Below are 54204 nucleotides of genomic sequence, written 5' to 3'. Positions count from 1 at the left end.
CCTGCCGGTGGTGGCCAGGAACGCCTGCCACAACTCGGGGGACATGCACGCGCGCAGCGCCTGGGCACCGAGGGGGTTGATGTGCAGCCGGTAGCCCTGGAGGCGGTTGGCCGGTGTGCGGTCTCGCTCGTACACGGTGACGTCGGCGCCCGCGTTGTGCAGGCCCTGAGCCAGGCAGAGCCCGCCCACCCCGGCGCCGACGACTGCTACGTGGAAGGTCATGCTTCCCCGTCCCGACGATCATCCATTCGGATGACTGTCTCAACCAAACGTATGGATACTTAGACGGTAACCCGGATCCTCGTACGCGGCAATCGCTTTCATCGGCGACGACCACCTTCGTGCCGTTGACGGTCTCGACGCCCGCCACTCGCCCTGACCAGCCATCACCCGCGACCGCGCCGGGCAATATTTACGTTTTCTTGACGCCTTGATCGCGCGGCATCGACCTTCGGGCTCAGTAGCGTGCATTCGTCTGACATGCCGCGAAAGTGGAGGTGGCCCGGTGGCCGGCGCTGTCCGGGAGCGAACGATGCGGCAATGGCTGCTGAAGGGGCTCAAACGCCCCGAAGGGCTGAGCAGCGCACCCCACGAGGAGGAAACGCCCGAACACCAGCATTCCTGGTGGCAGGTCATGTGCCTGACCGGCGTCGACTACTTCTCCACGCTGGGCTACCAGCCCGGCATCGCCGCCCTGGCCGCCGGCGCGCTGAGCCCCATCGCGACGCTCGTCCTGGTGGCGCTGACGCTCTTCGGCGCCCTGCCGACCTACCGGGCGGTGGCCGAGCAGAGCCCGCATGGGCTCGGGTCACTGTCGATGCTGGAGCGGCTCCTGCCGGGCTGGCGCGGCAAGCTGCTGGTGCTGTTCCTGCTCGGGTTCGTGGCCACCGCGTTCATCGTCACCATCACCCTGTCGGCGGCCGACGCCACCGCGCACATCCTGCACAATCCGTTCGTGCCGGAGTTCCTGGCGAGCTGGCAGGTTCCCGTCACGCTGGTGCTGATCGCCGCGCTCGGCGGGGTGTTCCTGGCGGGTTTCAGTGAGGCGATCTCGATCGCCGTCGTGCTGGTGGCCGTCTACCTGCTGCTCAACGTGGTCGTGGTGGGCTCGGCCGTCCAGCATGTGCTCACGGCGCCGGAGAAGGTGACCGGCTGGCAGAACGCGCTGAGCACCGACTACGCCAGCCCCCTCGCCATGGTCGCGGTCTCGCTGTACGTGATGCCGAAACTCGCCCTGGGCCTGTCCGGCTTCGAGACCGGCGTGGCCGTCATGCCGCTGGTCAAGGGTGACGTCGCCGAGCGGGTCAAGGGCGCGCGCAAGCTGCTGACCACGGCCGCGCTCATCATGAGCGTCTTCCTGATCACCTCCAGCTTCGCCACCACCGTGCTCATCCCGCCCGCGGAGTTCGCCGAGGGCGGCGCGGCCAACGGCCGGGCCCTGGCCTACCTCGCCCACCTGTACCTGGGCGACTGGTTCGGCACCGCCTACGACCTGTCCACCATCGCCATCCTGTGGTTCGCCGGAGCCTCCGCGCTGGCGGGCCTGCTCAACATCGTGCCGCGCTATCTCCCCCGGTACGGCATGGCCCCCGACTGGACCCGGGCCTCACGCCCGATGGTCCTGGTCTTCACCGCCATAGCGTTCGTCATCACCATGGTCTTCGACGCCGAAGTCGAGACCCAGGGCGGCGCCTACGCCACCGGCGTCCTGGCCCTCATCCTGTCCGCGGCCGTCGCCGTCACGCTCTCGGCCTGGACCGCACGCCGTACCCGGCCCGCCCTGTTCTTCGGCTTCGTCACCCTGGTCTTCGCCTACGCCACCGTCGCCAACATCATCGAACGTCCCGACGGGCTCGTCATCGCCCTGCTGTTCGTGCTGGCCATCGTGGTCGTCTCCCTCATCTCGCGGGCCACCCGCTCCACCGAACTGCGCGTCACCCGCATCTCCCTGGACGACGCGGCCCGCCGCTTCATCAACGAGGCGGCCGAGCTCTACCTCATCGCCAACGAACCCCATGGCAGGGACGCCAAGGAGTACGTCGACAAGGCCCGCGAAGCATGGGAACTGCACCGCCTGCGCACCAGCGAGGGACTCCTCTTCCTGGAGGTCACCGTCCCGGACGCCTCCGAGTTCGCCGGGGAACTCCGCGTCACCGGCGAGGAACGCCACGGCTTCCGCATCCTGCGCATGCACAGCACCACCGTCGCCAACTCCATCGCCGCCCTGCTGCTGCACCTGCGCGACCAGACGGGCAAGACCCCGCACGTCTACTTCCACTGGGCCGCCGAAGGCAACCCCATCGGCGCCCTGCTGCGCTATCTCGTCTTCGGCGGCGGCGACATCCCGCCTCTGACCCGCGAAGTCCTCCGCCAGGCCGAACCCGACCCCGACCGCCGCCCCGTCGTCCACGTCGGCTGACCTCCGTGGTCAGTACGACTGGGCGGGGCGGGCGGCGTGGTGGCAGGCGGCGAAGTGGTCGCCGACCGGTTCCAGGACGGGTTCCCGGCTCGAGCACTCGTCGGTGGCCTTCCAGCAGCGGGTGTGAAAGCGGCATCCGGGCGGCGGCGCGACCGGGCTGGGCGGGTCGCCGCCGAGCATGATGCGCTGACGTCCCCGCAACGACGGCCGGGGCACCGGCGCGGCGGACAGCAGGGCGCTGGTGTAGGGGTGCGCCGGCGTGCCGTACACCTTGGCGGCGGGCCCGATCTCGGCCACGCGGCCGAGGTACATCACGCCGACGCGGTGCGAGACGTGCCTGACGACGGCGAGGTCGTGGGCGATGAAGACCAGCGCCACGCCGAGGGTGCGCTGGAGCTCGGCGAGGAGGTTGACGACCTGCGCCTGGACGGACATGTCGAGCGCGGAGACGGGCTCGTCGCAGACGATGACGTCGGGCTCCGTGGCCAGTGCGCGGGCGATGCCGATGCGCTGACGCTGGCCGCCGGAGAACTCGTGGGGGAAACGGTTCATGCGGTCGGGGTCCAGGCCGACGAGGTCGAGCAGCTCGCCGACCCGCGCCCGCCTGCCGGAGGCGCCGCCGGCCAGCCGGTGCACCCGCAGGGGCTCGGCGACCAGGTCCTGGACGGTCATGCGCGGGTTGAGCGAGGTGAGCGGGTCCTGGAAGACCATCTGGACGCTGCGCCGCACGTCGCGGGCGGGGAAGGGGCGGCCACGGAAGGTGACCTCGCCGCTGTCGGGCTTCTCCAGCCCGACGAGCATCCTGGCCAGCGTTGACTTGCCGCATCCCGACTCGCCGACGATACCGAGCGTCTCACCGGCGTGCAGCTCCAGGCTCACCCCCGACACCGCGCGTACGGCGCCGCCCTTGGACAGCAGGCCGCCGCGGTAGGTCTTGTGCAGGTTCACCGCGCGCAGCACGGGCTCAGCCGACATCGAGCAGCTCCTTGGTGTGGTGACAGGCGGCGGCCCGGCCGGAGCCGCCGTCCAGCAGGGTGAGTTCCGGGCGGGTCCCGGTGCACAGCGCGGTGACCCGGTCGCAGCGGGGGGCGAAGGCGCAGCCGGCGGGCAGTGAGGACGGGCTGGGCGGCTGGCCGGGGATGGCGCGCAGCTCGCTGGCGGGGCGTTCCAGGTCGGGGATGGCGCCGAGCAGGGCCCGGGTGTAGGGGTGCGCGGGCCGTTCGAACAGCTCGTAGACGTCGCCGGTCTCCACGATCCGCCCGGCGTACATGACCGCGACGCGGTCGCTGACCTCCGCGGCCACGCCGAGGTCGTGGGTGATGAGCAGGACGGCGGTGCCGAGCTCGCGGCGCAGCCGTTCGATGAGCTCCAGGATCTGCGCCTGGACGGTCACGTCGAGGGCGGTGGTGGGCTCGTCGGCGATGATCAGGTCGGGTTCGAGGGCGACGGCCATGGCGATGAGGATGCGCTGGCGCATACCGCCGGAGAACTGGTGGGGGTAGTCGTCGATCCGCTTGCCGGGGGCGGGGATGCCGACGAGCTCCAGCATCTCGATCGAGCGTGCCCTGGCTTCGGCGCGCGTGGCGCCGACGTGGACCCGGAACAGCTCGCCGAGCTGGTCACCGATGCTCAGGACGGGGTTGAGCGCGGACAGCGCGTCCTGGAAGACCATCGTCATGTCGTTGCCGCGCAGCGCGCGCCGCCGCTCGGCGCTCATGGTCAGCAGGTCGTGCTCGCCGAGGCGGGCCACCCGCGAACCGACCTGGACCCCGGGGTGGTCGAGCAACCCCATGATCGCCTTGGCCGTGACGGATTTTCCCGATCCGGACTCGCCCAGCAGGGCGAGGGTCTGGCCGCGCTCGATCACCAGGTCGACGCCGCGCACCGCGGGGAGCAGGCGTCCCGAGGCGGTGAACGTGACCTGGAGGTCACGCACCTCAAGAACCGTGTCGCTCACAACGCCTCCCCTATCCAGTGACGGAACTTTGCATCATCCTGATGCTTCATGCCTGAAAACACCTTCAGTATTGACCTGTATGAATGATTCTGGCAAGCTCCAAGAAAAATGCCGAGAGGAGACAAAGGGTGCTAGAAGCGGCAAAGGCCTACACCGGCTACCGTTCGTACGAATATCTGGAGGCGGGTCCCGATTACCGGGTCTTCGACCTCGCGCCCGAACTCGGCCGCGTCCCGGCCTACCAGGGGCTGGAGCTGAGCGCGGAACAGGAGACACGCGTACGCCGCCTGCTGACCGACAGCCTCGTCGTCTCCCTGCACGACCACCCCTCGGTCTTCCCCGAGGACATCGGCCAGACCGTCGACTACAACCGGACGGCGCGCCACCACACCGGCTACCAGGGTCTGGCCCACTCCGGCATTACGGTCGTGTTCGACAACCTCATGGACGGCACCTGCTGCATCACCAGCCAGGCCGGCTGGAAGTGGACCGACGTGGTGGCGGACATCGGCATGCGCCTGTCCGACCTCGCCCACCAGGACTACCTCCTCAAGGTCGAGCGCCTGGCCCACGTGCGCGAGGCGCACGAGAGCGGCCGGATGGGCCTGGTGCTCGCCCTGGAGGCGGCGACCATGATCGAGAACGAGGTGGACCGGATCGACATGCTGTACGGCTTCGGCGTACGGCAGATGGGCATCGCCTACAGCGAGGCCAACACCCTGGGCAGCGGCCTGAAGGAACGCCGTGACGGCGGCCTGACCACCTTCGGCGAGCGGGCCGTGCGCCGCATGAACAAGCTCGGCATCGCCATCGACGTCTCCCACTCCGGCGACCAGACCTCGCTCGACACCATCAGCCACTCCACCAAGCCGATCCTCATCACCCACGCCGGCGCCCGCTCCGTCTGGCCGACCAACCGGATGAAGCCGGACTCGGTCATCAAGGCGGCGGCCGAGCGCGGCGGCGTCATCGGCCTGGAGGCGGCCCCCCACACCACGCTCTCGCCCGACCACCCCAGGCACTCGCTGGAGTCGGTCATGGACCACTTCACCTACTGCGTGGACCTGGTCGGCATCGACCACGTGGCCTTCGGCCCCGACACCCTCTTCGGCGACCACGTCGGACTGCACGACGCCTTCGCCCAGCACCTGTCGATCAACGAGGCGCACGCGGGCACGACCTACCCCAAGGTCGAGTACGTCGACGGCCTGGAGAACCCGACCGAGTGCTTCTGGAACATCATCGGCTGGCTGGTCACCCACGGTTACTCCGACGAGGAGATCACCAAGGTGGTCGGCGGGAACGTCATGCGCGTCCTCGAGGAGGTCTGGATCTGATGCGACGTGGATTCCCCCTGGCGGCCGCGGCCGCGATCGCCCTGCTCACCGCGTGCAGCACCCCCAGCGTGCCCGGCTCCACCGGCCAGGGCGGATCCCAGGCGCCGGCGACGAGTGACCGCCTGACCATCGGCACCACCGCCGACGTGGTCAACTACAACCCGCTGGTCGGCAACAGCCGTACCGACTCGTGGGTGACGAACCTGATGTACCCGCACCTGACGCAGATGGACGAGGCGGGCAAGCGCATCCCCTACCTGGCCACCGAGTGGTCCTACTCCGAGGACGGCAAGACCGCCACCGTCAAGCTGCGCGACGACATGAAGTGGTCGGACGGCAAGCCGGTCACCGCCGACGACGTGGTGTTCGCCGTGACGGCCGTGCAGAAGGAGAAGTTCGGCGTGGTCGCCGGGCTCATCACCGCCATGGAGAAGGCGGAGGCGGTCTCCCCGACCGAGGTCAGGTTCACGCTCAGCCGGCCGGACGGCACCTTCCTGGACAACGTCGGCTTCTGGCTGCCGATCGTGCCCAAGCACGTCTTCGAGAAGGCGCCCAGCGTGCAGAAGTTCGCCAACGACGCCGACTGGGTGAGCGCGGGGCCGTACAAGCTGACCAAGGTCGAGCGCGGGCAGCGCTACATCATGGAGCGCGTGGAGCCCTACGGGCCGGGGCAGCCGACCGTGAAGGAGATCGTCTTCCGGGTCTTCCCCGACGTCAACACCGAGGTGCTGGCGTTGCGCAACGGCGAGATCGACCTGATCGGCAACGTGCTGCCGCCCTCGACGGCCGCCGACCTGAAGAACGACCCGAAGCTCAAGCTGGTGCAGGTGCCCTCGCTCGGCTGGGCGCACCTGCAGTACAACACCAAGCGCAAACCCATGGACGACGTACGCGTCCGTCAGGCGCTGGCCCACGCCGTGGACTACGAGGCGATCAGGAACATCGCGCTCAAGGGCTACGCCAAGTCGGCCAACTCCAGCGTGCTCACCCCCTCCCAGCCCGACTACGCCGACCCGAGCGTGTCGGAGTACGCCTTCGACCCGGCCAAGTCCAAGCAGCTCCTACGGGAGGCCGGGGTCACGAACCTGAGCCTGAGCATGATCTACGACCAGGCCGACCCGAACATCGCCCGCTGGGCGCCCATGGTCAGGGACGCGGCCAAGCAGGCCGGGATCGAGATCAAGCTGCAGGGCCTGGAGCGCAACACCTACCTGGACAAGACCCTCAAGCGCGACTTCGACATCTACGCCGGCTCCTGGGCGATCATGGACAACCCTCCCGCCAACCTCGGCCTGGCCTTCAAGACCGGCGGGTTCATCAACTACGCCCAGGTCAGCGACCCCAAGCTGGACAAGCTGATCGACGAGGGCCAGCGCGCGCTGACCCGGCAGGAGGCCAAGGCGCCCATCCAGGAGGCCGCGAAGATCATCCATGACCAGGTCTACGACAACGTCCTGTACGTCGAGACCTTCAACATCGCCCACTCCACCAAGTGGACCGGGTTCAAGCCGATGCCCAGCGAACTGCTGTCCATCGTCAACCCGCTCTCGCTGGCCGCAGTGAAGCCGGCGAGCTGATCCCGATGCGGTTCGTCGTCACCCGGCTGCTGCGCGGCCTGCTCACCCTGTGGTTCGCGGTCACCGTGACCTTCTTCCTGGTGCGCCTGCTGCCCGGCGATCCCGTGCTGGCCGTGGCCGACCCGAACATGACCGAGGAACTGCGCGCCAAGCTGCTGGCCGACTTCGGCCTGGACCAGCCGCTCGGCGTGCAGTACCTCAACTACCTGGCCCAGCTCGTCCAGGGCAACCTCGGGATGTCCTTCAGGCAGTCGATCCCGGTCACCACCGTGCTCATGGACCGGCTGCCGTGGACGCTGATCCTGACCGGCTCGGCGATGCTGGTGACGATCGTGCTCGGCATCCCGCTGGGCGTGCTGGCCGCCACCCGGGCCAAGGGCTGGGTGGACCGCGTCATCCAGCTGACCGGCATCACCGCCCAGTCGTTGTTCGTGCCGAGCGTCGGCATCTTCCTCATGTACGTCATGGGCGTCACGCTCGGCTGGTTCCCGATCGGCGGCGCCGTCGACCTCGACGCCACCGGCCCGGCCGCCTGGCTCAGCATGCTGCACCATCTGGTTCTGCCCTGCCTGTCGCTGGTCCTGATCCAGCTCGGCGGCTACGTCCTCACCATGCGCTCGACGCTCATCGAGGCGCTCGGCGAGGACTACGTCGCGCTGGCCAAGGCCAAGGGGGTCAAACCGCGCGCGGTGGTGTGGAAGCACGCCCTGCGCAACGCGCTGCTGCCGACCACCACCATCGCCGGCCTCCAGCTCGGCACACTCGTCGGCGGCGCGGTGCTGACCGAGACGATCTACGCCTACCCCGGCATCGGCCGGGCCATCTACGAGGCGGTCGGCCAGCTCGACTTCCCCGTACTCCAGGGCGCGTTCGTGCTGCTGGCGGCGGCTGTGGTGGCCGCGAACCTGCTGACCGACGTGGCCTACGGAATCCTCGACCCCCGGGTGCGCACCTCATGACGGCCGTCATCACCGACCTCACCCCCCGCCGGCGGACCTGGACCGCGTTCCGGAGCAACCCGCTCGGCCTGGCCAGCGCCGCGATCCTGCTCGCGCTGGCGGTCATCGCGCTGTGCGCGCCGCTCATCGCGCCCTTCCCCGAGGGGTACGGCGAGGACACCTTCCAGCCGCCCTCCGCCGAGCACTGGTTCGGCACCGACGACATCGGCCAGGACGTCTTCGCCCAGGTCATCTGGGGCACCAGGGTGAGCATGGCGGTCGGCCTCAGCGCCTCCGTGCTGGCCATCGTGATCGGCCTGGTGGTCGGCATCTGCGCCGCCTACTTCCGCCGCCTCGACACCCCGCTCGGCGTGCTGGTCGACCTGTCCTTGTCGCTGCCCGTGCTGCCGCTGATGATCCTGGTGGCGGCGCTGGCCGGGCCCAGCGTACGGACACTGGTCGTGGTGATCGCGCTGTTCAGCTGGCCCGAGGTGGCCCGCGTGGTGCGCTCGTCGGCGATGGCGATCGTGCCCATGCCGTTCGTCTCGGCGGCGAAGGTGATCGGCGGGTCGGCGTTCTGGATCGTGCGCAAGCACCTGGTGCCCGGGGTCGTCCCCGTGGTCGGCGTCTCCGTGGTGCTGACCACCTCGCGGGCGGTGCTCGCCGAGGCCGGGCTCTCCTTCCTCGGCCTGGGCGACCCGAACAGCTGGTCCTGGGGGACCATCCTGCACAAGGCGCAGCAGTCGGGCGCGCTGGCCTCCGCGTGGTGGACCACGCTCTTCCCCTCACTCGCCATTCTCCTGCTCGTCCTGTCCACCACGCTGCTGTCGGTGGCCTACAACGACGCGCGCAACCACCGGAGCGCCTCATGAGCTTCTCCCAGCGCCTGCCCCTCTCCTTCTACGACACGGCACGCGAGCGGGTCAGGACCGCCATGGCCGAGCTGGGCCTGGACGCCCTGCTGCTCGACGACCCGCTCGACGTCGCCTACCTGACCGGGTTCACGCACTTCCCGAACGAGCGGCCCGTCGCCTGCTGGCTGCCGCTCGACGGCCCCACGGTCCTGCTGGTGCCCGACCTGGAGCGGGAGTACGCCGCCGACCAGGGAGCACACGCCGAGCTCGCGGTCTACCCGGAGTTCCCCGGCGTGCGCCCGCCGTTCGAGGTGCTGGCCGATCAGGTGCCCGCGCCCGGCGCGGCCGCGTACGCGCCCTCCACGAGCGTCGGCCGCGCCGCCGCGCTCGCGCGGGCCTTCCCCGGCACCCGCTGGCGCCCGGCCGACGTGCTCGGCCCGGTACGGCAGCGCAAACTGCCCGAGGAGGTCGTCCTGCACGAGGAGGCCGCCAGGATCGCCGACGCGATGATCGCGGCAGGCGTGGAGCTGGTGCGCGACGCCCTGGCCGCCGGCGGCGAGCTGCCCGCGGAGAGCGAACTGGCCGCCCACGTCATCGGCTACGGCTCCCGCCTCATGTACGCCGAGCACACCGACGTCGTCGTCGTGCCCATGCTCACCGGCGGCCTCGTCTACGGCGGCCCCAACTCCGCCCAGCCCCACCGCCTGCCCGGCGGCGAGCGGCTGCGCCGCGGTGAGACCTTCATGCTCTCGCTCGGCTGCGCCGTCGGCGGCCGGTTCGTCGAGAGCGAGCGCACCTTCGTGATCGGCGAGCCCACCGCCGAGCAGATCCTCTACTACGAGACCGTGCGCGAGGCCCAGGAGGTCGGCACCCAGGCGCTGCTCGCGGGCGGCACCTGCGCGCAGGCCAACGGCCGCTGCCTGTCGGTGATCAGGGACGCCGGGCTGGGCGATTACCTCAGGCACCGCCAGGGCCACGGCATCGGCCTCGGCTTCCACGAGCCGCCCTGGCTGGAGGACGGCGACCCGACCGTGCTGGCCCCCGGCATGATCCTTTCCAGCGAGCCCGGAGTCTACGTGCCGGGGCACGCCGGTTACCGCATCTCGGACACCGTGCTGGTCACCGAGGGCGCGCCGCGCCGCCTCACCTCCTACCCGCGCGAGCTGTCCGACGTCGTCATCTGAAGGAGTCACGTGTTCGTCGAGATCAACGGCAACCCGCTCAACGTCGAGGTGCTCGGGGAAGGAGAGCACACGATCATCGCGCATCACGGCGCGCCGGGACTCGGCTCGCTGGCCGAGCCGCGCTCCAGCTTCGGCCGGCTGGCCGACGCCTACCGGGTCGTGGTCTTCGACGCCCGCGGCTCCGGGGCCAGCGGCGAGGCCGGGCCGTACACACATGAGCAGTGGGTCGCCGACGTCGAGGCGCTGCGCGAGTGGGCGGGCGCCGAGCGGATCGTGATCGCGGGCGGCTCCTACGGCGGGTTCATCGCGATGGAGTACGCGGCCAGGCACCCCTCGCGCGTCAGCGCCATGGTGCTGCGCGACACCTCGGCCGACAACGCCAACCAGGAGCTCGCCATCCGCAACGCCGCCGCCTCCGCGCGGGTCAGCATCGACCGGGCCAAGCTCGACCGGATCATGGCGGGCACCGTGCGCGACGACGCCGACCTGCGCGAGTGCTGGCTGGAGATCCTGCCGCTGTACGACCACGACTACGACCCGGCGGCCGTGCGCGCGCGGGCCGAGGCCACGCCGTACCACTACCGCACGCACAACTACGCCTTCGCCCACAACCAGCCGGACTACGACATCAAGCACCTGCTGCCGGGCATCACCGCGCCCACCCTCGTCACCGTCGGCCGCCATGACTGGATCACCCCCGTCTCGTGCAGCGAGACCATCGCCGCGCTGATACCCGCCGCCGAGCTGCGCGTCTTCGAACACTCCGGGCACTCGCCGCAGGTCGAGGAGGCCGAGCTGTGGGAGGCGACCGTCCGCGCGTTCCTGGGCAAGGCGCTCGGCGCCCGGTGAACTCGCCTCAGCCAGAAGGTGCCCGCGCGGCGGTGAACGCGCGATGATGCCTCCGATGAATGATCTCGATGAGCTCGACCGCAGGATCCTCGCGGCACTGCACGTGAACGGCAGAGCCAGCTGGACCGACATCGCGCAGGTGATCGGCACCTCCACCACCACGGTGGCCCGGCGTGCCCAGCAGTTGTTCGCCTCCGGGGCCGTCCGCGTCGCGGTGCTGCCGAACCTGGAGCACGATGGGCCGGTGCACGTCTTCATGGTGCGCGTCAGTTGTGCCCCCGGCAGCCAGCTCCAGGTGGCGGGGCTGCTGGCGCGCAACCCCGACATCCGGTTCGTCGCCATCGTCACCGGCGCCCACGACATCGTCTTCGAGCTCGTCGCGCCCAAGGCGCGCGACCTGTACTCCATGCTCGTCGACTACGTCCACCACATCCCGGGCACGCTCAACAGCAGTGCCGACCTGGTCCTGCACACCTACAAGGTGACCTACGACTGGAGCCTGCAGCTGCTGGACCAGGCCGACAAGACGCTGGCCGTACCGCCGAAGCCGCAGTCGTGCGAGCCCGGCCACCTCGACGAGGTCGACCGCGGCATCCTCGCGGCCACCCGCGTCGACGGCCGCGCCAGCTTCCAGTCGATCGCCGACGGCCTCGGCATCAGCGAGAGCACCGCCAGGCGGCGGCTGGAGGCGATGCTCGAACGGGGCTGCGCGACCGTGGCGACCTTCATCCCGGCGGCCGCGCTGGGTTTCGAGGCGGAGATCCTCTTCTGGCTGTCGGTCGAACCGGCCATGCTGGACAGCGTCGCCGAACGGCTCAACGCCGAGCGCGGGGTCCGGCTCATCACGGCGACGCTGGGGCAGGCGTCGCTGATGTGCGAGGTGATCATGCCGACCACCGCCGACATCCACCACTTCACCTCGCGGACCCTGGCCTCCATCCCCGGCATCCAGTCGTGGACGGCTAACGTGCAGGTGCTGGCGGTCAAGCGCGGCTACCTGATGTGGCCGTGGGCGGAGGCCCGCGTCGAAGCGGCACTCGCCGAGCCGCCCGGCTAGCCACGGTCGCACGCCGCTAGAGCGGGAGGGCGGTGATGTCGACGTTTCCACCGCAGCTGAGGATTCCTACGACCTCATCGCGTACCGGCAGATAGGCGCCGTCGAGGACGGCGGCCAGGACGGTGTCCAGATCGGGGACCTGCTCGATGAATTCGGCGGCCGCCGTTCCGGCGCCGGCGACGGTCATGGGGTGGTCGAAGGGGTGGATGAGCGACGCGCCGGTACGCGCGGCGAAGTGCTCGGCGGCGGCGAGGCTCTCCTCGTAGACGGCGCCGGTGACCGTTACCGAGGCCTGGTACCCGGCGAGGCGGCGGAGCTTGATGGCCGGGCAGGTCGTCGGGACGAAGACCGTGGCCGGTACGCCGAGCAGGCCGGCCGCCCAGGCGACGGCCTGGCCGTGATTGCCGCCGCTGGCCGCGCAGACGCCGGCCCGCGGGATCTGGGCGGCGAGCAGGCTGTTGAGCGCGCCGCGCGCCTTGAACGCGCCGGTGACCTGCAGCGACTCGAGCTTGACCCAGAATCCCGGATGGGCGGTCCCGAGCTGGCCGGCCTCGATCCGCATCGCCGGTGTCCGCCGGACTCGGCCGTCCAGCCGGGCTCGGGCGGCGGCGACGTCCGCGCCCGTCACCTCGGCGGGTCCGGCTACGAGCGCCGGCTCGGCGGGTGCGGCGTTACCGGCCACGGTGGGCGACCGCCTGGAGTTCGATCTTCGCGCCGAACGGCAGCGCGCCGGCCTGGAAGGTGAAACGCGCCGGAGCGACGGACGGGTCGGCGAAACCTCCGCCGCCACCAGTCGTTGAACTCGCCGTAGTGGCCGATGTCGGCGAGCACGCACTGCACGAAAACGATGTCCCGGGCCGAGTACCCGGCCGCCTCGGCGATGTTGGTGACGTTACGCCAGGCCAGATCGGCTTCGCTGGTGAAGGTGCCGGCCGTATAGGTGCCGTCGGCGCCGAGGGCGGGCATTCCGCTGATGAAGCAGAAGCCGTTCGCCGCGGAGGCGAGGCTGAACGGGAAACCGGACGGCAGGCCGGGTCCAGATGTCGTACGCATGACGGTCAAGACAAGACTCCTTGTGGGCGGATGGTCACAGGGACCGCAGGGTCTCGCGCAGCGCCAGGGCGCCCTCGACGCCGAGGGATTCCTCGATCCGACGTTGCGCGCTCTCCCAGAGCGGCGTGGCCGCCTTCAGCGCTTCGGCGCCCGGCGGGCTCAGATGGATCATGGTCGTCCGCCGATCCGCGGCGGTGGTGGCGAGGCGGACGAACCCTGATTTCTCCAGGACGCGCACGTTGCGCGCCACCGTCGATCGCTCGAGCTCGACCGCCTCGGCGAGCCGTTGGATCGACACCGGACCGGTGGTGTGCAGCTTGCGCAGCAGCGCGAACTGTGCGGCGTTGATCGCCGCGGGCTGCAACGCGGCGTCATAAAGAGCCGTGACTCTGCGCGCCGCGGCACGCAGAGTCGTGCAATGACACTGGGTCTCCATGAACCACCCGGGCTGGCCCGGCTGCGCTCTGACAAGGCCCGACCTCAACCAACCCCTCACCGGATCCCCGGGGTGTGGTCGCGCATCCCGAGTTGATCACGGCTGAGGAGACCCGGGGGCTCTGCACGCGGGGCATGGCGATCGCCGGACGGCGGCCCGGCCAGGACTCCGACGCCCGGGACTGGGGTAACAGTCCACGGGTACGCATCGTTCGAGGTGGACCGGGCCACCTTCGTCAGGCGGTTCGTGGACAGGATTACCGGGAAAGGCGCGTGAGTGCGCCGCCGGCCGGCGTCCACGAGCATGCCGATCGCGCGGGCTTCGTGATCACCGTCAGCGAGCTGGGATGAGGCGAATGACCACCACTCTGTTCGACCGCCGGACGGGCGGGCTCCGCCCCGACCTGCCGACGGCGGTCTTGCACGATCACCTCGACGGCGGGCTACGGCCTGCGACGATCATCGAGCTGGCCGATGCCATCGGCCACCGGCTTCCGTCGGCCGACGAGCATGAGCTGGCCCGATGGTTCGTCCGCGGTGCCGAGCAGCGTGACCTGGTGGCCTATCTGGACACGTTCCAGCACACCACGGCCGTCATGCAGACGGCTGAGGGGCTGCGCCGGGTGGCCCGCGAGGCCGTTCTCGACCTGGCCGCCGACGGCGTCGTCTACGCGGAGGTGCGGTTCGCGCCGGAGCAACACCAGGAGCGCGGGCTGCGCCTGGACGAGGTCGTGCAAGCCGTGCAGGACGGGCTGGCGGAAGGGATGGCCGAGGCCTCGACCCCAGGCGGCTTCCCGATCGTCGTCAACACGATCATCTGCGCGTTGCGGACCGAGCGCCGCTCGCTGGAGATCGCCGAGCTGGCCGCCCGCCGGCGGCGCCGTGACCCCCGGGTCGCCGGATTCGACCTGGCCGGCGCCGAGACGGGCTGGCCCGCCTCGCTGCACGCGGCGGCGCTCGGCCTGGTCCGTGCGGAGCTGGTCCGGCTGACCGTCCACGCCAGCGAGGAGCCGGCCCTGTGGCTCATCTCCGATGCGCTGGAGCACGGCGCGGAACGGATCGGGCACGGCGTCCGGCTGGCCCAGGACATCACGGATCTGGACGGCCCGGCTCCCCGGCTCGGCCGGTTGGCAGGCTATGTCCGGGACCGGCAGATCTGCCTGGAGATGGCGCCAACCTGCCATGTGCAGATCGGGGCCGTGGACTCCCTGGAACGTCATCCCATCGGGCCGATGCTCCGCCTCGGCTTCAACGTCACGGTGAACACCGACAACCGGCTGATGTCCGGAGTGAAGGTCAGCGGCGAGATGGCCGCCGTGGCCGACGCTCACCAGCTGACCGTCGCCGAACTGCACCGGCTGGTCGGCAACGCGATCCGCTCCGGTTTCGGCGACCATGACGAGCGGCAGGAGATCATGACCACCATCGTCGACCCGGCCTGGCGGGCCGCCGGCGGATGACGACTGGACGAACGTCTTCGATGCTGCGGAAAACCACAGGTACGGACGGGTAAGCGCCTCATTCCACGCGGTGACCGGCCCGTCCTACCGTACCTCGTCATGATCGGAAAATTGCTCCACGTCCGACGACGCCTGGCGGCCGGACTGGCGTCCGTGCTCACCCTGGCCGTGGTGATCATGCTGTCGTTCATGACCGACAGCACCATGCAGTCCTTGCCGGCCGGCGCCCCGGGCGAGCAGTTCAGCGCCGAGCGCGCGCTGGTGCACCTGAAGCGGTTCGCCGCCGAACCGCGGCCCATCGGCAGCCCCGCGAGCAAGCGCGCCCAGACCTACCTGGCGGGGCAACTGCGCGCGGCGGGGCTGCAGGTGGAGGTCCAGCGCGCGGTCGGCGCCTGGTCCGCGGCGGGGCTGGCGGCGTTCGGCCAGGTCGACAACATCGTGGCCCGGCTGCGGGGAACGGACCCGACCGGCACCGTGCTCATCGCCGCGCACTACGACTGCCCGGCTGCTGGTGGCCGTGGCATCGGCCGTGGTGCCGCCGGCGGTGTCGGCCGCCCTGGCGCAGGGGCTGTGGGAACTGCTGGTGTCCTGGCGGCCCGCCTACGACCTGATGGGCGGGCTGCTGCATCGCCCGCTGCCGTACCGGGCGGCGATCGCGGTCCTGTGCGCGCTGGCCGTCCTCGGCTGGTACCTGCTCCTGCGGCGCAGGCTCGGCCCGGCTGCGCTGGCGGTCGGGGCGCTGACCTGGCTCGCCGGGCTGGGTCTGCTGTGCTGCCAGGTCGCTCCCGGGGCGTCCTTCCTGTTCACGCTGCCGGCGCTGGCGGGCGCGGCCGGCTGGTGGGGCGCGCTCCTGCTCCGCGGCCCGGCCTGGGCGCGGGCGGCTGTGGCCCTGCTGGGTCCGGTCACGGCCGCGATGCTGCTGCCGGGGCTGGCCCGTGACGTCTTCGACGGAATGGGGCTGGCGCTGGGCGGGGTGAGCGCGCTGGTGCTGGCACTGTTCGGGCTGATCGTGGTGCCGGTCGGGGAACTGTTCCTGCCCGATCCCGCCACCCGGCCGAAGCGGGCCGCCGTTCTCGCGGCCCCGTTCACGGCCCTTCTCCTCGCGGCCGGGCTGGTCGCCGCCGGGCTCGTGGGGGACGTCTTCGACGCCGATCGCCCGCAACGCACCCATCTGGCGTACGTCATGGACGCCGGCACCCGTACCGCCCACTGGGTCAGCGCCGACGCGGACCCGGCGCGGTGGACCAGGCAGTACGTGTCCGGCCACGACGTCTCCGCGCTGCCCGCCGGGTACGCGCGGGGCACGCTGTGGACCGGTCCCGCACCGGCGATCGCCGCCGAGGGCCCGCGGGCCGACGTCCTGGCCCACCGAGCGGACACGCTGAAACTGCACGTGACCGCCGGGAAGGGCACGCGCTCGGTGACCCTGCGGTTCGACCGGCCGATCACCCACGCCACCGCCTCGGCCGGCCGGTTCGGGTCGGTGGGCGTGCCCGTCACCGGCACCCGAACCGGCACCTGGCCCGCGGAGATCCGCTTCCGCGGCCTCCCCGCTCAGGGCGTCCAGCTCACCGTGCGTCTACGGGACAAGGACCGGATCCGCCTCACGGTGATCGCCGAGACCGACGGGCTGACGGGGGTGCCCGGCTTCGTCCCCCGACCTCCTGGCCTGGTCGCCGCCACCCGAGAGGACGGCGATCTCACCGCGGTCACCCGCGGCTACACCCTGACCGGGCCCTCCTAGATCTCGAAACCCCGGCGTGGCTCGGCCTGTCGGAACGATGGTCCCAGCCTCGCCGGACCAGCACGTCGCCGTCGATGACGCAGGCGTGGTCGAGTCATTCGGTGCCTCTCCGATGGGGTACGTCCGCGACCTCCGGCCGGACCGGATACGCCATGACATACTCTCGACCGGTGACCGGGCCGGAGAAATCGCGTTATCGCTGGGGCGGTACCCATCTGGCGTTCGTGGCCCACCGCCGCCCGAAGGTGGTTCCCGTATGACGGTGCTGATGGGGGTGGTGGGGCCCGCCGTACACGGGCTGGACCCCGAGGACGACGAGCCGAAGGTGCTCGGGGTGTATCTCGCGGACGCCGAAGACGTCTGCGGACTGCACGGGCCGGCCGCACTCGCGCGCACATATGTGAGCCCGGGCGGCGACCTCACGATGCACGAGCTCCACAAGTTCGCGACCCTCGCGCTCGAAGCCGATCCGGCGGCGAGCGAACTGCTGTGGCTCGGCAGCCACACGGTCTGTACCGAAGCGGGGCGCGCTCTCGTCGAGCTCCGCGAAGCGTTCTTGTCGGCGCCATGCGTGCGCAAAGCCTATGGAGGCGCGGCCCTGCGGCTGTTCCGCCGGCCTTCGCCGCCTGCCGACGAGGACGCCGAGCTCATCACCGCGTACGCACGAGACTGCCTCCGGCTCCTCCGGCAAGGGCGTGCACTGCTGACGAGCGGGCGGCTGATCACCGACATGACGGCGCAGCGCGAGGACGTGCTCGCCGCGGCTGAGCTGGCCACGCGCAATCCGAAGGCGTTCTCCGCCGTCATCAGGACGGAGCTGGCGGCGCTCGACTCGATCGACTCGGTGCTGCCCGGCCGCCCTGACACCGCGCGGGTGAACGCCACACTGATCGAGCTGAGGCTGGCGAGCCTCCGGCAGGCGGCTCCCTAGCCTGCGCGACGCCGGCCTGGCGATCGTCAAGCTCGCGGGGCGGGACGCCCTCACACGGGGCTCTATGGGCGGCCGGCGACGGCCAGGTTGACGCCGAGGGCGATCAACGCCGTTCCGGTGAGCCCGTCCACGGCCTTGCGTACGGCCGGCTTCGCGAACAGCCGGCGCAGCGCCCCCACGAGGTTGGCCACCAGGAGGAACCACAGGACGGTCCCCACCACCGCGATCAGCGACAGCACCAGCGCGTCGCCCAGCACGGCCTCGCCGGAGACGAACTGGGGCACCAGCGCGATGAAGAACAGCGCCGCCTTGGGGTTGAGCACGTTCGTCAGCAGCCCCTCGCTGAACGCCGCCAGCGGGCCGCGCCTTCCGGGGTGGGGCAGGTCCAGCCGCAGGTCACCGCCTTTACGCAGTGCCGCGTGCCACGCCCTGACCCCGAGGTACAGCAGGTAGCCGGCCCCGACGACCTTGACCACGGTGAACGCCACGGCCGAAGCCGCCAGCAGGGCCGCGATGCCGCTCGCCGCGGCCAGCACCCAGACGAACACACCGGCCGAGACCCCGGCCGCGGCGGCCATGCCGTACGCGCGACCGGAGACGGCGGAACGCCGGACGACCACGGCGAAGTCAGGCCCGGGAGACATCGCGCCGAGCATCATCACACCCGCGAAAGCCACCATTTCCGCCGCATTCATCACGACGGCTACCCTAGTACTTGTCATCGCAGGCATGCCCGAAACGGGCACTCCGGGGCCAGGCGCAGTGATCGTCAACCTCGCCCATAGAATATCCGGGTGATCTTGGATCTTCCCCCGGGTGAGTTCGGCGCCTATCTGTTCGACTGCGACGGGACCATCGCGGATTCCATGCCGCTGCGCTTTCTCGCCTGGCGGCAGGCGCTGGGCGAGTGGGGATGTGAGCTCTCCGAGGAACTGTTCTACGCGTGGGCCGGTCGGACGGTGGCCGACATCATCGCCGATCTCAATGCGAGCCAAGGGCTGGCCATGCCGGTGCCGGCCGTCGCTCGCCGCGGTGAGGAGCTCTGCCAGGAGATGCTGCCCCGGCTGACGGCGGTGCCCGGCGTACTTGAGCACATCGAAGCCGCGTTCGGCCGCATCCCGTTCGCCGTCGTCTCCGGTAGCGACCGTGAGTCGGTGACGGCCACGCTGACCGCCCTGGGGCTGCTCGACAGGTTCGAGGTGATGGTCTGCGCCGGTGATTATCCGCGGGCCAAACCCGACCCGGACCCGTTTCTGATCGCGGCCCGGCAGTTGGGCGTCGACCCGGAGCGCTGCCTGGTCTTCGAGGACGCCGACAACGGGATTCAGGCCGCTCAGGCCGCCGGCATGGCCTGGGTGCGCGTTCCTTCGCCGGGGCAGCGCTGACCGCCTCAGGCCGGGGACGGCTTCGGGTGCTGCACGATGGAGGAGGTGGAGCGGACGACGCCGATCCCGGAGACGGCGCGGCCGTCATTGTCCTTCCAGAGCTCGAAGTTGTAGCGGCCCGGGCGCAGGCCGGTCCAGGTGTGCACCTGCCAGGAGCCGCACTCGAAGCGGGCGGACGCGCCGCCGGGGCGTAAGGCGATCCAGTACTCGGTCATCCCGGTGGGACAGGAGAGGTTCGCCCAGACCTCGAGGTCGCCCTCCGCATGCTGCGTCCACTCACGAGAGGTCACCTGCTTGTACATGTTCGTGACCTTCCAGGGGAAGCCGCTGGCCGGGGATACCGGCGGAGAGGCCGAGGCGGGAGTCGCGTTCGCGGGACCCGGTTCCCGGCTGGAGAGCCAGAGGTATCCGCTACCCCCGGCGACGGTCACGACGGCGAGCGCGGCGGCCAGCGGGAGCCGCCAGGACCCGCGCCGTGGCGGCTGGCCGGCCGGTTCTCCCGGAAGGCCGGGGGGCGATCCCGGCTCCCCCGCGACTGCGCGCCACCGGGCCTCCCAGGCGTCCGGATCCCCGCCACAGGCCTCGACATACGAGCGGACGAAGTCCAGCGGCGGCAGCTCCGCCGGATTCAGCCGCCGGGAGATCGTGCTGGAGTGGTAGCGCATCCGCTGCCCGACCTCCTGCAACGACATCTCGCCTCGCAGCCGGCGCAGATCGTCGACGAACTCCGCGACGGGACCCGTTTCGCGGTCGATCGGCTGATCCTTGCGTCCACCTCGCGACATGGCCCGCTCCGGGTTGTTGCGGTTGTTGTTGCTATTGATGCGCAGCCCGGAAGCGATGACAAGAGCAGTCAGGTATGGCGAGCTGGCACTGTCCCCCCAACTCCCGACCAAAGGAGATGACGGATGTCAGGCCGAGTCCGGACACTGCTGGGCGCCCTCTCCATCATCGTGGCCACCCTGGCCCTCACACCGGCGGTGGCGTCCGCCGACAGCGTCCTGCACCGCGACACCTATTCCTACGCCGGCGGCTACAAGATCAACCTCACGATCTTCGGGAACGCCGCCCGGGCCCGGGGCATGTGCACCATCACCAACCTGCCGGAGTCGATGATCATCCGCGCCTGCCAGTTCCTCCGCAGCACCTCCGGCGGCGCCGGCACGGAAAGCGGCAACGGCTGGCAGCGGCACTTCCCCAGGGCCTACTCCAGGATGCTGGGGCTGGCCTGCGGCACCTTCTACCGGGTGTTCATCCGCTTCCAGGCCGTGAGCGCCAGTGCGCCGTCCACTGCCTACGGCTCGTGGTGGCGCCCCTGCTAGCAACCACGTGATGGCCCACCGGTAGATGCCGGGCATTCGCTCAAACGAGCTTGGGCGAATGCTCGGCACTTGACCTTGACACCGTGACAAGGCCTTCACTGTCACCAAGGAGGTGGTTCCCATGCCCGACTCGAACAGATCCGGCCACGATCCGCTCGACATCGCCCGAGGGGCGATCTACAAGTCCCAAGCGGGCGAACGCGAGCTCCTCGACCACTACCGGCAGGTGCTGGACACCTGGCCGGTTCCCGCCGAGCACATACGGGTACCGACTCGCGAGGGCGAGACCTTCGTCCTCGCCTCCGGCCCGCGGGACGCGCCGCCCCTGGTGCTGCTGCACGGCTCGGGCGCGAACACGTCGATGTGGCGCGCGGACGTCGGCACCTGGTCGCGGCACTTTCGTACGTACGCGGTCGACCTCGTCGGCGAGCCCGGCCTGAGCGCGCCCTCGCGTCCCGCCCTGGACTCCGGCGCCGTGGCCCTCTGGCTGGACGACGTGCTGGACGGGCTCCAGGTCACCGGCGCCGCGTTCGCCGGCACGTCCCTCGGCGGCTGGACGGCCCTGGACTACGCGATCCGTCGTCCAGGACGCGTGACCCGCCTGGCCCTGATGTGTCCCGGTGGTGTGGGACGGCAGAAGGTCGGCTGGATCTTCAAGGCCCTCCTGGCCCGCCCCTTCCGGCGCGGCGGGCTACGCGAGTCGGCCATGGCCGTCGCGGGACTGGACGCGGACAGGGACCGGCAGGCGCTCGACGCCGTCGTCCTGACGTTCACACACTTCAACCCCCGCAGGGAAAAGCTCCCGGTCTTCCCCGACGACGCGTTGCGCGGCCTCACCATGCCCGTCCTGGTCATCGTCGGTGGCCAGGACGCCATGTTCGACTCCCACCAGAGCGCGCGGCGTGTCCGAGAGTGCGTCCCGCACGCGACCGTGACCCTGCTCCCCGAAGCCGGTCACGCCATCTTCGGCCAGAGCGAGCCGATCGCCGAGTTCCTCCGCCGAACTTGAGAACTCCTCGCCGAGGTGCAGTCACCCGGCGCAGGAGGAACGGCAGCTCACGGAGCGTGGGCCTCCAAGAAGCCGAACGCCCACACCCCGGCCCGCCGCGCCGAGCCGCCGTAAGGTGATCACTGAGCACAACCTCGCCGCAACACCGGCGGGAGTGCGATGTGTGTGCTTATTCGCAGCCCTCTTTTCGGAGGAGTGTGCGTATGAGGTCCTCGGGCATCGGCGTTCTGCTGACGATGAGCCCGGCCTTGCCGTACTCGGTCAGTGAGCCGCCCGTGACGTACATGGAGTCGGGGACGGAGTCCTTCTCCTCCACCTCCGAGCCGTTCTGGACCGCGTAGTCCTTGACGGAAAGCCCCAGGGCGGCCAGGCTCGCCCGCACCTCGTTCACGCGGCGGTTGTAGAAGGGCTTGCAGTGCAGGGGTTCGCCCTGGCCGGTCAGGGCGGCGATGATCGCGTACTCCTCCCCCGGGCGGGCTTCGCGGCCGAGCCTGAGGGTGGCCGTGCCGGTGAAGTCCTTGGCCACGGTGATGCCGATCGGGCACGTACGGCCCACCCCCAGGTCACATCCCTGGCGGTCGATCGTCTTGATCTGGTCGGCATGGGGGAAGGAGCCGCTGGTCCAGCCGGGGGCGTCGGGGCTGATCTCGCCGACGTTGCTCGGGGTGGCGGGCACCACCTCCAGGGAGATGTCGAGTCCGGCCTCGCGCAGCTGGCGTTCGTACACCCGGGAGTCGGCGTACAGGTCCTTGACCTCGATGACGTAGCTGTCGGCCGTCTCCTTGATGGCCAGTGCCGAGGCGGGCTCGGAACTCAGGAGCGCGGCAGCCGACCAGCCCATCGCGGCGAGCGCCGCGGCCACCGGCAGTGCCACCAGCGGACTCCAGCGGACGCGGGCCGTACGCGGCTCGAGCTCGGCCGTGTCCATGATCTGCGTCATCAGGTCATGCGCGACCGGCGTGAGCCCGGGGCCGGGGTCGCGTGCCATCCGCTTGAGGAGTTCGTCCTGGGCGAGGGTCATGCTTTCTCCTTGACGAGGCTTACGGCGCGCCTGCCGTACACGCTGAGGTCGATGTCGGTGGCGGCCAGTTCGGCGGCCAGCCGTTTGCGGGCACGGTGCAGGCGCTGGCGGGCCGCCACGCGCGAGCACCCGAGCACCTTCGCGATGTCATCGGAGCCGAGCCCCTCCCATCCGGCCAGCGACAGCAGTTCCCTGTCGTCATCCGACAGGCGGGCGAACGCCTCCCACGCCCCCTGCGGCAGCGGGTCGGGCGGAGCGTCGGCATACAGCGCGAGTTCCTGCTGCAGGCGCTGGGTCAGCGCCGAGCGGCGCAGCGTGGTGCGGTGGTGGTTGGCCAGGGTCCGTCTGGCCGTCGCGTACAACCACAGCCTGGCCCCCTCGCCTTCCGGCACGTCCGCCAGGCGGCGCCAGGCCGTGGTGAACGTATCGGCGATCACGTCGGCGGTGTCGTCCGGGCGGTCGGTCCGCCGGCGGACGTAGGCGGCGACGGCCGCGTAGTGCTCGGTGTAAAGCTCCTCGAAACGCCGCCGGGACTCCGTCGGTGCCACATTGCCGTCCTTCCGATTGACCGTTGCCACATGCGAGTTGATGTCCGGCAATCTCCGGATGTGACAGGAGGGAGGCCCCGCGCTGGAGACAGAGCGCTTGTTCGGTCAGCGGGTGCGTTGGGCGATGAGGACTTCCAGGCCGTCGAGGAGGCGCTGGAGGCCGAATTCACGGCTTCTGTCCGGGGCCGGGTCGCCGGCTGCCGCTGGCCGGTCCAGGGCTGGGTGCCGGCCGAGGTGATGGATCGGGTGTTGCGGACGTGGCCGCCGAGCAGGAGGACGGCGTCCATCTGCCTGCTGCCCGACGGACTCGCCTCGGCCTGGCGGCTTTCCCACGCCACCACCATCCCCGCGACGGGCGCCGCGCCCTGTGCCACCGCCGCCCCTGAGTCACTTGGGGTCGTTGAGCGCCATGCGGGCGGCGCGCATCTCCGCGTACATCTCCCATGGTCCTTGCGGGAGGACGTGCCCGGTCTCCAGGAAGGTCTTGAGGTTGGCCAGTACGGACGGCCATCCGGCGGAGACCGAGACGTGTTCGTTGTGGTCGGACAGGTTCTCGTGGGTGACGGTGAGGCGGACGATGTCGCCGTGCGGCTCGATGTCGAAGGTGACCCGGCCGGGCCCGCCGGGCCGCTCCTCGTTCGGGCCGGACCGGGTGATCACCAGCCGCTTGGGCGGTACGGCCTCCAGTACCGTGCCCACGAGGTCGACGATCCCGGAACCATCGGTGCGCGGGTGCTCCCAGGCCGAGCCGACCTGCCAGTCGGAGACGTTGCGGTGCTCTGCCCAGTATTCGGCGGTCACGTCGGCGTCGGTCAGCGCGTGCCAGACGCGCTCCGGCGTGGCCTGGATGAAGGTGACGTACACAAAGGCCGGCAGGTCAGCCATTGTCGTGCTCCTCTCCTCGTCGCTTCAGGTGGCTCAGCGAAGAGACTACCTTGACCCGTCAAGGTAGGACAGCCCGATCAGGTCCTGCGTGAGATGACCATGATGTACTCGCAGGGGGCGTTGGTTCGGTTGGCGAAGCCGTGGTCCGCGTCGGCCTGGAAGAACAGGGAGTGCCGGCGTTCAGGGTCTCGATGATCCCGCTCACCCACAAGCACGAAGACCACGTGAGCGGCCTGATCGCACCGGACGGGTCCGAGGCGTTCACCAAACTCGAACGCGTGTGGATCGGCGCGGGCGACACCCGCGACCGGGTCGTACCCGTGTCGGAGAGTGTCGCGATCAACGACTGGGTCACCGCGATCCCGACACCGGGCCACACCCCCGGCCACACCGTCTACGACGTCAGGAGCGGCACCGGCCACCTTCTCGCCTGGGGCGACACCGTCCACGTTCCCACGCTCCCATTCGATCAGCCGAAGGTGTCCTGGGAACTCGACGGGGACCAGTCCCAGGCCCGCACCGCGCGAGCGGCCCTCCTCGAACGGCTGACCCAGCCGCACCACTTCGTAGCCGGCGCCCACCTCGACTCACCCGGCATCGTCCGTGTAACCCCGTCCGGGGGCGGTTACGCGCTGGAATACCTCGCCCCGCCGATCGGCTGATTGAGCCTGTCGGCTCTCGAGCACCCGGACAGCCTCCAGAACCGTGCTCATTTCTCGTACGGCTCGGCCTCGATCCGCAGAACGTTCGCGAACTGCCCGAACATCCAGTAGTAGCCGATGACCTGAATCAGCTCGACGATCTGGCGGTCGCTCAGTCCGGCGCGGACCGGTGCGAACACCGCGTCGTCCACCGGCAGCCCGCGCGCCACCGCCGTCGCGAAGGTGAGCACGGCCAGATCGATGCCGCCGAACCCGGAGTGGTCGCCGCGGTAGACCGCCGCGCGCTCGTCCGGCGTGATCGGCACACCGGGCGGGTTGTGCCGGACGCGCAGATAGTCCGCGCCGAGCACGCAGGCGGTGGCGTTCGCCGCGAGTTCACGCAGCCGCGCCGGCAGCTCCAGGTCCCTGATCTGCTGCAGACCCACCCGCATGAGCGTCGCCGCGCTCGCTTCGGAGTGGGCGACCATCATGAACAGATGGGAGTTCGGCGGCAACCTCGCATGCCACTCCCGCAGGTCGTCGGGCAAGGCGGACATGTCCGCGTACGGGATACGGGCCATGCCCAGAGCCTAGGTCACCGGGTACCTGGCGGGGCGGCGCCGATGGCGACCCGTATCGACCACGCTCGAGCGCGTCAGAACGCCGATGTCAGGAGTCATCCAGGGTGCCGGCCACAACCGAAGTGTGGGTGGCAAACCTCAACAGAAGGATGAACATGGCCAACACCATCGAGAAGTTCCCCGTGGCCACCCCGGTCACCACCGAGGACGCGCAGCGCATCGTCGACCAGATCCGCGCCGACGACGAACTGGCCTGGCAGGTCGCCGCCGAGCTCGACCGCGATCCACGGCTGCTGCTCGCCAGGCTGTTCGCGCTCTCGAGGGCGCAGCAGACCGGGCTGTCCCGGATGAGGCTGGAGCGTACCCGTTCCGCGTTCGCGCCGGTCGCCCGGGCTCTGCGCGAGGGTGACCCGGTGTTCGTCCGGGTCGACCCGGCGCCCTCGGTCACCACCGCCATCACGGGGTCGTTCAAGGTCACGGTCGACAACGACGGCGTCAGCGTGGAGGCCTCCATCTCCTGCTGAGGACCGTCCGTAGTATCGGCCCGCTCCTGGTGGGGCGGGCCGTCCCCCTGCCGGCGCACCCAAGCCATGTCAGGTCATACACAAACCGCCCGTGTCAGCAGGGCGGAAGAGTCGGTGGACAGGCCGAGGGTGGCCGGTGGGTGCCCGGCCTCGGCCAGCAGGTCGCCGACGGCGGCGATCATCAGGCCGTTGTCCGTGCACAGCGCGGGCGGCGGGACACGCAGGGCGATGCCCGCCGCGGCGCAGCGCGCCGCCGCCACCTCGCGCAGGCGTGCGTTCGCGGCGACGCCGCCGACGATCAGCAGGGTACGCACGTCGTGCTCCAGGCAGGCGGCGACGGCCTTGCGGGTCAGGATGTCGACCACGGCCTCCTGGAAGGAGGCGGCGATGTCCGGCACGTTCCGCTCGCCGCGCTCGACGTGGCGGGCCACGGCGGTCTTCAGTCCGGAGAAGGAGAAATGGTAGCCCTGGCCGAGCATGGCGCGCGGGAAGGCGATGGCGGCCGGGTCGCCCTCGGTGGCCGCTCGGCTGACCGAGGGGCCGCCGGGGTAGCCGAGGCCGAGCAGGCGGGCCACCTTGTCGAACGCCTCCCCCGCGGCGTCGTCGCGGGTGTCGCCCAGGTGCGCGATCGGGTCGCGGGCCAGGTCGCCCAGCATGAGCAGCGAGGTGTGGCCGCCGGAGACGATCAGCGCGATCGAGCGCTCCGGCAGCGGCCCATGCTCCAGCGTGTCGGCGGCGACGTGCCCGGCCAGGTGGTGCACGCCGTACAACGGCTTGTTCCAGGCGAGCGCGAGTGACTTGGCGGCGGCCAGCCCGATCTGCAGCGCGCCGGCCAGTCCGGGGCCGGAGGTGACCGCTATCGCGTCGACGTCGCCGGGCTCGATCTTCGCCTGTTCCATGGCCGTGCGCAGGCAGGGGACCAGGGATTCCAGGTGCGCCCTGGCGGCGATCTCCGGCACCACGCCGCCGAACCGGGCGTGCTCGTCCATCGAGGAGGCCAGCGCCGCGCCCAGGACGCGCCCGCCGGCGACGACGCCGACGCCGGTCTCGTCGCACGAGGTTTCGATCCCCAGGACAACGGCCACACCGACTCCTTATCGCGATTGATTTGCAACTACGAATAATATGCGACTCATGAGAACGGCTGAGGTCAAACGGCGCTTCCTGGATCACTTCTCGGCCGCGGGGCACACCGTGGTCCCCAGCGCGCCCCTGCCCGCCGCCGACCCGAACCTGCTGTTCGTCAACGCCGGGATGGTGCCGTTCAAGCCCTTTCTGCTCGGGCAGAGCGCCCCGCCGTACCCCCGGGCGGCCAGCGTGCAGAAGTGCGTGCGCACCCTCGACATCGACGAGGTCGGCAAGACCACCAGGCACGGCACGTTCTTCCAGATGAACGGCAACTTCTCCTTCGGGGACTACTTCAAGGAGGAGGCCATCCGGCTGGCCTGGACGCTGTCCACCACACCGGTCGCCGACGGCGGCTACGGCCTGGATCCGGCCAAGGTCTGGGCGACGGCCTACCACGAGGACGACGAGGCGTACACCATCTGGCGCGACGTCGTCGGCCTGCCCGAGGAGCGCATCGTGCGCCGGGGCAAGAAGGACAACTTCTGGTCCATGGGCGTGCCGGGACCGTGCGGCCCCTGCTCGGAGCTCTACTACGACCGCGGCCCCGCCTACGGCCCCGAAGGCGGTCCCGAGGTCGACGAGGACCGCTACCTGGAGTTCTGGAACCTCGTCTTCATGCAGTACGAGCGCGGGGAAGGCACCGGCAAGGAGGACTACCCGATCCTCGGCGAGCTGCCCGCCCGCAACATCGACACCGGCATGGGCCTGGAACGCATGGCCGCGCTGCTGCAGGGCGTGGACAACATCTACGAGATCGACGAGACCCGCCCGATCCTCGACGCCGCCGCCGCGCTGACCGGCACGCCGTACGGGGCGAACAAGGATGACGACGTACGGCTGCGCGTCGTCGCCGACCACGTCCGCACCGCGCTCATGCTGATCTCCGACGGAGTCACCCCCGCCAACGAGGGCCGGGGTTACGTCCTGCGCCGGATCCTGCGCCGCGCGGTGCGTGCCGTGCGGCTGCTCGGCCACGACGGACCGGCGCTGCCCGAGCTCCTTCCCGTGGCCCGCGACTGCATGGCGGCCTCCTATCCGGAGGTGGCCGCCGGCTTCGAGCGCATCTCCTCCTACGCCCACGGCGAGGAGCGGGCGTTCGACGCCACCCTCAAGCAGGGCAACGTCGTTCTCGACCGGGAACTGGCCGCCGCTCCCCTCCGGCTGCCGGGAGCCACCGCGTTCCGGTTGCACGACACCTACGGCTTCCCGATCGACCTGACCGTGGAGATCGCGGCCGAACGCGGCCTGGAGGTGGACGTGGACGGATTCCGGCGGCTGATGGGCGAGCAGCGCCGGCGTGCCAAGGACGACGCGCAGGCCAAGAAGCGTGGTCACGCCGGCACCGGCGTCTTCCGCGACGTGCTCGGCCGCGTGGGCCCCACCGACTGGCTGGCCTACCGGACGCTCGACACCGACGCCACCGTGGTGGCCCTCCTGCGGGACGGCGTACCCGCCGAGACTGCCGCGGAAGGGGAGATCGTCGGGATCGTGCTCGATCGCACACCCTTCTACGCCGAGTCCGGCGGCCAGGACAGCGACGCCGGCGAGCTGCGCGGCCCCTCGTTCGCCGGGGCGGTCCTCGACGTGCAGCGACCGGTCAAGGGGCTGATCGTGCACCAGGTCCGGATCACCGGCGGCTCGGTCGGCGTCGGCTCCGCCGTACATGCCGCTGTGGACGCGGACTGGCGGCTGGGCGCGCGGCAGGCGCACTCGGGCACCCACGTCGTGCACGCGGCGCTGCGCGAGGTGCTCGGACCCGCCGCCCTGCAGTCCGGCTCCTACAACCGGCCCGGCTACCTGCGGCTCGACTTCTCCTGGCGCGGCGGGCTGTCCACGGCCACGCGCAGCGAGATCGAGGAGGTCGCCAACCTCGCCGTCCGCCGGGACCTGCCGGTCGAGGTGCGGTTCATGCCGCTGCCCGAGGCCCGCGCCGAGGGCGCGCTGGCGTTGTTCGGCGAGACCTACGACGAGACGGTCCGCGTCGTCGAGATCGGCGGCGCCTGGTCGCGCGAGCTCTGCGGCGGCACCCACGTCGAGCACGCCGCGCAGATCGGCGCCATCGCGCTCACCGCCGAGTCCTCCGTCGGCGCCGGCCAGCGCCGCGTCGAGGCGGTCACCGGTATCGAGGCCTTCCGCTACCTGGCCCGCGAACGCGACCTCGTCGCCCGCCTGGCCGAACAGCTCAACGCGCCACGCGCCGAACTCCCCGGCCGCGTCGCGGGCCTGCTCGAACGCATGAAGCAGGCCGAACGCCAAGCCCAGGAACTGCGCGAACGCCTGCTCACCGCCGAGGCGGCCGGGGTGGCCGAGGCGGCCCGCGACCTCGGCCCCGCGCTGCTGGCCACGGCCCGCACCGACCTCGACCCGCGCGTACTGGCCGAACTGGTCCGCGACCGCCTTCCGGCCCGCGCCGCCGTGGTGGCGGTGGCCTCACCCGGCGGCTTCGTCGTGGCGCTCAACGAGGCGGCGGGCGGCGCGGGACTGTCGGCCGGGACCCTGGTCAAGGCGGTGCTCGACGGCAAGGGCGGCGGCGGACCGCTGCTGGCCCAGGGCAGGGCGCCCGCGGACCCCGAGGCGGCCTTCACCGCGATCGCCACGCTCATCTCCCGATGATCACGGAGCAGCAATGCCAAGATTCCAGGGTGGACATGACCGACATCACGCGCGCGATCGCGGCCGCGACTTCGGTCGCCGCGTCACTCGACCTGCCGGCCGGCGACGCCATCGTTCTCCACAACTCGAACAGGGTGGCGCTGCGGCTGACGCCGTGCGACGTCCTTGCCCGGGTCGCCCCCGCGGGGCATGAGGCCGCGCAGTTCGAAGTCGAGCTCGCTGTACGGCTCGCCCGCGCCGGATGCCCGACCGGCCTCCTGGAACCTCGGGTGGAGCCACGCGTGTACACGCGCGACGGCTTCACCGTGACGCTGTGGACCTACTACGAACCCGTGACCCCTCACACCTCACCAGCCGACTACGCCAAGGCACTGGAGCAACTTCACGCCGGCATGCGCGAGGTCGACGTGCCGGGCCAGCGGTTCACGGATCGCATCGCGGAGGCGGAAGAGGTCGTCGCCCATCCTGCTCTCTCGCCAGAGCTCGCCGGCGCGGACCGCGCGTTCCTCAGCGGCAGGCTGGGCAGCCTGCGACGGGCGATCGAGGACCGCGGCGCCGTCGAGCAGTTGCTCCACGGCGAGCCGCATCCGGGCAACGTGCTCGCCACGATGAACGGCCCGTTGTTCATCGACCTGGAGACGTGCTGCCGTGGACCCGTCGAGTTCGATCTCGCCCATGTCGCCGAGGCGGTCTGCGCGCACTATCCGAACGTTGACCAAGGGCTGCTGGGCGAGTGCCGGCAGCTCGTGCTCGCGATGGTCGCGGCGTGGCGTTGGAAACGCGGCGACCAGCTTCCGAACGGGAGCCGGTTCGGGGAGGAACTCCTGCGCGCGCTGCGCGAGGGTCCTCCTTGGCCGACACTCGACACGGTCGCCAGGCGACTGGATGGTGGGTAGAGCGACAGGCCGAGGGCCGCTCTGGTGTTCGGGACGGCGGGGTCTGTTCGTAGGGACGCGGTGGGCTTTTCGTTCTTACGCACTCCGCGGGCCGCATATCACCACCAATGGCATGACCCGCTCCAAACGACCCGCCCGGCGGCGTCAGGTCAGGACGCTTCGAAACGGACGGATCTGATTGTCGTCAGGCCGCCGTCCCACGTTTCGTTGGGGATGAGCGCATGATGCAGGTGGTCTTCGTTGCACGAATATGTCGTATAAAGAAGCGCTTTGAAGTTGGTCTTGTTCTGCGCGAGGCTGACGTCCGCGTGGAGGTCGTAGCACCCCTCCTTTGGGTCCTGGATTGTCGTCCAGGAAGAGTCGGAGACGGTGCGGTAATAAAAGGCCGAGCTCATGTCAACCACCTCTCATAATGCCGCGTGATGGGCCGGACCGGAAATCTGACCTGCTTGCGCAGCCTCATGTACCCTCCTCGATCTCCCGCACCCTGGGATTGAGGTAATCGTTGCCAAAGGCGATCGCTATCTTGGACTATCCGGGTTCACCGATCAGAAATCCTCCGCCGCGTCGTCAGTTCTGGTAGCCCCTCACCACCCGTGGAAGGATTGACGACCATGACCGACGCCAGACCGCCGGGCGACGACGAGGCCACGTTCATCGCGGCGGTCCGATCGGACGACACGGCGACGTTCGCGCTCCTCACCGAGCGCCACCGCCGTGAGCTGCAGGTGCACTGCTACCGGATGCTCGCGAACTACGAGGACGCCCAGGACATGACGCAGGAGACGTTCCTGCGAGCGTGGAACAAGCGGGAGTCGTTCAAGGGCCACGCCACGCTGCGGACCTGGCTGTACCGGATCGCGACGAACGCCTGCCTCGACTTCCTGGACAAGCGCAACGACCGCACACCCGTGCCGGCCGAGTTGCTGAACCTGCAGCCGTACCCCGACCGGATGCTCCCCGAGGACCCGCAGGACTCGGTGGTGGCGCGGGAGACGATCGAGCTGGCGTTCATCGTGGCCGTCCAGCACCTGCCGCCGCGGCAGCGGGCGGTGCTCATCCTGCGCGACGTCCTGGGCTGGCCGGCGTCGAAGGCCGCCGACGCCCTCGAACTGACCGTCGCATCGGTGACCAGCGCGCTGCAGCGGGCGCGCGTGACGATGCGCGAGCAGCTACCCGGCCGCCGCCTCGACTGGCGCAGCCCCGCCACCCACGAGCTGTCGGATGACGAGCGCGGCGTGGTGAAGTCGTACATCGACGCCCATGAGCGCAACGACCTCGACGGGCTGATGGCCCTGCTGCGCGACGACCTGCGCTTCGCCATGCTGCCCGACCCGGGCACCTTGATCGTCACGGCCAGAGACGCGGTGGACGGCTGGGTCTCCGGCGGGCTCTTCCAGCGCGGCCACGACGACTGGCGCTGCGTCGCCACGACGGTCAACCGCATGCCTGCCGCCGCGATGTACCTCCGCGCCCCCGGCGACGCGGAGTACCGGTTGTTCGCCATCGCGGTCCTGCACATCGTCGACGGGAAGATCGCCGAGCTCACCGGATTCGACGCCGCCGGCAAGCCGTGGCTGGGCCTGCCCCCTGTGATCGGGCAAGTCCCCAACGTCACCGAAGTCACTGGGGAATGAGCAAGGGGCCCGGGGAAGGCTCCCTCATCGCCTCGTCTGGTATCGGGTCAGGACCACGCCGCCGGGGAACGTCCGTGTCTCCAGCAGGGTCAGGTTCACCCAGCCGTCCAATGCCGTGAAGAACGGCGTGCCGCCGCCGACCAGGACCGGGTAGGTGGCCAGGGCGTACTCGTCGATCAGCCCGGCCCGCATGGCCGCCCCGGCCAGCGTCGCGCCGGCGATGCCCATCGGGGCGCCGTCCTCGGCCTTGAGCCGGGTGATCTCGGCGACCGCGTCGCCGGTGACCAGGCGGGTGTTCCAGTCGACCTTGTCGACCGTCGAGGAGAACACCACCTTCGGCGTGTCCCGCCAGTTCCGCGCGAACGCGATCTCCGCCGGGGTCGCGTTGGGCTGCTGGTCGCCGGTCGGCCAGTAGGAGCTCATCGTCTCCCACAGCTTGCGCCCGTACAACGACAGCCCGATCGCCCGCTCCCGGTCGAGCCACCACTGGAACAGTTCGTCGCTCGGCGGCCCGCCCCAGCCGATGTCGTCGCCGGGCGCGGCGATGTAGCCGTCCAGGCTCAGGTTCATGGCGAAGATCAGTTTCCGCATCGTGCCGGCCTCCTTTGAGTCGCTCTCACACGTACAGACGGACGCGGCGCGGAAACCTAATCGGTCGCGGATGGTCCCCCGGGTTCCGGATTCAGCACGGCGTACGCGGTGAGCTCGAACACCACCTGAGCCGATCGGCCGCGCTCTGGCGTGTGGTTCACGTGGGAGGTCAGGCCGTGAGGGCGGCCTCTGCTTCCCGGTAGATGACGTTCGGGTCCTCGGACAGCCACGCCTTCACCTGGCGGCTCCAGGCGTCGGCGAGCACCTCGGGCCGGTGCGCCTCGATGCCGTCGAGGGCCGCTGCGACGACCGCCTCGGGCGCGGTCTTGTCGCCGTCGTACCAGGCCATCATGTCGGTGTCGGCGGCGCCCAGGTGCAGGCCCGTCACCAAGGTACGCTGGCCGGCCAGTTCCAGGCGGACGCTGTTGGTGAGTGCCCACTCGGCGGCCTTGGCCGCGTGGTAGGCGCCCTGGCCGTTGAAGGCTAGCCAGGAGATCGCGGACAGGACGTTGAGGATCGCGCCGTCGGCCAGCCGCGGTGCGAAGGCGCGGATCACGTTGAGAGTGCCGTAGAAGTGGGTGTCCATCTCGCGGCGGATCGTGTCCAGGTCCCCGGCGATGAGGTTCGTGCCGGTGGAGATGCCCGCGTTGTTGATGACGATCTTGACGTCGGGTGCCGCGGCGGCCGCGGCGGCGACCGACGCCGGGTCCGTGATGTCCAGGCGCAGCGGGACGACTCCCGGTACGTCGATGAGGTCGGGACGGCGGGCGGTCGCGTACACCTTGCCGGCGCCACGGTCGAGGAGGGAAAGGATGAATTGCCGGCCCAGGCCCCGGTTGGCGCCGGTGACCAGCACATGTGCTCCGTTGATCTGCATACCGGTTAGGCTAAAACCTGACGTTGACGTCAGAGGCAAGTGTTGTGATGGAGGTCACGGTGCGTATCGGCGAGTTGGCGGCGCGATCGGGCGTCAGCGTGCGGGCCCTGCGTTACTACGAGGAACAGGGGCTGCTGGAGGCGGACCGGAGCGAGTCCGGGCAGCGTCACTATCCCGAGTCCGCGGCCGACCGCGTCGAGCTGATTCAGATGCTCTACTCCGCCGGTCTGTCCAGCCGGACCATCGCCGAACTGCTGCCCTGCGTCGATGCCCAGGTCAGCACTCCCGAATCGCGTGCCCGGCTGGCCGCCGAGCGTGATCGCATCAACGCGCAGATCACCGCGCTGACCCGCACCCGTGACAACCTGGACACGGTCATCGCCTCCACCGGAACCCCGGCCAGCGGCTGCGCGTGGATCGGGGACCAGGATGCCCCGGCGCGGGCGGGTCACTCCGCCGCGCGGTGATGGCCGCGCTCTGGCCCGCACGCCGGCCGTACCTGGGCTGAACCCGATGAAGGCCCGGACGGCGGGACATGTGGCGACGAACGACACGCCTCCGGTGGGCCCGTCCAGGGCCGGAGCTTGTCGGGGTTGCGTACCGCCCAGATGCGCTTGATCCGGTCGCCCGCGATGTCGAAGGCGAACACCGTCGTGGTGACGCCGTCCTGCCGGGCGACCAGGCCGGGCTGGCCGTTGACCGTGTGCTCCACCAGCGTCAGGCCGGGCGCCCGGCCGAGAATGCCGATCCAGGTGTACGCGATCCGCTCGCCGCCTTCGATGGGCTGAAGCAGTGCGCTGACCAGGCCGCCACTGTCGGCGATCGACGTGGCGTGCGGGTCGAGCAGAGCGACGAGGGCGCCGATGTCCCTGGCCTCCCACGCCTGCTTGAACTCCCTGACGATGCCGGCCTTGCGCCCGTTCGGGGTCGCGGAGAGCTGGGCGGACTGGACGCGGCGGCGGGCCGAGGAGGCCAGCTTGCGGCATGACTCCGGGGTACGCCCGACGATCTCGGCCACCTCGGCGAAGGGATAGCGGAAGACGTCGTGCAGGATGAACGCGACGCGCTCGGCCGGCGTCATCGCTTCGAGCACGACCAGGAAGGCCATGCCGACCGACTCGTCCAGGGTGACCCGGTCGGCCGGGTCGGCCGGGCGTGCGCTGTTCCACTCACCGGGTTCGGGCAGCGGCTCGGGGATCCACTGGCCCGTGTACCGCTCCCGCCGCGCCCGTGCCGAGCCGAGCAGGTCCAGGCAGATCCGGCCGGCGACCCTGGTCAGCCACGCGCTCGGGGACTCGATGTCCTCCCGCTGGCGCGGCGACAGGGCGTACCAGCGGGCGTAGGTCTCCTGCACGGCGTCCTCGGCGTCGGCCAGTGAGCCGAGGAGGCGGTAGGTGACGTTGATCAGCCGGCGCCGCTCCTCCGTGATCGCGCTCAGCCCGGGATCGATGGGGGTGGTCATGGTGTGAAGGACTCCCTTGGTCGCGTCTTCCTCACCGGTCAGACGACGTAGCGCCCCGGATTGTGAAGTGGCGCGTCACTTCACAATTCGCGGCACTGCATCGTCATAGCGGCGAATCCGCCACCCAGAAGGCGGACAACCAGGAGGCAGCGATGAACGACTTTCAGGCGGCCGCGGACCGCGTCGAGATCGAGGCGCTGCGCGGCGAGTTCACCGACGCGGCGATGATGGGCGACCACGACCGCTTGGCGTCCCTGTTCACCCGCGACGCCGTGTACCGCATCCCCGACGCCGGCATCGAGCACGCCGGCCGGGAGGCGATCCGCGCCGGCGCCGGGCAACTGTCGCAGGCGTGGGACTACTTCGTGCAGACCACGCACCCGGGTGCGATCCTGCTCGACGGCGACACCGCGTCCGGCCGCGCCTACATCTGCGAACTCGGACGCCTGCGCGACGGCGGTTCGATGCTCAACTACTCCCTCTTCCACGACCGCTACCGGCGTACCCCCGAGGGCTGGAAGTTCACCGAACGCGTCTTCGAGGTCAGGTATTACGACACCACCCCGCTACCGGGCTCGGCCCAGGTGACGGCGGCACCGTTCACGGAACCGGCGTCGGAGTAGCGCCTGGAGCGAACGGCGGCCGCGCTGAGGGCGCACAACTTCGCCGTCGAGATCCTCGACGACGTCGCCGCCGCGCGTACCCACCTCAAAGCTTTGATCCCCGCGGGCGCCGGAGTGTTCACCGCGTCCAGCGAGACCGTGCGCCTGTCCGGCATCGACGGCCTTCTCGTCCTCAACGCCGAACCCCACCCGGGACGCGCGACCGTCCTGCTGCTCCGCGAAGCCATCGGTTTCTGACCCACCCCGTGGCGGACCCTGGCGCGCCGGGGTGGGTGGCTGTGATGGGTCAGGGGGTGATGGCGTACTCGGTGAAGCGGCCGCAGGCGGTGAAGCCGAGGCGGCGGTAGACGGGTTCGCCGTCGGCCGATGCCTGCAGCACAGCGGTCTCGTAGCCCGCGGCGCGGGCGGTGCGCAGGGTGGCCAGGGTGATGGCGCCACCGTAGCCGCGGCGACGGGCGGTGCGGAGAGTGGCGATGTTGTAGATGCCGGCGACGCCCGCGGACAGGAAAACCTCGGCCGAGCAGACGGGACGCTCGTCGACGTAGCCGACCAGGTACCGGGCCGGGCAGTCCGCGGCGAGCGCCCATGGAGCGGCGTCGGCGAAGAACCGGCGCACGGCGGCGGCGGGCGGGATCCAGTTCGCGGCGAGGACCGTGGCGTAGTCGGCGAGCTGGGTGGGGGTGGTCACCGGGCGGATGTCCAGGCCGTCGGCGTACGCCTCGGGGAGGGGCGCACGCAGGTCCTTCCACATGCCCATCTCGGTCTCCGAGACTTCGAGCCCGGCGGCCTTGAGATGCTCGGCAAGGTCGGCCGGTGTGGAGGCGGGGCCCACCCACCAGGAGAAAGGGCGGCCGGTGGCGGCCAGGGTGCGGGCGGTTTCCGCGGTGCGCGCCTGGGCGGTGGCCGGGGTGAAGCGGGCCGCCGCGACGATGTTGAAGGTGTCGTCGGCCAGGCCGCTGTCGGCGATCAGCAGGTCTCCCGTCTCGGTGACGGACGCGCCTTCCAGGTTCCGGTGCAGGTGGCAGGCATGCTCGGCGAGATTCTGCTCCATCGCGAGCGCAAGGCCGGGTTCATTGATCGACGGATTCGTATCCACGACGATCATTGCAACATTCCGGCCGCGGCACTCGCACGCGCATTCTCCGTTCCGGTCCGCGACCTCGGGTGAGGACCCGCTTACAGGAACCACGCCGCCTGTCGTAGCGCTGTGAGTGCGCTGTCATCGTCGATCGGCATCGTCGAGAGCGTCAAGAACAGCTCGGTGACAAGAACAACTCGGTGACAAGAACAGCTCGGTGACAAGAACAGCTCGGTGAAAGGTACGACATGACAGGCAACGGGCACGACAAGACCCAGCAGATCCTCGACCGGGCGGTGGCCGAGCTCGACATCCCCGGCATCGCCATCGAGGTCAAGAACGCCGATGGTTCCTGGTTCGGCACCGCCGGGGTGTCCGACCTCACGACCGGAGCACCGCGCGTACCGGGAGAATTCCTGCCCATCGGCAGCGGCGCCAAGGGCATCACCGCCGCGACGCTCCTCACCCTGGAGGCCGAGGGCCGGGTGGACCTCGAGGACCCGGTGAACAAATGGCTGCCCGGCGTGCTGACCAATGGCTACGACGGTGACCGGATCACCATCAGGCACCTGCTCGGCAACACCAGCGGCCTGTTCGCCACGGGCCTCGCGCCGGGGCTGATCGGCAACTACGCCAGCCGGTCCACGTTCGACGAGCACCGCTTCGACGAATGGACCCGTGCCGAACTGCTGAAGCTGGCGGTCTCCGAGCCGCCCGTCGGGCAGCCCGGTGAGCGCTTCCTGTACGCCAACGGCGGCTTCTACATCGCCAATGCGATCATCGAGAAGATCACCGGCAACACCTACGCCGAGGAGATCCAGCGCGCCGTCATCCAGCCGCTCGGCCTGACCAACACCTACCCGCGCAGCGGAGGGGACACGGGATACCGCGGCCCGTCGCCGCGGGCGTACTCGACCCAGTTCTACAAGGACGGCGTCGACCCCGCGGACGTCACCACGGAGAACTGGGAGTCGATGTTCGAGGAGCCGGGGCTCGAACCCCTCGACGTCACCGAGTTCAACACTTCCTGGGAGACAGGGAACATCGTCTCGACCACCGGCGACGCCATCCGGCTCCTCGACGCCCTGGCCGGCGGCACCCTGCTGCCTCCGGGGCAACACCGCAAGATGTGGACCACGGTCTCGACCGACGGCGCCGGCTGGCTGCCGCACACCCGCTACGGCCTCGGCATGTTCGAGCTCGACAAGACGGTGACGGGCGGACTCACCATCCGCGGCATGGCCGGCAGCTACTGGGGACACATGTTCTTCGCGTTGAGCAGCCCGGACAGCGGGGTCGCCTTCGCCTTCCACACCAACACCGAGGCGAAGAACTGGGACGTGCCCTTCAGCATCGCCGAAGCGGAGTTCGGCTTCACGATGGGCGCGTAAACACGGGGGCACGGGCAGCCGGGCGGAGATCCCGCCCGGCTGCCCGTTCACCGGCAACCCTCCAAAGGACCATCAGTCATTTCATCCTTACGTCGCATGGGCACACCCGTTGGACGTGATCAATAATCTGGACGAATCGCCCACCCGACAGTCGCGGGGCCCTGCCAATCCGCTTGATGACCGGAGAAGCATGCCAAGATCCGTTCGCATCCTCAGCGTCGTTCTGATGACGGTCACGGTCCTGAGCCCTCTCGAAACCGCGGCGGCGGTCGTTCCTGAGAGCGCCGCCACGCCCGCCGGCCGGGCCATCGCCTGGGCGCCGTGCGCCGCGGACCCGACCGCGGACTGCGGCACCTTGACCGTCCCCATCGATTGGGCGAAACCCGGCGGCCCCACCATCGACCTGGCCGTGGCCAGGCGGAAGGCCACCGATCCCACGGCCAGAACAGGCTCCCTGATCATCAACCCGGGTGGCCCCGGCGAATCCGGGGTCGACTTCGCCCTGAGCCGCAAGGGCTACTTCAGCGAAGAGATCACCCGAAGGTTCGACATCGTCGGATTCGACCCTCGCGGTGTGGCGCGCAGCAACCCTGTGGTCTGCTCCGCCGACCTCATGCGGCAGGCGCCGGCGGACCCGTTCCTGAAGAGCCAGGCCGACTTCGACCGATGGCTCGACTACAACGACCGGCTCCGCACCGACTGCCGGGCCAGGACCGGACCGCTGTTCGACCACGTCGACACGCTCAGCGTCGTCAACGACCTGGACACGCTGCGCGCCGCCGTCGGCGACAGGAAGCTCACCTACTACGGCCTTTCCTACGGCACGCTGATCGGGCAGCTTTACGCCGAGCGGTTCCCCCGCCGGGTCCGGGCGCTCGCCCTGGACAGCAACATCGACCACAGCCTGCGCACCACCGCGTTCCTCGACACAGGGGCCGCCGCGGCCCAGGACTCCTTCGCGGAGTTCGCGGCCTGGTGCGAACGAGACAGCGCCTGCGCACTGCATGGCAGCGACCTGCGCGCCTTCTGGGCGAAGCTGCTCGCCCGCGCCGAACACGGCGAGTTGCACTTCCCCGGCGAACCCACCCGGGTGCTGACCAAGCTCGACCTCATCAGGCTCCCCTTCCAAGCCGCCTACGGGCCCTACTGGCGCGAACTCGCCGAGATGATGGTGACGATCAGCAACGGCGCCATGCCCTCGAAAGCGCTGCCGGAGATCTTCACACGTGAGCCGGCGCAGCGTCAGGCCCCGCACACCGCCAACCCCATGCGGATCGTCTGCCAGGACTTCCACCTGCCGATCCGGGACTACCGCGAGTTCGCGGCCCTCCTGCGCCGCTCGCAGCGCATCGCGCCTGACATGCGGGTAAGCCCGCTCACGTTCTCCTTCACCATGGCCTGCCTCGGCGAACCGGCCGCGATCCCCAACCCGCAGCACCGGCTGAAGGTCGACGGAACCCCGGCCTTGCTGCTGGGCAACGCACGGCATGATCCAGCCACGGGCCACGCCTGGGCGGTGAACGCGGCCGGCCAGATCGGCGGTGAGGCGCGGCTGCTGACCTACGAAGGCTGGGGACACAGCATCTACAACCGCAGTGAGTGCACCCGCGGCGCGATCGACCGCTACCTCATCGAGCAGACGCTTCCCGCTCCTGGCATGCGCTGCCCGGCGGTGCCCTACCCGAGCACATCGACCCCGCCCACGCTCACCGCTCCCCTACCTGACCTGCCCGGCCGGTTCTGAAAGACGGCCGACAAGGTGACCCCCTCAGCCGCAGGAAACCGACGACACGGCCCCGTGGCGAACGCCGTCAAAGCCCGCCTCACCACGGCGGGCCAGGCGGCTCGGCAGGTGGAGCTCGGCGGAGGCGAACAGGTCGCGCTCTACGGGGAGGCCACGCTGCGACTTCTTCGCCGCGGTGCCGGGGCTTGCGTTGGACGGTGATGCCCAGGTCCCGGCGTACGGCGGCGGCCATTCGCGGCTGTCAGGACCCGGCGGCGGCGCGGTCGCGGTGGGCGCGGATGTCGTCGTGGTGGTCGGAGGCCCAGCCGATCAGCTGTTTGACGATGTCGAGCAGGCCGCGGCTGAGGGGAGTGAGGGCGTACTCCACGCGCGGCGGAACCTCCGCGTAGGCCGTGCGGGTGATCAGCCCGTCCTGCTGAAGCTGGCGCAGGGTGTGAGTGAGCATGCGCTGGGAGATGCCGGGGACATCGCGCTGGAGGTCGGTGTAGCGCAGGGCGCCGTCCTCCAGGATCGCGATGATCAGCATGCTCCACTTGTCGCCGACCCGGTCCAGGATCTGGCGGATGAAGGCCATCTGGTCGGCCGGGATCGCCGCGCAGGGCCCCCGGCTCGCGGCGCTCGCCGGTCCCCCTGCGTGCTCCATGACGCACATCTCCCTCCGTGACGCACAGTGATGTGCCTTTTGTAAGCCTCTCCATACTGTCCTATCTTGACGTTACGCACAAATAGTAGGAATTGGAGGGGCTGCTGTGAAAGTCGCCCCTGGTGCGGACTGGACAGCTCCGCCGGCTCAAGTGAAAGCGAACTGATCATGCCTACTCTCGCCATCGTCGGCGCCGGCCCCGGCATGGGCCTCGCCATCGCCCGTACCTTCGGTTCCCAGGGCTACAACGTCGCTCTCATCGCCCGCAACCGGGCCAAACTCGACGACCTAGTCGGCCGGCTCACCGCGGAGGGCATCACCGCCGCCGCGTTCCCGGCGGACGTGCTCGACCACGACGCGCTGGCCCAGGCCCTCAAGGATGCCGCCGCTCGCTTCGGCGGCATCGATGTCCTGGAGCACTCCCCGGCCCCGAGCATCGGCTCCCTGGCCCTCGCCTCCCCGTCCGAGACCAAGCCGTCCGATGTGCAGGGGCTGATCGACTTGCTGTTCTACAGCGCCATCACCGCCACCCAGGCCGTCCTGCCCGCGATGCGCGAGGCCGGCGCGGGCACCCTGCTCTACACCAACGGAGGCGGCTCGGTCGATCCCCACCCGATACTCGGCAACGTCAACGCCGCCCAGGCAGCGTTGCGCAACTGGGTGCTCAACCTGCACAAGGAGCTGGCCGGCACCGGTATCCAGGCCGCGCACGTCGCCATCGGGGTGTGGATCGGCGCGGGCGGCCCTCCCGGAGCCCCGACCGCGGAGGCCGAGGAGATCGCCCCTCTCTACTGGGACCTGCACACCCAGCGCGACGAAGCCGAGCGCGTCTTCACCGTCTGACGTCTCCCAGCTCTCCCCATAAAGTCCCGATCCGCCGCGGCGTTCGTGCGGTGCGACCTGGCCGGCGCCGGGCTCAAGGCGTGATCCTTAGGCGTCTTGAACAGGCTAGGCTGGCGCTCGATGTCCTCCCAACCTCCTCACGCACGACCGAAACCGCTCAAAGCGCCGACCGCCCCGAAGCTGCCCTCGCCGCTGGCCGCGGCGCGACCGCCCGAACACGACCTGCAGGACGACGGCACCTACCGCGGCCTGGAATTCCACGGCAGCGACCTGGCCGACCGCCAAGCGGAAGCAGTCGACTACGAAGGCTGCCGTTTCGTCGTGACCAGCTTCGCCGGTACCCACTTGCGCCAGGCCGGGTTCGCTGACGTGGAACTGGAACGCTGCGACCTGTCCAACATGACGGCGAGGGCCTCGGGCATGCATCGCGCCCTGGCATCAGCGAGTCGGCTGACCGGCATGAGCTGGTCCGAAAGCACATTCCGCGAGGTGCTCTTCGACAACTGCCGCGCCGACCTGACCGGATTCCGATTCTCGACGTTCAAGAACACCGTCTTCCGCGACTGCGTCATGCCAGAAGCCAATTTCCAGAACGCCGACCTGCGCGGAGTCCGGTTTGAACGCTGCGATCTGAGCGGAGCCCAGTTCTCCCAGGCGCAAATGGACGGCACGCACTTCTCGGACTGCGTGTTGCTGGGCATCGGCGGGGTCACCAGCTTCAAGGGCGCGATCATCAAGAGCCGGGACGCGCAGGGGCTGGTTTTCGCCCTGGCCGGCGCGATGGGAATCACCATCGAGGAATAGCCACCCGCCTGGCCCAGGAAGTCTGTGAATGGTTCGACCGGATCATCGGGAAGCAGCCCTGACCTTCCGATGCCGGAGCGGCCCCAGGAGAAGCGGGCAGGGAACTCCCTGAAGCGGGGCTGACAGGTGATCTAGATCCCCGCCATCCACCGAACGGCTGATTCGAGGTTCAGCCTCGGGCGGCCCGTGGTGTGGCCGCACGGTCGATTCGGGAAAAGCGGCAGATCGCGATGCTTTTGCCATGGCAATCATCGAAGTCACCGGCCTCCGCAAGAGCTACGGACAGCTGAACGTGCTGGAGGGTGTGTCGTTCTCCGTGGCGGAGGGCGAGATCTTCGGCATCCTGGGCCCCAACGGCGCCGGCAAGACCACCACCGTGGAGTGCGTGGAAGGGCTGCGCAAGCCCGACGGCGGCACGATCAGGGTGCTCGGCCTCGACCCGGCCGCCGACGGCCGGGCGCTGCGCGAGCAGATCGGCGTCCAGCTCCAGCACACCCAGCTGCCCGACACGATCAAGGTCTGGGAGGCCCTGGACCTCTACGCCGCCTTCTACTCCCGGCCGCGCGACTGGCGCGAGCTGCTGGAGCAGTGGGGGCTGGCCGACAAGCGCGACGCCCGCTTCGGCAAGCTGTCCGGCGGCCAGAAGCAGCGGCTGTTCATCGCCCTCGCGCTGATCGGCAACCCGCGGGTGGCCTTCCTCGACGAGCTGACCACCGGCCTGGACCCGCAGGCCCGCCGCGCCACCTGGGAGCTGATCAAGCAAGTACGCGACAGCGGCGTCACCGTGGTGCTGGTCAGCCACTTCATGGACGAGGTCGAAGAGCTGTGCGACCGGGTCGCCGTGGTGGACCGGGGCCGGGTCGTGGCGCTGGACACGCCGGCCGGCCTGGTCGACGGGCTCGACGCCGCCCACGAGATCCGCTTCACCCTGATGGCTCCCTGCGATCCGGTGGCGCTGCTGGCCGGCCTGCCCGGCGTCGCGGAGGTCACCGTGACCGCCGACCGTGTGGTCGTCAGCGGCCGGGGCGACTTCGCCACCGCCGTCACCGCCCAGCTCGCCCGCCACCACGTGCTGGTCAGCGACCTGCGCATCGACAAGCGCACCCTCGACGACGCCTTCGTCGCCCTGACCGGCCGCTCCCTCTGACTCCGATTACGCAAAGGACTTCCGCCATGACCGCTCTCACCAAGCTCGCCACCGTCGAGGTCAAGCTGCTGGCCCGCGAGCCGGGCTCGATCGTCTCGATGCTCATCCCCCTGTTCGTCCTGCTGGTGTTCGGCAGCTCGATCCAGCCCGGTGACACCACGCTGCTGCCGATGACGCTGGCCATGTCGGTCGGCCTGGTGGGCCTGTACCTGCTGCCGACCACCCTGGCCTCCTATCGCGAGCGCGGGATCCTGCGCCGGATGTCCACCACGCCGGTCCGGCCGTACACGCTGCTGGTGGTGCAGTTGACCCTGCAACTGGTGCTCGTGGTCATCGCCTGCGCGCTGCTGGTGTCGGTCGCGGGCAGCGTGATCGGCGCCCACGTCCCCGGTGCCGCGCTGCCGCTCGCGGCGGCGCTCACGCTCGGTGTCGCGGCGATGTTCTCCATCGGCCTGCTCATCGCCGCCCTGGCCAAGACCGGCCGCTCCGCCAACGGCGTCGGTGTCCTGCTGTACTTCCCGATGGCCTACCTGGCCGGTCTGATCCAGCCGGTCAACCAGATGCCCGCCTTGGTGGCGGGGATTGGCGAATACACTCCTCTGGGTGCTTTCAGGCAGGTGCTCGCGCAGGTCTGGACAGGCCAGCCGCCGAGCCTGATGCTGCTGGTCGTCCTGGCCGGATACGCCGTGCTCATCGGTACGGCGGCGGCCAGGTTCTTCAGGTGGGAGTAGGGCATGACGACGGCGGATGGGCGCCTGGAGCGGTGGGAGCGGCTGGTCGCCCGCCAGCTTGAGGCCGCGCCGTACCTCTTGCTGGTGGTCTCCGCCGTCCTGGCCTGGCAGAACGAGTCGCAGGGGCGGATGCTGACGCTGGGCCTGGTGGCGCTGGCCGCCGTCTGGATCGCGGTGATGTCCCGCCTCGGGGCTGTCTACGTGATCGGGCTGATCATCCTGATCGGGGTGCTCTGCACCCGCAGCACGTGGTTCGCGAGCTTCTTCGCCTTCACCGGCTACCTGCACTCCTGGAGCCATCTGCGGGGGCTGTGGCGGTTCGCCGGGGTGACCGCGACCGCCGCGATCAGCGTGACCGCCTACCGGGGCGGGCTCCCCCGGAGCGCCGGAGACGTCATCTCCTTCCTGTTCTTCACCGCCGCGATCGTCGCGGCGGTCGGGCTGTTCAGCTTCGTCGGCGAGGTCACCACCGAGCGCAGCGCCGAACGCAAGCGCATGGTGGCGCAGCTTGAGGAGACGATGCGGGAGAACGCGGGCCTGCACGCCCAGCTACTGGTCCAGGCCAGGGAGGCGGGCGTGTTCGACGAGCGGCAGCGCATGGCCGGCGAGATCCACGACACCATCGCCCAGGGACTGACCGGTGTGGTCACCCAGCTTCAGGCCGCCGTGCACGCCCGCGAGAGCGACACCGACTGGGAACGGCACGTCGGCAACGCCATGACCCTGGCTCGCGAGAGCCTGGCGGAGGCTCGCCGCACCATCCACGCCGTCGGGCCCGCGCAGCTGGAGTCCACGCCGCTGCCGCAGGCGCTCGACGAGCTCACCGCCCGCTGGGCCGCCCTGCACGAGGTGCGGGCCGACTTCACCGCCACCGGTACGGCTCGCCCGCTGCATCCCGAGGTGGAGGAGACCCTGCTGCGCACCGCCCAGGAGGCGCTGGCCAACATCGCCAAGCATGCCGGGGCCGCCAGGGTCGGGCTCACCCTGTCGTACATGGACGACACCGTCACCCTCGACGTGCGCGACGACGGCTCGGGCTTCGACCCGGGACGCGCCGCCGGCGGCGGCGGCTTCGGACTGACCGCGATGCGCAGGCGGGTCACCCGCCTGGCGGGCACGTTGGAGATCGAGTCGGAGTACGGCGGCGGCACGGCAGTGTCCGCCAGCGTGCCCGCCATCGCCCGGAGGGACACAGGTGTCTGACACCCCGATCACGCTGCTCATCGCCGACGACCACGTCATCGTGCGGGACGGGATCCGCGGCATGTTCACCGGCGACCCCGGCTTCGAGGTGCTCGGCGAGGCCGGCGACGGGGCGCAGGCCGTGCGGCTCGCCCGCGCCCTCGACCCGGACGTGGTGCTGATGGACCTGCGGATGCCCGTGATGGACGGCGTCACGGCCATCAGGGAGCTGGCCAGGATCGGGGTGCGTGCCCGGGTGCTGGTGCTGACCACGTACGACACGGACAAGGACGTCCTGCCCGCCATCGAGGCCGGGGCCACCGGGTATCTGCTCAAGGACGCCGGGCGTGACGACCTCATCCGGGCGGTGCGCTCGGCCGCCCGCGGTGAGGCCGTGTTGTCACCGTCCGTCGCCACCCGGCTGCTGGGTCAGGTGCGGGCTCCCGCCGATCCGCTGAGCGCCCGGGAGCTGGAGATCCTCCGCCTCATCGCCGACGGCGCGACCAACCGTGAGGCCGCCGCGCAGCTGTTCATCAGCGAGGCGACGGTCAAGAGCCATGTGTTGCACATCTACGCCAAGCTCGGGGTCAATGACCGGGCCGCCGCTGTGGCGGTCGCCTTCCGCCGGGGGTTGCTCTCCGTCGACGGCACCTAGTCAGGGGCCTGCCTCAGAGTCGAGCGCCCAGGCTCCGAACTTGGCCGGATGGACCGGCTGCCACGTCCCCGCTGATGGGGTAACGCCAGGCGTCCAGGTAGGTCGCGATGTTCTCGGCCTCCCGTCTCCTGGGTGCTCTCCCATCGCAGGGTGCGGAAGATCACCGTCACGGCCACGGCGTAGACCAGCAGTGCGTCATAGCGCGGGATCGGCAGCGGCAGCACCGACGAGGCGGCCAGGCCGGCGAACATGGCCACCGCGAATCGGCACGACCTGGCCTCGGCGTACGCGAAGCGGATCAACTGGGCGGCAGAGAACGTCATGCTCTGTCCGATTGCCCCCGCGACGCCGGAGTTCTGGGGGCATCGGGGAGGTTCGGTGCAGAAATCAGGAAGCCGTACGATCGATCACCAGGCGAATCCGCCGGCATAGGTGTCGCCGCGCCAGACGACCCTGTGCGGGAAGGCGCCGGCGGCCGTCGGGGTGAGGCCGACGCGGAGCAGTTCGTGGTTCTTGCCCCCGCACGGCCGGTTGCCGGCCGTGGGTTCGTTCTCGTTGTCCTTGCCGACCAGGAGATGGCGGCCGGATCGGTCGAGTGCCATCGACACGATCTCGCCGCAGGTCAGAGTCAGCACCGTGGTCACCTTCCGGTCCCCCTCGTAGAGGTGCAACTCGGACGGCTGTTCGTAGCTGCCCTTGCGTACCCGCAGGGTCCGGCCGTCCGGCAGAGGGTGGGGCAGGGTGTGGCTGCCGTTCTCGCGGGGCGCACGGACGAGGAGCGCCGCGGGTGACGGGCCCGACGCGGGGGTACGCACGTCGATGGCGCCTTCCCAGGCCTTCACCGACTCCGGCTTCGGCGGGTGGGTGACCCCGGTGAAGTGGATGTCGTCGGGGAGCACCAGCGTGTGGGCGTCCTTCCAGTAGAAGCCGTGCGCGGCCACCCGCCACTCGACACCTGGTCCGAGGACGCCGACGTAGGTGGCCTGCTTGCGATCACGGCCTTCGGTCCGGCGGCTGTAGGCGACGCGGCCCTCGGGCGAGAGCACGATCCGGTCGACGCTCCCGTTCAGCTTGCCGGACAGCGCTTGGCCGAGCTTCGCCTGGCCGTCGGCGTCCACCGTCAGGCGGTGGATGCGCGAGACGAAGCCGCGCGGCGACCACGAGTCCCGGCCCTGCCGTAGGGTCACGCTCACCACGTAGTCCCCCGGGTCGCGACCGGCGGCCACCGCGTTGATCTGGGTGGTGCGCCTGCCCAGGTAGGGCAGGTACTCATGGGCGACGCGGCCCGTGTCCAGGTTCACCGTCTCCAGGTAGCCGGCGGCGATCAACGCGTACCGGGAGGTGCCGTCGTCGGCGACCGGTGGCGCAGCCAGCCGTTCCGGCAGGATCCTCACGGCCGGCACGGCGATCGCGATCACCCCGAGCGCCGCGCACAGCCGCAGCACCGAGCCCCGGTCCGGGCGTACGCGCAACCCGGCGGCGCCCGCGAGCATGACCATCGTCAGCGGAGAGACGACCCAGCTCAGGACCACCGGCAGGACACGGAACGGCGCCGGCTCCGGCAGGCAGCCCGGCGACGGTTCCGCGGGCGGCCTGAGCACCTCCCCGGCGACGGCCAGCGCCTCGGGCAGCGCCACGAGCCCGAACCCGAGAACCGCGGCCATCAGGTGGACGCGGGCGTTGTCCCGCCCGGTCACGTACAGGGCGATCACCACCAGGAGGAACGGCCCCGCCAGAAACAGCACATCCGCGGCCATCTCGGCCAGGGCGGCGGCCGTGCGGCGGACGGGGCCCACCGGGTGCGAGATCGGCGCCCCGGCACACAGGACCCGCCGCGGCGGCGTCAGCACCTCCCAGACGATCTCCCATAACGCGTACGAGGCCGCCAGCCACCACCAGAACACCGGAGGGTGTCGCCGCGGCCGGGGAGCCGACACGGAGAGCACGGGCGGCCCACCCTTTCTCCCCGATCCTGGCGAATGATCACGAACCTTACCGCGCCGAGCGTCGGGCAGTGGCCACGGCCCTCTTGACCCTGGTCAGGGTGCCCTCCTATAGTCAGCCGCTAACCGTCTGGAAGGTATCCAGACGGTTAGCGCTCAGGAGGAGCCATGTCCCCCAACCGCCGCGACGTCCTGCGCGGGCTCGGCCTGGCCGCGTTGGCCGCCCCCCTCGCCGCCTGCGCGACCGCGAGCCGTACCGCCGCTCCTGCTCCCACCGCCACCGCCGCCGCGACGTCGGCGGCCAACCCGCTCGGCGTGCAGGCCGCGAGCCCGCTCGAAGTGGTCATCTTCAGCGGCGGCAACGGCGACAAGTACGCCGTCGACCTGCACGAGGCCGCCTACAGCAAGGCCTACCCGAAGGCGAAGATCAAGCACGTCGCCACCCAGAAGGTCGGTACGCAGCTGCGCCCGCGCTTCATCGCCGGCGACGTCCCCGATGTGATCAACAACTCCGGGCCCGAGGCCCTCGACCTGCAGGCCCTCGTCCAGGAAGGCCACCTGGCCGACCTCACCCCGCTGTTCGAAGCCCCCTCACTCGCCTTCCCCGGCAAGAAGGTCAAGGACACCCTCGTCGGCGGCGTCTACGAGAACTCCCTGATCGACGGCGTGCCCCGGGTGCTGCAGTACACCGTCGCCCACCGCGCCCTCTGGTACAACGCCAAGCTCTTCGAGGCCAAGGGCTGGGCGGTGCCGAGGACCTGGGCGGAGTTCAACGCCCTCGGCGAGGAGGCCAGGAAGGCGGGGATCGCCCTGTTCGCCTACCCCGGTCAGGTCGGCCCCTTCTACCAGCTCTGGAACCTCGTCTACAGCGCCGCCAAGATCGGTGGCAACAAGGTCATCATCGACATCGACAACCTCGCCGACGGCGCCTGGACCGCCGAGCCGGTACGGCAGGCCGTAGCGGCCTGGGCGCAGATCCAGAAGGACTTCGGCGACAAGGCCTACTTCGGCCTCGACCACACGCAGACCCAGATCAAACACCTGCAGGACAAGGTCCTGTTCTACCCGTGCGGCTCCTGGCTGGAGAACGAGATGGCCAAGGACAAGCCGGACAGCTTCGAGTACGCCATCGCCCCCGTCCCCAGCATCGGGGCCGCCGACGCCATGCCGTACGAGGCGATCTTCGTCGGGGTGTCCGAGGCCTTCTTCGTCGGCGCCAAGGGCAAGAACCCCCAGGGCGGCCTGGAGTACCTGCGGCTGATGCTCTCCAGGGAGGGCGCGCGCGGCTACACCGAGCTCACCAAGAACCTCACCGTGGTCAACGGCGTCGTCGACGGTCTCCGGCTCACCTCGGCGGTCGACAGCGCGGCCAAGGCCCAGGAGGCGGCGGGCCGGAACACCATCACCGACGCCCGCTTCGAGACCTGGTACAAGGAGCTGTTCGACCACGCCCAGACCCAGACCAACTCGGTCATGGCCGGGCGCAGCAGCGCCGAGCAGTTCTGCGCCAACATGCAGAAGAAGGCGGACGAGCTCAAGAACGACTCCGCGATCACCAAGCAGACCCGGAGCGTCTGACCGATGCGGCGGCACGGCTTCGTCGCGGGGTTCCTGCTTCTGCCCGTCGCGCTCTACCTCGTCTTCGTGATCAGCCCGTACGCGCAGGCGTTCCAGATCGCGCTGACCGACTGGCGGGGCGTGTCGGCCGGGCTCGACTACGTCGGGCTGGACAACTTCGGGCGGCTGTTCGGCAACGACGCCTTCTGGCAGGCGATCCGCAACCACATGGTCCTGCTCGTCGCCATGCCGCTCGCCACCGTCGCCCTGGCCCTGGCCTTCTCCTACCTGCTCCACGCGCAGGGCGGAGTCAAGGGCTCGGGCTTCTACCGGGTCGTCTTCTTCCTTCCCCAGGTGCTGGCGGTCGCGGTGGTCGGCGTACTGTTCAAGGCCGTCTACCGCCCCGACGCCGGCGGCGTGCTCAACGGCGCGCTGATGAAGGTCGGGCTGGAGCCCGCCGGCTGGCTGACCGACCAGCGGCTCGCCCTCTGGTCGATCATCGCCGTCATGGTCTGGCAGGCGGTCGGCTTCTACGTGGTGCTCTTCTCCGCGGGCATGGCGGCCATCCCCAAGGACGTCTTCGAGGCGGCCTCGCTGGACGGCGCCGGCCGGCTGACCCTGTTCTTCCGCATCACGCTGCCGCTCATCTGGGACACCGTCCAGGTCGGCTGGATCTACCTCGGCATCGCCGCCTTCGATGCCTTCGCCCTGGTCAACGTGCTCTCCATCGAGCAGGGCGGCCCCGACGGCGCCACCACGGTGCTGGCCACCGAGATCTACAAGAACGCCTTCGGCTACTCGCGCTTCGGCTACGCCTCGGCGATGGGCGTGGCGCTGTTCTTCCTCACCCTCACCTTCGCCGCGGTGACGATGCGGGTCACCAGGCGCGAGAGGATCGTGTACTGATGCGCCGCAGGCTCTTCGGCGGCCTGTCCCAGGCCGTGCTCGCCGTGTGGGCGCTGCTCATCATCGGCCCGCTGATCTGGACGCTGCTCGCCTCCTTCAAGAGCAACTCCGAGATCTTCGGCGACGCCCTGCAACTGCCCGGTGAGCTGCGCTGGGACAACTGGCTGCGGGCCTGGGAGAAGGCGAACGTCGGCACGTACCTGCTCAACACCGTGGTCGTGGTCTTCTTCGGCGTGCTCGGCACCATGCTGCTCAGCTCGATGGCCGCGTACGTGCTGGCCCGCTACCGTTTCCCCGGCAACCGGGCGATCTACTTCCTGTTCGTCTCCGGGATGGCGTTCCCGGTCTTCCTGGCCCTCGTCCCGCTGTTCTTCGTGGTCGACGGGCTCGGGCTGCTCGACTCGCACGTCGGGCTGGTGCTGGTGTACATCGCGTACTCGCTGCCGTTCACCGTCTTCTTCCTGACCTCCTTCTTCCGCGGCCTGCCGGACGCGGTCGCGGAGGCGGCGATGATGGACGGCGCCTCGCACACCCGCACCTTCTTCCAGATCATGCTGCCCATGGCCAAGCCCGGCCTGGTCAGCCTGACCATCTTCAACGTGCTCGGCCAGTGGAACCAGTACCTCCTGCCGCTCGTGCTCCTGCCCGGCGACAAGCACAAGTGGGTCATCACCCAGGGCATCGCCGACATCTCCACCATCGCCGGATACGAGGCCGACTGGCCCGCCCTGTTCGCGGCGCTGAGCATGACGGTCCTGCCGGTCGTCGTCGCCTATATCGTCTTCCAGCGACACATCCAGTCCGGGCTGACCTCAGGAGCCGTGAAGTAAGCATGTCCACCGGGAACCCCACGGTCTTCCGCACCCTCAACGAACGCGCCGCACTCGAACTCCTGCTCCGCCACGGCGGGCTCACCCGCGCCGAGCTGGAACAGCACACCGGCCTGTCCAAGGCGTCGGCCGCGGAGGTGCTGCGCCGTCTGGAGAACGGCGGGCTGGCGCGCAAGGCCGGCACCAAGCCGGGCAACGCCGGGCCGGCCGCGCAGATGTGGGAGCTGGAGGGCGGCGCCGCGCTCGTCGCCGGGGCCGACCTGACCGCGAGCTCGGTGGAGGTCTCCGTCGCCGACCTGACCGGTACGACCCTGGGCCGCCACCGCGCCGAGGCGCCCGGCCCCGGGGCCGACGCCGTGGAGTTCCTGACCGCCGCGGTCGCCGCGGCCGCCGCCGAGGCCGGGCTCGGGCTCGACGACCTCGACCAGATCGTGCTCGGCGTGCCCGGCATCGTCGAGGCCGGCGGGCAGCGGCTGCGCCAGGCCGTCCAGTTGTCCGGCTGGTCCCACCTCGACGACCTCGCCGACCTGTGCGACGCGCTCGGGCCCGAACGGTTCCGGCTGGAGAACGACGTCAACCTGGTCGCCATCCGCGAACTGGCCGACCGCGAGGGGCAGAGCTTCGTCCTGCTGTGGATCGGCGGCGGGGTCGGCGCGGGCGCCGTGCTCGACGGCGCGCTCTGGCGCGGCGTCACCGGGCGCGGTGGCGAGGTCGGCTCCGTGACCGTGCCCGACCCGGCCCGCCGCGGCCGCCTCTACGGCCCGGAGGGCGGTCCGCTCGGCGCCCTCCTCGGCGCCGCCCCCCTCGCCGCCCTCGCCGCCGCCCACGGCCTGCCCGCCTCCGCGGGCAGCGGGCTGGCAGAGGTGTCCGCCCTCCTGAGCGCCGGCACCTCGCCCGCCTTCCTCGACGACGTCGCCGCCCGCGTCGCGGTCGCCGTCACCGCCGCCGTCGGCGTGCTCGACCCCGGCTGCGTCGTCCTTTCCGGCCCTCTCTGCGTGGCCGGCGCCGAGCCGCTGCGCGCCCGCGTCGCCGCGCTGCTCGCTCCCACCGGCCTGGCCCCGGTCACCGTGGCCGTCGGCCGCGCGGGCGGCGGCAGCGTGCTCGAAGGCGCCGTCCGCTACGCCCTCGATCTGGCCCGCGAGCGGGTCTTCCAAGCCGGTACGGCAGGCCGTACCGGAGAGCAAATCTCCTAACGAAAGCTGAGACATGTTGCGCACGCTGGTCATCGCCGCCCATCCCGACGAACCCGAGATCTACGCCGGCGGCACCGCCGCCCTGCTGGCCGGGGCCGGGCACGCGGTGAAGTTTCTGACGCTCACCAACGGCGACGCCGGCCACCACGAGATGGAACGCGCCCCCCTGGCCCGCCGCCGCGCCGAGGAGGCCTGGCGCGCGGCCGACGCGCTCGGCGTGACCACGTACGAGATCTTCGACGACGTGCATGACGGTTTCCTCGAACCCACCGTCGAGCTGCGCGTGCGCGTCCTGCGCGAGATCCGCGGCTGGCGTCCCGACCTGGTGATCGCCCTGCACGCCGACGGTGGCGGCCACCCCGACAACCGAGCCGCGGGCGTGCTCGCCGGGCAGGCGGTGGAGTTCTCCACCACCCGCAACGTCGAGTGCGGCAAGCCCGCCCTGGACCGGCAGCCGGTCTGCCTGCTGATGACCGACTACGTCTCCGGCCCCGTCCACCGGGACGACGTCGTCGTTGACGTCGCCCCGGTGCGGGAGGCCAAGCTCGACGCCTGCCTGGCGCACGCCTCCCAGTTCCTGGAGTACGCGCCTTTCCAGCGCGGGCTGCTGGCCAAGGTGCCCGGCCCCGCTGACGTGGCGGCCTGCCGTACGTTCGTGAGCGAGTACTGGGCCGAGCACATCGGGCCGGAGACCTTCCAGCTCGCCCCCTACGGCCGGCGGCCCGCCGAGGGCGAACTGCTCGACCTGCTGCCCTTCGCCACAGTACGGGCCCGCTGACGCAGCGCCGGTCAGCGGTTGACCAGGACGAAGGCGTTCGGCGGGCCGCCCGGGGCCCGCCGCGGCTCCCCGTCCTGATCGGCGTGGCCTACTTGGTGGACCAGAGCGGCTTGTTGCTCTTGGTGTAGATCACGACGTTGCCCTCGTTCTGGACCGCCAGGTACGCGCCGGGGTTGCCCGCGGTCTTGGTGGTCCACACCGCCTGGTTGGTGGCGCTGTAGATCACCAGGTTTCCCTCGTTCTGCATGACGGCGCGAGAGCCAGGCCGGTCGGCCGTGGGCGTGGTCCAGAGCGGCTTGTTCGCCCGGTTGTACAGGACGAGATTGCCCTCTTTCTGCATGATCAGCCGGTATTCGCCGTTGCGTGACTGGACGCCCTGGCCGGCCTTGAGCGTGTGGCCCGAGGGCAGCGAGCCGAGGTAGCCGTGCCTCGACCACAGCACCTCGTTGGCGGCGGAGTAGAGGACGAGGTTGCCGTCATTGTGCACCGCCAGGTACGCGCCGGGGTTGCCGGCCGTGTTGGTGCTCCACAGCGGCTTGTTCGTGACGCTGTAGATCACCAGGTTGCCCTCGCGCTGCATCGTCGCGTACGCCGCGGCCCCCGCGGTGGGGCTCGACCAAAGAGCGTCGTTGCCCGGACCGTAGAGGACGAGGTTGCCCTGGACCTGCTGGATCAGCTTGTACGCGCCGTTCGCCGACTTCACGGCCTGATTCGGCTTGAGTTTCTCCCCCGCTGTCAGCTTGTTGTCCGCAGGATCGGCCCAGGCGGAAGGCGCAAGCGCCGCCCCCATGACCGCCGTCAGCAGAACACCCGTCCCCAAACCGCCCAGCACCGCTCGCTTGAGTGAAGCCATCGACAACACCGTCTCCGTATCTTTCGTGTAGTGACGTGGCCAACCACCCTAGGGACGGATGATCTACGGGGTTGACGGTCGTTCGACCCGCAATGCGTTACGCGTCCGTCCGGTTACAGATCGTCGATGCCGATCAGGCCGTCCTGCAAGGCGCGCGCGACGAGGGTCGCCTTGGTCCTGGCCTCCCTGCCCACACTCGCGTACTTGATCCGCACGCGGTCCAGGTAGGAGCTGACCGTGCGCGGCGTGATGCCCAGCCGCTCGGCGACGAGTTCCTTGGACTCGCACTGAAACCACTCGATCAGCACCTCTTCCTCGCGCAGGGAGAGCTGCGGCCGGTCGGGGCGGGTGTTCACGCCGAACGCCCCGGCCAGCGCCGGCGGCGTGT

At 70.2% G+C, this 54204-nt stretch carries 58 protein-coding genes (2 of these 58 running past the window's edge); 35 read left to right on the top strand and 23 right to left on the bottom strand.

What is annotated here, in order from left to right; translation table 11 throughout:
- A protein-coding gene (locus ACFWY5_RS35245; RefSeq protein WP_379637105.1) for an FAD-dependent oxidoreductase crosses the window boundary here: on the bottom strand, positions 1 to 222 show its beginning. It extends 1053 nt beyond the left edge of the window; 222 of the gene's 1275 nt are visible here — the first part of the coding sequence; it begins with the start codon at positions 220 to 222; its stop codon lies off the left edge, out of view.
- Between the two features lie 310 nt (positions 223 to 532).
- Here ACFWY5_RS35245 and ACFWY5_RS35240 point away from each other — a divergent pair, with 310 nt between their 5' ends.
- The gene (locus ACFWY5_RS35240) at positions 533 to 2419 is read left to right on the top strand and encodes an amino acid transporter (protein ID WP_379637103.1); all 1887 of its coding nucleotides are present in this window, start codon (positions 533 to 535) and stop codon (positions 2417 to 2419) included.
- Between the two features lie 9 nt (positions 2420 to 2428).
- On the opposite strand, the gene ACFWY5_RS35235 is transcribed toward ACFWY5_RS35240, so the two are convergent.
- Positions 2429 to 3394: an ABC transporter ATP-binding protein gene (locus ACFWY5_RS35235; RefSeq protein WP_379637101.1), complete on the bottom strand. Its 966-nt coding sequence runs from the start codon at positions 3392 to 3394 to the stop codon at positions 2429 to 2431.
- Positions 3384 to 4376 (bottom strand): ABC transporter ATP-binding protein, encoded by a 993-nt coding sequence (locus tag ACFWY5_RS35230; protein WP_379615984.1) that lies wholly within the window; start codon positions 4374 to 4376, stop codon positions 3384 to 3386. Before ACFWY5_RS35230 ends, ACFWY5_RS35235 begins: the two co-directional genes overlap by 11 nt.
- A 128-nt stretch (positions 4377 to 4504) precedes the next feature.
- Between ACFWY5_RS35230 and ACFWY5_RS35225 the strand changes: the two genes are divergently transcribed.
- The 7 genes from ACFWY5_RS35225 to ACFWY5_RS35195 are packed head-to-tail and all read left to right on the top strand — an operon-like array spanning position 4505 to position 12172.
- Positions 4505 to 5713: a dipeptidase gene (locus tag ACFWY5_RS35225; RefSeq protein ID WP_379637099.1), complete on the top strand. Its 1209-nt coding sequence runs from the start codon at positions 4505 to 4507 to the stop codon at positions 5711 to 5713.
- Entirely contained in the window at positions 5713 to 7290 is a 1578-nt protein-coding gene (locus ACFWY5_RS35220) for an ABC transporter substrate-binding protein (protein ID WP_379637097.1), read from the top strand. Before ACFWY5_RS35225 ends, ACFWY5_RS35220 begins: the two co-directional genes overlap by 1 nt.
- Positions 7291 to 7295: 5 nt before the next feature.
- Entirely contained in the window at positions 7296 to 8249 is a 954-nt protein-coding gene (locus tag ACFWY5_RS35215; protein ID WP_379615979.1) for an ABC transporter permease, read from the top strand.
- Entirely contained in the window at positions 8246 to 9100 is an 855-nt protein-coding gene (locus ACFWY5_RS35210; RefSeq protein WP_379615977.1) for an ABC transporter permease, read from the top strand. The genes ACFWY5_RS35215 and ACFWY5_RS35210 overlap by 4 nt, the downstream gene beginning before the upstream one ends.
- A complete protein-coding gene (locus ACFWY5_RS35205; RefSeq protein WP_379637095.1) occupies positions 9097 to 10266 on the top strand; it encodes a M24 family metallopeptidase in 1170 nt (389 codons plus the stop codon). The genes ACFWY5_RS35210 and ACFWY5_RS35205 overlap by 4 nt, the downstream gene beginning before the upstream one ends.
- A gap of 9 nt (positions 10267 to 10275) precedes the next feature.
- Positions 10276 to 11115, top strand: coding sequence for an alpha/beta fold hydrolase (locus ACFWY5_RS35200; protein WP_379637093.1), 840 nt, complete (start codon positions 10276 to 10278; stop codon positions 11113 to 11115).
- 55 nt (positions 11116 to 11170) lie between these two features.
- Positions 11171 to 12172, top strand: a complete 1002-nt coding sequence (locus ACFWY5_RS35195) for an Lrp/AsnC family transcriptional regulator (protein ID WP_379615971.1) — start codon at positions 11171 to 11173, stop codon at positions 12170 to 12172.
- A 16-nt stretch (positions 12173 to 12188) separates the two neighbouring features.
- Here ACFWY5_RS35195 and ACFWY5_RS35190 read toward each other — a convergent pair whose 3' ends face one another.
- The 3 genes from ACFWY5_RS35190 to ACFWY5_RS35180 are packed head-to-tail and all read right to left on the bottom strand — an operon-like array spanning position 12189 to position 13661.
- Positions 12189 to 12854: a pyridoxal-phosphate dependent enzyme gene (locus ACFWY5_RS35190; RefSeq protein ID WP_379637091.1), complete on the bottom strand. Its 666-nt coding sequence runs from the start codon at positions 12852 to 12854 to the stop codon at positions 12189 to 12191.
- Positions 12815 to 13225, bottom strand: coding sequence for a RidA family protein (locus ACFWY5_RS35185; protein WP_379637170.1), 411 nt, complete (start codon positions 13223 to 13225; stop codon positions 12815 to 12817). The genes ACFWY5_RS35190 and ACFWY5_RS35185 overlap by 40 nt, the downstream gene beginning before the upstream one ends.
- 34 nt (positions 13226 to 13259) lie before the next feature.
- On the bottom strand, positions 13260 to 13661 hold the full coding sequence (locus ACFWY5_RS35180) for a MarR family winged helix-turn-helix transcriptional regulator (RefSeq protein ID WP_379637089.1): 402 nt from the start codon (positions 13659 to 13661) through the stop codon (positions 13260 to 13262).
- A gap of 355 nt (positions 13662 to 14016) precedes the next feature.
- Here ACFWY5_RS35180 and ACFWY5_RS35175 point away from each other — a divergent pair, with 355 nt between their 5' ends.
- From ACFWY5_RS35175 to ACFWY5_RS35165, 3 genes are all read left to right on the top strand, one after another.
- Entirely contained in the window at positions 14017 to 15120 is a 1104-nt protein-coding gene (locus tag ACFWY5_RS35175) for an adenosine deaminase (protein WP_379637087.1), read from the top strand.
- Positions 15121 to 15637: 517 nt separating this feature from the next.
- Positions 15638 to 16864 (top strand): hypothetical protein, encoded by a 1227-nt coding sequence (locus ACFWY5_RS35170; protein ID WP_379637085.1) that lies wholly within the window; start codon positions 15638 to 15640, stop codon positions 16862 to 16864.
- Between the two features lie 256 nt (positions 16865 to 17120).
- The gene (locus ACFWY5_RS35165; protein ID WP_379637083.1) at positions 17121 to 17795 is read left to right on the top strand and encodes a DNA polymerase beta superfamily protein; all 675 of its coding nucleotides are present in this window, start codon (positions 17121 to 17123) and stop codon (positions 17793 to 17795) included.
- Between the two features lie 62 nt (positions 17796 to 17857).
- Here ACFWY5_RS35165 and ACFWY5_RS35160 read toward each other — a convergent pair whose 3' ends face one another.
- Positions 17858 to 18439, bottom strand: coding sequence for a LysE family translocator (locus ACFWY5_RS35160; protein ID WP_379637081.1), 582 nt, complete (start codon positions 18437 to 18439; stop codon positions 17858 to 17860).
- A 150-nt stretch (positions 18440 to 18589) separates the two neighbouring features.
- Here ACFWY5_RS35160 and ACFWY5_RS35155 point away from each other — a divergent pair, with 150 nt between their 5' ends.
- Positions 18590 to 19180: an HAD family hydrolase gene (locus ACFWY5_RS35155; protein WP_379637079.1), complete on the top strand. Its 591-nt coding sequence runs from the start codon at positions 18590 to 18592 to the stop codon at positions 19178 to 19180.
- A gap of 5 nt (positions 19181 to 19185) precedes the next feature.
- On the opposite strand, the gene ACFWY5_RS35150 is transcribed toward ACFWY5_RS35155, so the two are convergent.
- Positions 19186 to 19965 carry a helix-turn-helix domain-containing protein gene (locus tag ACFWY5_RS35150; protein WP_379615955.1) on the bottom strand — a complete coding sequence of 260 codons (780 nt, stop codon included), beginning with the start codon at positions 19963 to 19965 and terminating at the stop codon, positions 19186 to 19188.
- Positions 19966 to 20088: 123 nt separating this feature from the next.
- Here ACFWY5_RS35150 and ACFWY5_RS35145 point away from each other — a divergent pair, with 123 nt between their 5' ends.
- Together ACFWY5_RS35145 and ACFWY5_RS35140 are read left to right on the top strand one after the other, a co-directional pair.
- Positions 20089 to 20502 carry a hypothetical protein gene (locus ACFWY5_RS35145; RefSeq protein WP_379637077.1) on the top strand — a complete coding sequence of 138 codons (414 nt, stop codon included), beginning with the start codon at positions 20089 to 20091 and terminating at the stop codon, positions 20500 to 20502.
- Between the two features lie 121 nt (positions 20503 to 20623).
- On the top strand, positions 20624 to 21511 hold the full coding sequence (locus ACFWY5_RS35140; protein ID WP_379615951.1) for an alpha/beta fold hydrolase: 888 nt from the start codon (positions 20624 to 20626) through the stop codon (positions 21509 to 21511).
- Between the two features lie 169 nt (positions 21512 to 21680).
- On the opposite strand, the gene ACFWY5_RS35135 is transcribed toward ACFWY5_RS35140, so the two are convergent.
- From ACFWY5_RS35135 to ACFWY5_RS35125, 3 genes are all read right to left on the bottom strand, one after another.
- The gene (locus ACFWY5_RS35135) at positions 21681 to 22532 is read right to left on the bottom strand and encodes a hypothetical protein (RefSeq protein WP_379637075.1); all 852 of its coding nucleotides are present in this window, start codon (positions 22530 to 22532) and stop codon (positions 21681 to 21683) included.
- Positions 22529 to 23080, bottom strand: coding sequence for an RNA polymerase sigma factor (locus tag ACFWY5_RS35130; protein WP_379637073.1), 552 nt, complete (start codon positions 23078 to 23080; stop codon positions 22529 to 22531). The genes ACFWY5_RS35135 and ACFWY5_RS35130 overlap by 4 nt, the downstream gene beginning before the upstream one ends.
- A gap of 387 nt (positions 23081 to 23467) precedes the next feature.
- Positions 23468 to 23965: an SRPBCC family protein gene (locus ACFWY5_RS35125; RefSeq protein WP_379637071.1), complete on the bottom strand. Its 498-nt coding sequence runs from the start codon at positions 23963 to 23965 to the stop codon at positions 23468 to 23470.
- A gap of 170 nt (positions 23966 to 24135) precedes the next feature.
- On the opposite strand from ACFWY5_RS35125, the gene ACFWY5_RS35120 reads away from it, so the two are divergent.
- Positions 24136 to 24627: an MBL fold metallo-hydrolase gene (locus ACFWY5_RS35120; protein ID WP_379637069.1), complete on the top strand. Its 492-nt coding sequence runs from the start codon at positions 24136 to 24138 to the stop codon at positions 24625 to 24627.
- A 47-nt stretch (positions 24628 to 24674) separates the two neighbouring features.
- Here ACFWY5_RS35120 and ACFWY5_RS35115 read toward each other — a convergent pair whose 3' ends face one another.
- Positions 24675 to 25187 carry a carboxymuconolactone decarboxylase family protein gene (locus ACFWY5_RS35115; RefSeq protein ID WP_379637067.1) on the bottom strand — a complete coding sequence of 171 codons (513 nt, stop codon included), beginning with the start codon at positions 25185 to 25187 and terminating at the stop codon, positions 24675 to 24677.
- Between the two features lie 155 nt (positions 25188 to 25342).
- On the opposite strand from ACFWY5_RS35115, the gene ACFWY5_RS35110 reads away from it, so the two are divergent.
- Positions 25343 to 25711 (top strand): hypothetical protein, encoded by a 369-nt coding sequence (locus ACFWY5_RS35110; RefSeq protein ID WP_379615935.1) that lies wholly within the window; start codon positions 25343 to 25345, stop codon positions 25709 to 25711.
- A gap of 74 nt (positions 25712 to 25785) precedes the next feature.
- Here ACFWY5_RS35110 and tsaD read toward each other — a convergent pair whose 3' ends face one another.
- On the bottom strand, positions 25786 to 26796 hold the full coding sequence (gene tsaD, locus ACFWY5_RS35105) for a tRNA (adenosine(37)-N6)-threonylcarbamoyltransferase complex transferase subunit TsaD (protein WP_379637065.1): 1011 nt from the start codon (positions 26794 to 26796) through the stop codon (positions 25786 to 25788).
- Positions 26797 to 26845: 49 nt separating this feature from the next.
- On the opposite strand from tsaD, the gene alaS reads away from it, so the two are divergent.
- Complete coding sequence (gene alaS, locus ACFWY5_RS35100) at positions 26846 to 29452, top strand: alanine--tRNA ligase (protein WP_379637063.1); 2607 nt, start codon at positions 26846 to 26848, stop codon at positions 29450 to 29452.
- A 35-nt stretch (positions 29453 to 29487) separates the two neighbouring features.
- A complete protein-coding gene (locus ACFWY5_RS35095) occupies positions 29488 to 30348 on the top strand; it encodes a phosphotransferase (protein WP_379637061.1) in 861 nt (286 codons plus the stop codon).
- A gap of 149 nt (positions 30349 to 30497) precedes the next feature.
- Here the strand turns inward: ACFWY5_RS35095 and ACFWY5_RS35090 are convergent, their stop codons facing one another.
- Positions 30498 to 30743: a hypothetical protein gene (locus tag ACFWY5_RS35090; RefSeq protein ID WP_379615927.1), complete on the bottom strand. Its 246-nt coding sequence runs from the start codon at positions 30741 to 30743 to the stop codon at positions 30498 to 30500.
- A gap of 219 nt (positions 30744 to 30962) precedes the next feature.
- Here ACFWY5_RS35090 and ACFWY5_RS35085 point away from each other — a divergent pair, with 219 nt between their 5' ends.
- Positions 30963 to 31985: an RNA polymerase subunit sigma-70 gene (locus ACFWY5_RS35085; protein WP_379637059.1), complete on the top strand. Its 1023-nt coding sequence runs from the start codon at positions 30963 to 30965 to the stop codon at positions 31983 to 31985.
- 24 nt (positions 31986 to 32009) lie between these two features.
- On the opposite strand, the gene ACFWY5_RS35080 is transcribed toward ACFWY5_RS35085, so the two are convergent.
- Together ACFWY5_RS35080 and ACFWY5_RS35075 are read right to left on the bottom strand one after the other, a co-directional pair.
- Positions 32010 to 32576, bottom strand: a complete 567-nt coding sequence (locus tag ACFWY5_RS35080; RefSeq protein ID WP_379637057.1) for a dihydrofolate reductase family protein — start codon at positions 32574 to 32576, stop codon at positions 32010 to 32012.
- Positions 32577 to 32745: 169 nt separating this feature from the next.
- Positions 32746 to 33453 (bottom strand): SDR family oxidoreductase, encoded by a 708-nt coding sequence (locus ACFWY5_RS35075; RefSeq protein WP_379637055.1) that lies wholly within the window; start codon positions 33451 to 33453, stop codon positions 32746 to 32748.
- Between the two features lie 59 nt (positions 33454 to 33512).
- Here ACFWY5_RS35075 and ACFWY5_RS35070 point away from each other — a divergent pair, with 59 nt between their 5' ends.
- Positions 33513 to 33920 carry a MerR family transcriptional regulator gene (locus tag ACFWY5_RS35070; RefSeq protein WP_379637053.1) on the top strand — a complete coding sequence of 136 codons (408 nt, stop codon included), beginning with the start codon at positions 33513 to 33515 and terminating at the stop codon, positions 33918 to 33920.
- Here ACFWY5_RS35070 and sigJ read toward each other — a convergent pair.
- Complete coding sequence (gene sigJ, locus ACFWY5_RS35065) at positions 33902 to 34915, bottom strand: RNA polymerase sigma factor SigJ (RefSeq protein ID WP_379637051.1); 1014 nt, start codon at positions 34913 to 34915, stop codon at positions 33902 to 33904. The genes ACFWY5_RS35070 and sigJ overlap by 19 nt on opposite strands.
- A gap of 152 nt (positions 34916 to 35067) precedes the next feature.
- Between sigJ and ACFWY5_RS35060 the strand changes: the two genes are divergently transcribed.
- Together ACFWY5_RS35060 and ACFWY5_RS35055 are read left to right on the top strand one after the other, a co-directional pair.
- Complete coding sequence (locus ACFWY5_RS35060) at positions 35068 to 35538, top strand: nuclear transport factor 2 family protein (protein ID WP_379637049.1); 471 nt, start codon at positions 35068 to 35070, stop codon at positions 35536 to 35538.
- A gap of 93 nt (positions 35539 to 35631) precedes the next feature.
- Complete coding sequence (locus ACFWY5_RS35055; protein ID WP_379637047.1) at positions 35632 to 35775, top strand: hypothetical protein; 144 nt, start codon at positions 35632 to 35634, stop codon at positions 35773 to 35775.
- A 49-nt stretch (positions 35776 to 35824) separates the two neighbouring features.
- Here the strand turns inward: ACFWY5_RS35055 and ACFWY5_RS35050 are convergent, their stop codons facing one another.
- Entirely contained in the window at positions 35825 to 36634 is an 810-nt protein-coding gene (locus ACFWY5_RS35050) for a GNAT family N-acetyltransferase (RefSeq protein ID WP_379637045.1), read from the bottom strand.
- 230 nt (positions 36635 to 36864) lie between these two features.
- Between ACFWY5_RS35050 and ACFWY5_RS35045 the strand changes: the two genes are divergently transcribed.
- Positions 36865 to 38007: a serine hydrolase domain-containing protein gene (locus tag ACFWY5_RS35045; protein ID WP_379637043.1), complete on the top strand. Its 1143-nt coding sequence runs from the start codon at positions 36865 to 36867 to the stop codon at positions 38005 to 38007.
- Positions 38008 to 38233: 226 nt separating this feature from the next.
- The gene (locus ACFWY5_RS35040) at positions 38234 to 39751 is read left to right on the top strand and encodes an alpha/beta hydrolase (RefSeq protein WP_379637041.1); all 1518 of its coding nucleotides are present in this window, start codon (positions 38234 to 38236) and stop codon (positions 39749 to 39751) included.
- A 241-nt stretch (positions 39752 to 39992) separates the two neighbouring features.
- Here the strand turns inward: ACFWY5_RS35040 and ACFWY5_RS35035 are convergent, their stop codons facing one another.
- Positions 39993 to 40394, bottom strand: a complete 402-nt coding sequence (locus tag ACFWY5_RS35035) for a winged helix-turn-helix transcriptional regulator (protein ID WP_379637039.1) — start codon at positions 40392 to 40394, stop codon at positions 39993 to 39995.
- 168 nt (positions 40395 to 40562) lie between these two features.
- Here ACFWY5_RS35035 and ACFWY5_RS35030 point away from each other — a divergent pair, with 168 nt between their 5' ends.
- The 6 genes from ACFWY5_RS35030 to ACFWY5_RS35005 all read left to right on the top strand — a co-directional run bounded on the left by ACFWY5_RS35030 (position 40563) and on the right by ACFWY5_RS35005 (position 45756).
- Entirely contained in the window at positions 40563 to 41237 is a 675-nt protein-coding gene (locus ACFWY5_RS35030; RefSeq protein ID WP_379637037.1) for an SDR family NAD(P)-dependent oxidoreductase, read from the top strand.
- A gap of 120 nt (positions 41238 to 41357) precedes the next feature.
- Positions 41358 to 42041, top strand: a complete 684-nt coding sequence (locus tag ACFWY5_RS35025; RefSeq protein WP_379637035.1) for a pentapeptide repeat-containing protein — start codon at positions 41358 to 41360, stop codon at positions 42039 to 42041.
- A gap of 241 nt (positions 42042 to 42282) precedes the next feature.
- Positions 42283 to 43188, top strand: a complete 906-nt coding sequence (locus tag ACFWY5_RS35020) for an ABC transporter ATP-binding protein (protein WP_379637033.1) — start codon at positions 42283 to 42285, stop codon at positions 43186 to 43188.
- A 26-nt stretch (positions 43189 to 43214) separates the two neighbouring features.
- Entirely contained in the window at positions 43215 to 43919 is a 705-nt protein-coding gene (locus tag ACFWY5_RS35015; protein ID WP_379615897.1) for an ABC transporter permease, read from the top strand.
- A 3-nt stretch (positions 43920 to 43922) separates the two neighbouring features.
- Positions 43923 to 45122, top strand: coding sequence for a sensor histidine kinase (locus tag ACFWY5_RS35010; protein ID WP_379637031.1), 1200 nt, complete (start codon positions 43923 to 43925; stop codon positions 45120 to 45122).
- The gene (locus ACFWY5_RS35005) at positions 45115 to 45756 is read left to right on the top strand and encodes a response regulator (protein ID WP_379637029.1); all 642 of its coding nucleotides are present in this window, start codon (positions 45115 to 45117) and stop codon (positions 45754 to 45756) included. The genes ACFWY5_RS35010 and ACFWY5_RS35005 overlap by 8 nt, the downstream gene beginning before the upstream one ends.
- Here ACFWY5_RS35005 and ACFWY5_RS35000 read toward each other — a convergent pair.
- The gene (locus tag ACFWY5_RS35000) at positions 45753 to 46079 is read right to left on the bottom strand and encodes a DUF817 family protein (RefSeq protein ID WP_379637027.1); all 327 of its coding nucleotides are present in this window, start codon (positions 46077 to 46079) and stop codon (positions 45753 to 45755) included. The genes ACFWY5_RS35005 and ACFWY5_RS35000 overlap by 4 nt on opposite strands.
- Before the next feature lie 84 nt (positions 46080 to 46163).
- Positions 46164 to 47702: a hypothetical protein gene (locus ACFWY5_RS34995; protein WP_379637025.1), complete on the bottom strand. Its 1539-nt coding sequence runs from the start codon at positions 47700 to 47702 to the stop codon at positions 46164 to 46166.
- A gap of 165 nt (positions 47703 to 47867) precedes the next feature.
- Between ACFWY5_RS34995 and ngcE the strand changes: the two genes are divergently transcribed.
- From ngcE to ACFWY5_RS34970, 5 genes are read left to right on the top strand one after another with little or no spacing between them, the layout of a single operon-like run.
- The gene (gene ngcE / locus ACFWY5_RS34990; RefSeq protein WP_379637023.1) at positions 47868 to 49277 is read left to right on the top strand and encodes an N-acetylglucosamine/diacetylchitobiose ABC transporter substrate-binding protein; all 1410 of its coding nucleotides are present in this window, start codon (positions 47868 to 47870) and stop codon (positions 49275 to 49277) included.
- 3 nt (positions 49278 to 49280) lie between these two features.
- Positions 49281 to 50162, top strand: coding sequence for a carbohydrate ABC transporter permease (locus ACFWY5_RS34985; protein WP_379615885.1), 882 nt, complete (start codon positions 49281 to 49283; stop codon positions 50160 to 50162).
- Entirely contained in the window at positions 50162 to 50992 is an 831-nt protein-coding gene (locus tag ACFWY5_RS34980) for a carbohydrate ABC transporter permease (RefSeq protein ID WP_379615882.1), read from the top strand. Before ACFWY5_RS34985 ends, ACFWY5_RS34980 begins: the two co-directional genes overlap by 1 nt.
- 2 nt (positions 50993 to 50994) lie before the next feature.
- A complete protein-coding gene (locus tag ACFWY5_RS34975) occupies positions 50995 to 52185 on the top strand; it encodes an ROK family protein (RefSeq protein WP_379637021.1) in 1191 nt (396 codons plus the stop codon).
- 13 nt (positions 52186 to 52198) lie between these two features.
- A complete protein-coding gene (locus ACFWY5_RS34970) occupies positions 52199 to 52963 on the top strand; it encodes a PIG-L deacetylase family protein (protein ID WP_379637019.1) in 765 nt (254 codons plus the stop codon).
- An 88-nt stretch (positions 52964 to 53051) separates the two neighbouring features.
- On the opposite strand, the gene ACFWY5_RS34965 is transcribed toward ACFWY5_RS34970, so the two are convergent.
- Together ACFWY5_RS34965 and ACFWY5_RS34960 are read right to left on the bottom strand one after the other, a co-directional pair.
- On the bottom strand, positions 53052 to 53816 hold the full coding sequence (locus ACFWY5_RS34965; protein ID WP_379637017.1) for a hypothetical protein: 765 nt from the start codon (positions 53814 to 53816) through the stop codon (positions 53052 to 53054).
- A 113-nt stretch (positions 53817 to 53929) separates the two neighbouring features.
- On the bottom strand, positions 53930 to 54204 hold the final stretch of the coding sequence (locus ACFWY5_RS34960; protein ID WP_379615874.1) for a DNA-binding response regulator. It continues 385 nt past the right edge of the window; the window shows 275 of its 660 coding nt (coding positions 386-660); its start codon lies beyond the right edge, outside the window; it ends in the stop codon at positions 53930 to 53932.

The organism is Nonomuraea sp. NPDC059007, assembly GCF_042740555.1.
Classification (GTDB): Bacteria; Actinomycetota; Actinomycetes; order Streptosporangiales; family Streptosporangiaceae; genus Nonomuraea.
The sequence above is the reverse complement of the archived record's forward strand: the minus strand, read 5'-3'. Positions and strand labels throughout refer to the sequence as shown.

Coding starts and splice junctions, on each gene's coding strand:
- ACFWY5_RS34965 (WP_379637017.1), bottom strand. CDS start 53,816: ATGGCTTCACTCAAGCGAGCGGTGCTGGGCGGTTTGGGGACGGGTGTT.
- alaS (WP_379637063.1), top strand. CDS start 26,846: ATGAGAACGGCTGAGGTCAAACGGCGCTTCCTGGATCACTTCTCGGCC.
- ACFWY5_RS34980 (WP_379615882.1), top strand. CDS start 50,162: ATGCGCCGCAGGCTCTTCGGCGGCCTGTCCCAGGCCGTGCTCGCCGTG.
- ACFWY5_RS35150 (WP_379615955.1), bottom strand. CDS start 19,965: ATGTCGCGAGGTGGACGCAAGGATCAGCCGATCGACCGCGAAACGGGT.
- ACFWY5_RS35180 (WP_379637089.1), bottom strand. CDS start 13,661: ATGGAGACCCAGTGTCATTGCACGACTCTGCGTGCCGCGGCGCGCAGA.
- ACFWY5_RS35045 (WP_379637043.1), top strand. CDS start 36,865: ATGACAGGCAACGGGCACGACAAGACCCAGCAGATCCTCGACCGGGCG.
- ACFWY5_RS35035 (WP_379637039.1), bottom strand. CDS start 40,394: ATGGAGCACGCAGGGGGACCGGCGAGCGCCGCGAGCCGGGGGCCCTGC.
- ACFWY5_RS35090 (WP_379615927.1), bottom strand. CDS start 30,743: ATGAGCTCGGCCTTTTATTACCGCACCGTCTCCGACTCTTCCTGGACG.
- ACFWY5_RS35000 (WP_379637027.1), bottom strand. CDS start 46,079: ATGACGTTCTCTGCCGCCCAGTTGATCCGCTTCGCGTACGCCGAGGCC.
- ACFWY5_RS35210 (WP_379615977.1), top strand. CDS start 8,246: ATGACGGCCGTCATCACCGACCTCACCCCCCGCCGGCGGACCTGGACC.
- ACFWY5_RS34975 (WP_379637021.1), top strand. CDS start 50,995: ATGTCCACCGGGAACCCCACGGTCTTCCGCACCCTCAACGAACGCGCC.
- ACFWY5_RS35135 (WP_379637075.1), bottom strand. CDS start 22,532: ATGACCCTCGCCCAGGACGAACTCCTCAAGCGGATGGCACGCGACCCC.
- ACFWY5_RS35195 (WP_379615971.1), top strand. CDS start 11,171: ATGAATGATCTCGATGAGCTCGACCGCAGGATCCTCGCGGCACTGCAC.
- ACFWY5_RS35010 (WP_379637031.1), top strand. CDS start 43,923: ATGACGACGGCGGATGGGCGCCTGGAGCGGTGGGAGCGGCTGGTCGCC.
- ACFWY5_RS35165 (WP_379637083.1), top strand. CDS start 17,121: ATGACGGTGCTGATGGGGGTGGTGGGGCCCGCCGTACACGGGCTGGAC.
- ACFWY5_RS35220 (WP_379637097.1), top strand. CDS start 5,713: ATGCGACGTGGATTCCCCCTGGCGGCCGCGGCCGCGATCGCCCTGCTC.
- ngcE (WP_379637023.1), top strand. CDS start 47,868: ATGTCCCCCAACCGCCGCGACGTCCTGCGCGGGCTCGGCCTGGCCGCG.
- ACFWY5_RS35085 (WP_379637059.1), top strand. CDS start 30,963: ATGACCGACGCCAGACCGCCGGGCGACGACGAGGCCACGTTCATCGCG.
- ACFWY5_RS34970 (WP_379637019.1), top strand. CDS start 52,199: ATGTTGCGCACGCTGGTCATCGCCGCCCATCCCGACGAACCCGAGATC.
- ACFWY5_RS35075 (WP_379637055.1), bottom strand. CDS start 33,453: ATGCAGATCAACGGAGCACATGTGCTGGTCACCGGCGCCAACCGGGGC.
- ACFWY5_RS35160 (WP_379637081.1), bottom strand. CDS start 18,439: ATGTCTCCCGGGCCTGACTTCGCCGTGGTCGTCCGGCGTTCCGCCGTC.
- sigJ (WP_379637051.1), bottom strand. CDS start 34,915: ATGACCACCCCCATCGATCCCGGGCTGAGCGCGATCACGGAGGAGCGG.
- ACFWY5_RS35215 (WP_379615979.1), top strand. CDS start 7,296: ATGCGGTTCGTCGTCACCCGGCTGCTGCGCGGCCTGCTCACCCTGTGG.
- ACFWY5_RS35015 (WP_379615897.1), top strand. CDS start 43,215: ATGACCGCTCTCACCAAGCTCGCCACCGTCGAGGTCAAGCTGCTGGCC.
- ACFWY5_RS35185 (WP_379637170.1), bottom strand. CDS start 13,225: ATGCGTACGACATCTGGACCCGGCCTGCCGTCCGGTTTCCCGTTCAGC.
- ACFWY5_RS35235 (WP_379637101.1), bottom strand. CDS start 3,394: ATGTCGGCTGAGCCCGTGCTGCGCGCGGTGAACCTGCACAAGACCTAC.
- ACFWY5_RS35095 (WP_379637061.1), top strand. CDS start 29,488: ATGACCGACATCACGCGCGCGATCGCGGCCGCGACTTCGGTCGCCGCG.
- ACFWY5_RS35145 (WP_379637077.1), top strand. CDS start 20,089: ATGTCAGGCCGAGTCCGGACACTGCTGGGCGCCCTCTCCATCATCGTG.
- ACFWY5_RS35175 (WP_379637087.1), top strand. CDS start 14,017: ATGACCACCACTCTGTTCGACCGCCGGACGGGCGGGCTCCGCCCCGAC.
- ACFWY5_RS35030 (WP_379637037.1), top strand. CDS start 40,563: ATGCCTACTCTCGCCATCGTCGGCGCCGGCCCCGGCATGGGCCTCGCC.
- ACFWY5_RS35125 (WP_379637071.1), bottom strand. CDS start 23,965: ATGGCTGACCTGCCGGCCTTTGTGTACGTCACCTTCATCCAGGCCACG.
- ACFWY5_RS35060 (WP_379637049.1), top strand. CDS start 35,068: ATGAACGACTTTCAGGCGGCCGCGGACCGCGTCGAGATCGAGGCGCTG.
- ACFWY5_RS35025 (WP_379637035.1), top strand. CDS start 41,358: ATGTCCTCCCAACCTCCTCACGCACGACCGAAACCGCTCAAAGCGCCG.
- ACFWY5_RS35110 (WP_379615935.1), top strand. CDS start 25,343: ATGGCCAACACCATCGAGAAGTTCCCCGTGGCCACCCCGGTCACCACC.
- ACFWY5_RS35240 (WP_379637103.1), top strand. CDS start 533: ATGCGGCAATGGCTGCTGAAGGGGCTCAAACGCCCCGAAGGGCTGAGC.
- ACFWY5_RS35040 (WP_379637041.1), top strand. CDS start 38,234: ATGACGGTCACGGTCCTGAGCCCTCTCGAAACCGCGGCGGCGGTCGTT.
- ACFWY5_RS34985 (WP_379615885.1), top strand. CDS start 49,281: ATGCGGCGGCACGGCTTCGTCGCGGGGTTCCTGCTTCTGCCCGTCGCG.
- ACFWY5_RS35020 (WP_379637033.1), top strand. CDS start 42,283: ATGGCAATCATCGAAGTCACCGGCCTCCGCAAGAGCTACGGACAGCTG.
- ACFWY5_RS35080 (WP_379637057.1), bottom strand. CDS start 32,576: ATGCGGAAACTGATCTTCGCCATGAACCTGAGCCTGGACGGCTACATC.
- ACFWY5_RS35205 (WP_379637095.1), top strand. CDS start 9,097: ATGAGCTTCTCCCAGCGCCTGCCCCTCTCCTTCTACGACACGGCACGC.
- ACFWY5_RS35115 (WP_379637067.1), bottom strand. CDS start 25,187: ATGGCCCGTATCCCGTACGCGGACATGTCCGCCTTGCCCGACGACCTG.
- ACFWY5_RS35140 (WP_379615951.1), top strand. CDS start 20,624: ATGCCCGACTCGAACAGATCCGGCCACGATCCGCTCGACATCGCCCGA.